The 56248-nt window shown below is 70.9% G+C and carries 53 protein-coding genes and 2 pseudogenes (1 of these 55 cut by a window edge); 25 read left to right on the top strand and 30 right to left on the bottom strand.

Annotated features, from left to right (window positions below; translation table 11 throughout):
* Positions 1-1285: the end of a formate dehydrogenase subunit alpha gene (gene fdhF / locus ACZ6S5_RS27545; RefSeq protein WP_466004972.1), read on the top strand. 1466 nt of this gene lie to the left of the window's left edge; 1285 of the gene's 2751 nt are visible here — the last part of the coding sequence; its start codon lies off the left edge, out of view; it ends in the stop codon at positions 1283-1285.
* 83 nt (positions 1286-1368) lie between these two features.
* Positions 1369-1497, top strand: coding sequence for a hypothetical protein (locus tag ACZ6S5_RS27540; protein WP_466004970.1), 129 nt, complete (start codon positions 1369-1371; stop codon positions 1495-1497).
* A 43-nt stretch (positions 1498-1540) separates the two neighbouring features.
* On the opposite strand, the gene ACZ6S5_RS27535 is transcribed toward ACZ6S5_RS27540, so the two are convergent.
* Both ACZ6S5_RS27535 and ACZ6S5_RS27530 read right to left on the bottom strand, forming a co-directional pair.
* The gene (locus ACZ6S5_RS27535) at positions 1541-2188 is read right to left on the bottom strand and encodes a response regulator transcription factor (protein WP_466004981.1); all 648 of its coding nucleotides are present in this window, start codon (positions 2186-2188) and stop codon (positions 1541-1543) included.
* An 8-nt stretch (positions 2189-2196) separates the two neighbouring features.
* A complete protein-coding gene (locus ACZ6S5_RS27530; protein ID WP_466004968.1) occupies positions 2197-3453 on the bottom strand; it encodes a sensor histidine kinase in 1257 nt (418 codons plus the stop codon).
* A 108-nt stretch (positions 3454-3561) separates the two neighbouring features.
* Here ACZ6S5_RS27530 and ACZ6S5_RS27525 point away from each other — a divergent pair, with 108 nt between their 5' ends.
* Both ACZ6S5_RS27525 and ACZ6S5_RS27520 read left to right on the top strand, forming a co-directional pair.
* The gene (locus tag ACZ6S5_RS27525; protein ID WP_466004966.1) at positions 3562-4305 is read left to right on the top strand and encodes an ABC transporter ATP-binding protein; all 744 of its coding nucleotides are present in this window, start codon (positions 3562-3564) and stop codon (positions 4303-4305) included.
* Complete coding sequence (locus tag ACZ6S5_RS27520) at positions 4302-6230, top strand: FtsX-like permease family protein (protein ID WP_466004964.1); 1929 nt, start codon at positions 4302-4304, stop codon at positions 6228-6230. The genes ACZ6S5_RS27525 and ACZ6S5_RS27520 overlap by 4 nt, the downstream gene beginning before the upstream one ends.
* 110 nt (positions 6231-6340) lie before the next feature.
* Here ACZ6S5_RS27520 and ACZ6S5_RS27515 read toward each other — a convergent pair whose 3' ends face one another.
* The 6 genes from ACZ6S5_RS27515 to alr all read right to left on the bottom strand — a co-directional run bounded on the left by ACZ6S5_RS27515 (position 6341) and on the right by alr (position 13023).
* Complete coding sequence (locus tag ACZ6S5_RS27515; RefSeq protein ID WP_466004963.1) at positions 6341-7048, bottom strand: helix-turn-helix transcriptional regulator; 708 nt, start codon at positions 7046-7048, stop codon at positions 6341-6343.
* A 788-nt stretch (positions 7049-7836) separates the two neighbouring features.
* Entirely contained in the window at positions 7837-8601 is a 765-nt protein-coding gene (locus ACZ6S5_RS27510; protein ID WP_466004980.1) for an SDR family oxidoreductase, read from the bottom strand.
* A gap of 414 nt (positions 8602-9015) precedes the next feature.
* Positions 9016-9660: a M15 family metallopeptidase gene (locus ACZ6S5_RS27505; RefSeq protein WP_466004962.1), complete on the bottom strand. Its 645-nt coding sequence runs from the start codon at positions 9658-9660 to the stop codon at positions 9016-9018.
* Positions 9657-10832, bottom strand: coding sequence for a UDP-N-acetylglucosamine--N-acetylmuramyl-(pentapeptide) pyrophosphoryl-undecaprenol N-acetylglucosamine transferase (locus tag ACZ6S5_RS27500; protein ID WP_466004960.1), 1176 nt, complete (start codon positions 10830-10832; stop codon positions 9657-9659). The genes ACZ6S5_RS27505 and ACZ6S5_RS27500 overlap by 4 nt, the downstream gene beginning before the upstream one ends.
* Positions 10832-11860, bottom strand: coding sequence for a D-alanine--D-alanine ligase family protein (locus ACZ6S5_RS27495; protein ID WP_466004959.1), 1029 nt, complete (start codon positions 11858-11860; stop codon positions 10832-10834). Before ACZ6S5_RS27495 ends, ACZ6S5_RS27500 begins: the two co-directional genes overlap by 1 nt.
* Positions 11857-13023 carry an alanine racemase gene (gene alr, locus ACZ6S5_RS27490; RefSeq protein ID WP_466004958.1) on the bottom strand — a complete coding sequence of 389 codons (1167 nt, stop codon included), beginning with the start codon at positions 13021-13023 and terminating at the stop codon, positions 11857-11859. Before alr ends, ACZ6S5_RS27495 begins: the two co-directional genes overlap by 4 nt.
* A 382-nt stretch (positions 13024-13405) precedes the next feature.
* On the opposite strand from alr, the gene ACZ6S5_RS27485 reads away from it, so the two are divergent.
* The 4 genes from ACZ6S5_RS27485 to ACZ6S5_RS27470 all read left to right on the top strand — a co-directional run bounded on the left by ACZ6S5_RS27485 (position 13406) and on the right by ACZ6S5_RS27470 (position 18131).
* Positions 13406-14146, top strand: coding sequence for a response regulator transcription factor (locus tag ACZ6S5_RS27485; RefSeq protein WP_466004956.1), 741 nt, complete (start codon positions 13406-13408; stop codon positions 14144-14146).
* Positions 14143-15804, top strand: coding sequence for an ATP-binding protein (locus ACZ6S5_RS27480; RefSeq protein ID WP_466004955.1), 1662 nt, complete (start codon positions 14143-14145; stop codon positions 15802-15804). The genes ACZ6S5_RS27485 and ACZ6S5_RS27480 overlap by 4 nt, the downstream gene beginning before the upstream one ends.
* Positions 15805-16073: 269 nt before the next feature.
* Positions 16074-17159: a YeiH family protein gene (locus ACZ6S5_RS27475; RefSeq protein WP_466004954.1), complete on the top strand. Its 1086-nt coding sequence runs from the start codon at positions 16074-16076 to the stop codon at positions 17157-17159.
* Positions 17160-17210: 51 nt separating this feature from the next.
* Positions 17211-18131: a LysR substrate-binding domain-containing protein gene (locus ACZ6S5_RS27470; RefSeq protein WP_466004952.1), complete on the top strand. Its 921-nt coding sequence runs from the start codon at positions 17211-17213 to the stop codon at positions 18129-18131.
* An 80-nt stretch (positions 18132-18211) separates the two neighbouring features.
* Here the strand turns inward: ACZ6S5_RS27470 and ACZ6S5_RS27465 are convergent, their stop codons facing one another.
* Positions 18212-19447: an MFS transporter gene (locus tag ACZ6S5_RS27465; protein WP_466004951.1), complete on the bottom strand. Its 1236-nt coding sequence runs from the start codon at positions 19445-19447 to the stop codon at positions 18212-18214.
* A 398-nt stretch (positions 19448-19845) separates the two neighbouring features.
* Positions 19846-20007: pseudogene (locus ACZ6S5_RS27460) on the bottom strand (response regulator transcription factor); the annotation flags it as partial.
* A 392-nt stretch (positions 20008-20399) separates the two neighbouring features.
* Here ACZ6S5_RS27460 and ACZ6S5_RS27455 point away from each other — a divergent pair.
* Positions 20400-22778 carry a PA domain-containing protein gene (locus ACZ6S5_RS27455; RefSeq protein ID WP_466004949.1) on the top strand — a complete coding sequence of 793 codons (2379 nt, stop codon included), beginning with the start codon at positions 20400-20402 and terminating at the stop codon, positions 22776-22778.
* Here the strand turns inward: ACZ6S5_RS27455 and ACZ6S5_RS27450 are convergent.
* Entirely contained in the window at positions 22731-23723 is a 993-nt protein-coding gene (locus ACZ6S5_RS27450) for a helix-turn-helix domain-containing protein (RefSeq protein WP_466004948.1), read from the bottom strand. The two genes, ACZ6S5_RS27455 and ACZ6S5_RS27450, sit on opposite strands and share 48 nt — an antisense overlap.
* Positions 23724-24075: 352 nt before the next feature.
* On the opposite strand from ACZ6S5_RS27450, the gene ACZ6S5_RS27445 reads away from it, so the two are divergent.
* The 5 genes from ACZ6S5_RS27445 to hypF are packed head-to-tail and all read left to right on the top strand — an operon-like array spanning position 24076 to position 28255.
* On the top strand, positions 24076-24438 hold the full coding sequence (locus ACZ6S5_RS27445) for a helix-turn-helix transcriptional regulator (protein WP_466004947.1): 363 nt from the start codon (positions 24076-24078) through the stop codon (positions 24436-24438).
* A gap of 59 nt (positions 24439-24497) precedes the next feature.
* Complete coding sequence (locus ACZ6S5_RS27440) at positions 24498-25064, top strand: D-sedoheptulose-7-phosphate isomerase (RefSeq protein WP_466004945.1); 567 nt, start codon at positions 24498-24500, stop codon at positions 25062-25064.
* Positions 25061-25303, top strand: coding sequence for a HypC/HybG/HupF family hydrogenase formation chaperone (locus tag ACZ6S5_RS27435; protein ID WP_466004943.1), 243 nt, complete (start codon positions 25061-25063; stop codon positions 25301-25303). Before ACZ6S5_RS27440 ends, ACZ6S5_RS27435 begins: the two co-directional genes overlap by 4 nt.
* Positions 25300-25965, top strand: coding sequence for a D-sedoheptulose-7-phosphate isomerase (locus tag ACZ6S5_RS27430; RefSeq protein ID WP_466004941.1), 666 nt, complete (start codon positions 25300-25302; stop codon positions 25963-25965). The genes ACZ6S5_RS27435 and ACZ6S5_RS27430 overlap by 4 nt, the downstream gene beginning before the upstream one ends.
* A gap of 10 nt (positions 25966-25975) precedes the next feature.
* Positions 25976-28255: a carbamoyltransferase HypF gene (gene hypF / locus ACZ6S5_RS27425; protein WP_466004940.1), complete on the top strand. Its 2280-nt coding sequence runs from the start codon at positions 25976-25978 to the stop codon at positions 28253-28255.
* Between the two features lie 60 nt (positions 28256-28315).
* Here the strand turns inward: hypF and hypE are convergent, their stop codons facing one another.
* The 15 genes from hypE to ACZ6S5_RS27350 all read right to left on the bottom strand — a co-directional run bounded on the left by hypE (position 28316) and on the right by ACZ6S5_RS27350 (position 40382).
* Positions 28316-29467, bottom strand: a complete 1152-nt coding sequence (gene hypE, locus ACZ6S5_RS27420; RefSeq protein ID WP_466004938.1) for a hydrogenase expression/formation protein HypE — start codon at positions 29465-29467, stop codon at positions 28316-28318.
* The gene (gene hypD / locus ACZ6S5_RS27415; protein WP_466004936.1) at positions 29464-30591 is read right to left on the bottom strand and encodes a hydrogenase formation protein HypD; all 1128 of its coding nucleotides are present in this window, start codon (positions 30589-30591) and stop codon (positions 29464-29466) included. Before hypD ends, hypE begins: the two co-directional genes overlap by 4 nt.
* A gap of 13 nt (positions 30592-30604) precedes the next feature.
* Positions 30605-30877 carry a HypC/HybG/HupF family hydrogenase formation chaperone gene (locus tag ACZ6S5_RS27410; protein ID WP_466004934.1) on the bottom strand — a complete coding sequence of 91 codons (273 nt, stop codon included), beginning with the start codon at positions 30875-30877 and terminating at the stop codon, positions 30605-30607.
* A gap of 21 nt (positions 30878-30898) precedes the next feature.
* Complete coding sequence (locus tag ACZ6S5_RS27405; RefSeq protein WP_466004932.1) at positions 30899-31000, bottom strand: DUF6893 family small protein; 102 nt, start codon at positions 30998-31000, stop codon at positions 30899-30901.
* 33 nt (positions 31001-31033) lie between these two features.
* Complete coding sequence (locus ACZ6S5_RS27400) at positions 31034-31237, bottom strand: hypothetical protein (protein WP_466004930.1); 204 nt, start codon at positions 31235-31237, stop codon at positions 31034-31036.
* Positions 31238-31251: 14 nt separating this feature from the next.
* A complete protein-coding gene (locus ACZ6S5_RS27395; protein WP_466004928.1) occupies positions 31252-31866 on the bottom strand; it encodes a DUF5947 family protein in 615 nt (204 codons plus the stop codon).
* Complete coding sequence (locus tag ACZ6S5_RS27390) at positions 31863-32468, bottom strand: hypothetical protein (protein WP_466004926.1); 606 nt, start codon at positions 32466-32468, stop codon at positions 31863-31865. Before ACZ6S5_RS27390 ends, ACZ6S5_RS27395 begins: the two co-directional genes overlap by 4 nt.
* Entirely contained in the window at positions 32461-34260 is a 1800-nt protein-coding gene (locus ACZ6S5_RS27385; RefSeq protein WP_466004924.1) for a nickel-dependent hydrogenase large subunit, read from the bottom strand. The genes ACZ6S5_RS27390 and ACZ6S5_RS27385 overlap by 8 nt, the downstream gene beginning before the upstream one ends.
* Positions 34257-35378, bottom strand: coding sequence for an NADH-quinone oxidoreductase subunit B family protein (locus ACZ6S5_RS27380; RefSeq protein WP_466004922.1), 1122 nt, complete (start codon positions 35376-35378; stop codon positions 34257-34259). The genes ACZ6S5_RS27385 and ACZ6S5_RS27380 overlap by 4 nt, the downstream gene beginning before the upstream one ends.
* Positions 35375-35914, bottom strand: a complete 540-nt coding sequence (locus ACZ6S5_RS27375; RefSeq protein WP_466004921.1) for a hemerythrin domain-containing protein — start codon at positions 35912-35914, stop codon at positions 35375-35377. The genes ACZ6S5_RS27380 and ACZ6S5_RS27375 overlap by 4 nt, the downstream gene beginning before the upstream one ends.
* A complete protein-coding gene (locus ACZ6S5_RS27370; RefSeq protein WP_466004919.1) occupies positions 35914-36270 on the bottom strand; it encodes a hydrogenase/urease maturation nickel metallochaperone HypA in 357 nt (118 codons plus the stop codon). The genes ACZ6S5_RS27375 and ACZ6S5_RS27370 overlap by 1 nt, the downstream gene beginning before the upstream one ends.
* The gene (locus tag ACZ6S5_RS27365; RefSeq protein ID WP_466004917.1) at positions 36263-36847 is read right to left on the bottom strand and encodes a hydrogenase maturation protease; all 585 of its coding nucleotides are present in this window, start codon (positions 36845-36847) and stop codon (positions 36263-36265) included. The genes ACZ6S5_RS27370 and ACZ6S5_RS27365 overlap by 8 nt, the downstream gene beginning before the upstream one ends.
* Positions 36844-38256: a hypothetical protein gene (locus ACZ6S5_RS27360; RefSeq protein WP_466004915.1), complete on the bottom strand. Its 1413-nt coding sequence runs from the start codon at positions 38254-38256 to the stop codon at positions 36844-36846. The genes ACZ6S5_RS27365 and ACZ6S5_RS27360 overlap by 4 nt, the downstream gene beginning before the upstream one ends.
* A 115-nt stretch (positions 38257-38371) precedes the next feature.
* On the bottom strand, positions 38372-38653 hold the full coding sequence (locus ACZ6S5_RS27355) for a hypothetical protein (protein WP_466004913.1): 282 nt from the start codon (positions 38651-38653) through the stop codon (positions 38372-38374).
* Positions 38654-38813: 160 nt separating this feature from the next.
* Positions 38814-40382 carry an amidohydrolase gene (locus ACZ6S5_RS27350; protein ID WP_466004911.1) on the bottom strand — a complete coding sequence of 523 codons (1569 nt, stop codon included), beginning with the start codon at positions 40380-40382 and terminating at the stop codon, positions 38814-38816.
* A 491-nt stretch (positions 40383-40873) separates the two neighbouring features.
* On the opposite strand from ACZ6S5_RS27350, the gene ACZ6S5_RS27345 reads away from it, so the two are divergent.
* The 9 genes from ACZ6S5_RS27345 to ACZ6S5_RS27305 all read left to right on the top strand — a co-directional run bounded on the left by ACZ6S5_RS27345 (position 40874) and on the right by ACZ6S5_RS27305 (position 50634).
* Complete coding sequence (locus ACZ6S5_RS27345) at positions 40874-42166, top strand: alpha/beta fold hydrolase (RefSeq protein ID WP_466004909.1); 1293 nt, start codon at positions 40874-40876, stop codon at positions 42164-42166.
* 61 nt (positions 42167-42227) lie between these two features.
* Complete coding sequence (locus tag ACZ6S5_RS27340) at positions 42228-43550, top strand: aminopeptidase P family protein (protein WP_466004907.1); 1323 nt, start codon at positions 42228-42230, stop codon at positions 43548-43550.
* Between the two features lie 51 nt (positions 43551-43601).
* Positions 43602-44507, top strand: coding sequence for a dihydrodipicolinate synthase family protein (locus tag ACZ6S5_RS27335; RefSeq protein WP_466004906.1), 906 nt, complete (start codon positions 43602-43604; stop codon positions 44505-44507).
* Complete coding sequence (locus ACZ6S5_RS27330; RefSeq protein WP_466004905.1) at positions 44504-45505, top strand: proline racemase family protein; 1002 nt, start codon at positions 44504-44506, stop codon at positions 45503-45505. The genes ACZ6S5_RS27335 and ACZ6S5_RS27330 overlap by 4 nt, the downstream gene beginning before the upstream one ends.
* Entirely contained in the window at positions 45502-46185 is a 684-nt protein-coding gene (locus ACZ6S5_RS27325; protein WP_466004903.1) for a GntR family transcriptional regulator, read from the top strand. Before ACZ6S5_RS27330 ends, ACZ6S5_RS27325 begins: the two co-directional genes overlap by 4 nt.
* A complete protein-coding gene (locus tag ACZ6S5_RS27320; protein WP_466004901.1) occupies positions 46182-47339 on the top strand; it encodes an NAD(P)/FAD-dependent oxidoreductase in 1158 nt (385 codons plus the stop codon). The genes ACZ6S5_RS27325 and ACZ6S5_RS27320 overlap by 4 nt, the downstream gene beginning before the upstream one ends.
* Positions 47336-47641: a (2Fe-2S)-binding protein gene (locus tag ACZ6S5_RS27315; RefSeq protein WP_466004899.1), complete on the top strand. Its 306-nt coding sequence runs from the start codon at positions 47336-47338 to the stop codon at positions 47639-47641. The genes ACZ6S5_RS27320 and ACZ6S5_RS27315 overlap by 4 nt, the downstream gene beginning before the upstream one ends.
* Positions 47625-49112: an FAD/NAD(P)-dependent oxidoreductase gene (locus ACZ6S5_RS27310; protein WP_466004897.1), complete on the top strand. Its 1488-nt coding sequence runs from the start codon at positions 47625-47627 to the stop codon at positions 49110-49112. The genes ACZ6S5_RS27315 and ACZ6S5_RS27310 overlap by 17 nt, the downstream gene beginning before the upstream one ends.
* Positions 49102-50634, top strand: coding sequence for an aldehyde dehydrogenase (NADP(+)) (locus ACZ6S5_RS27305; protein WP_466004896.1), 1533 nt, complete (start codon positions 49102-49104; stop codon positions 50632-50634). The genes ACZ6S5_RS27310 and ACZ6S5_RS27305 overlap by 11 nt, the downstream gene beginning before the upstream one ends.
* Positions 50635-50832: 198 nt before the next feature.
* Here ACZ6S5_RS27305 and ACZ6S5_RS27300 read toward each other — a convergent pair whose 3' ends face one another.
* Entirely contained in the window at positions 50833-51204 is a 372-nt protein-coding gene (locus ACZ6S5_RS27300) for an ArsR/SmtB family transcription factor (RefSeq protein WP_466000068.1), read from the bottom strand.
* On the opposite strand from ACZ6S5_RS27300, the pseudogene ACZ6S5_RS27295 reads away from it, so the two are divergent.
* Positions 51164-51463 (top strand): annotated as a pseudogene (locus ACZ6S5_RS27295) (hypothetical protein); the annotation flags it as partial. The gene ACZ6S5_RS27300 and the pseudogene ACZ6S5_RS27295 overlap by 41 nt on opposite strands.
* Before the next feature lie 148 nt (positions 51464-51611).
* On the opposite strand, the gene ACZ6S5_RS27290 reads toward ACZ6S5_RS27295, so the two are convergent.
* From ACZ6S5_RS27290 to ACZ6S5_RS27280, 3 genes are read right to left on the bottom strand one after another with little or no spacing between them, the layout of a single operon-like run.
* Complete coding sequence (locus ACZ6S5_RS27290; RefSeq protein ID WP_466004894.1) at positions 51612-51962, bottom strand: DUF3703 domain-containing protein; 351 nt, start codon at positions 51960-51962, stop codon at positions 51612-51614.
* A complete protein-coding gene (locus ACZ6S5_RS27285; protein ID WP_466004892.1) occupies positions 51962-52684 on the bottom strand; it encodes a cation efflux transmembrane domain-containing protein in 723 nt (240 codons plus the stop codon). Before ACZ6S5_RS27285 ends, ACZ6S5_RS27290 begins: the two co-directional genes overlap by 1 nt.
* Entirely contained in the window at positions 52684-53019 is a 336-nt protein-coding gene (locus tag ACZ6S5_RS27280; RefSeq protein WP_466004890.1) for an ArsR/SmtB family transcription factor, read from the bottom strand. The genes ACZ6S5_RS27285 and ACZ6S5_RS27280 overlap by 1 nt, the downstream gene beginning before the upstream one ends.
* A gap of 310 nt (positions 53020-53329) precedes the next feature.
* Here ACZ6S5_RS27280 and ACZ6S5_RS27275 point away from each other — a divergent pair, with 310 nt between their 5' ends.
* Complete coding sequence (locus ACZ6S5_RS27275) at positions 53330-56095, top strand: glycosyl hydrolase (protein WP_466004888.1); 2766 nt, start codon at positions 53330-53332, stop codon at positions 56093-56095.
* Positions 56096-56248: the final 153 nt, after the last annotated feature.

Raw genomic sequence — 56248 nt, 5'->3', positions numbered from 1 at the left:
GGCACGCCTCTACGGGTCCGCGCGACGGCCGGCGATCGTCTACGGGCTCGGCATCACCGAGCACGCCCACGGCACCGACGGGGTCCGGACGCTGGCGAACCTGGCCATCCTGAAAGGCGCCGTCGGCACCCCCGGCTGCTGCGGCGTGCTGTCAATGCGCGGGCAGAACAACGTCCAAGGGGCCTCGGACATGGGTGCCCTGCCGGATCTGCTGCCCGGCTACCAACACGTCACCGACTCCGAGATCCGGGCCCGGTTCGCCCGCTCCTGGGGAGCGGACGTGCCCGCCCGGCCCGGGTTACGGATCCTGGACATGTTCGCCGCGGCGATCGCCGGCCGGGTACGGGCCATGTACGTCATCGGCGAGGACATCGCCCAGACCGACCCCGACAGCGGCAACGTACGCCAGGCACTCGCCGCCTGCGACCTCGTGGTCAGCCACGACCTCTTCCTCTCCGGCACCGCTCAACTCGCCGACGTGGTGTTCCCGGCCGTGTCGTTCCTCGAGAAGGACGGCACCTTCGTCAACTTCGACCGGCGGGTGCAGCGGGTCCGCCCGGCAATGAACCCGTCCGGCCAGGCCAAACCCGACTTCGACATCCTGCAGCTGCTCGCCCGCGCGATGGGGGCCGAACTGGGCTGCCCCACCCCGGCCGACGCGATGGCCGAATGCGCCACGCTGACCCCCACCTTCGCCGGCATCTCGCACGCCCGACTCGACCGGGACGGGCCGCTGCACTGGCCGTGCCGCGCCGCCGACCAACCCGGCGAAGGACACCTCTACCTCGACTCCTTCGCCACCCCCGACGGCCGCGCGGCGCTGGCCGCGCGACCGTACCTGCCGCCGGGCGAACAATCCGACACCGCTTTCCCGTACGTCCTGATCACCGGGCGCCGGCTGGTGCACTACAACAGCGGATCGATGAGCCGCCGTACGCCCAACGGTGAGCTTCGCCCGCACGAGGTGCTCGACCTGCACCCGGACGACGCCGCCCGGCTCCGGCTCACCGACGGCGACCTCGTCGAGGTGACCAGCCGGAGGGCGACCGTGACCTACCCCGTGCACCTCACCGAAACGGTCACCCCAGGCCAGATCTTCACCGCCTTCAACTTCCCCGATACCCCCACCAACGCCCTTACCTCCAACGCCACCGACGTCGAGACAGGCTGTCCTGAATACAAGGTGACCGCGGTTTCCCTGAGCCCCGTACGAGTAGGGGGTCGAGCCGGTGGCCGGGCAACGTCGGCGCGGCTGGCCGGTCCGACCCGGGTACCGCGGCCCTAGCCGGCACCCCGGAGCGCGACTGGTGATGGCGAGGGGCGGTAGGTGACTGCCAGCAGGCTCCGGCCCTCGGTGGTGAGATCGCGTTGGGCCAGGGAGCGGGTGCGGCGTACCTCGGCGAGCCGGAAGGCACGGATCTCGTGGCCGGGGCGGTGCTGCGCGGCGGCCGGTTCGGTGTCGGTACGGATGTGGTGGCTGGCCCGAGCTACTCGTGAGGGTGGACTTGCCCCGTACCGGGCACCCAGTCCGAGTCGACGCTCACGACGCGCCTCGCAGGTAGGCGAGCACGGCCGAGACTCGGCGGTCCGAGTCGGGGTCGAGATCGAGCTTGGCGAAGATGTTGCCGACGTGTTTGCGGACCGCCGCCTCGCTGACGACGAGGTGTTCGGCGATGGTCGGGTTGGTGTAACCCTCAGCCATCAGTGCGAGGACCTCGCGCTCGCGTTGGGTGAGCGCGGCCAGCGGACCGTGGTTGCGGCGTCGGGCGAGGAGGTGGCGAACGACGTCGGGGTCGACGACTGTGCCCCCTGCGGTCACGCGATCGAGATTGTCGAGAAAGTCGTGGACATGGCCGACCCGGTCCTTGAGGAGGTAGCCGATCCCGCCGCCCGTGGTGGACTCGAGCAGATCGGCGACGTACGCGTCTGCGATGTACGCAGACAGCAGGACGATCGCGATGTCGGGGTACTGGGCGCGGATGGCGACGGCGGCGCGGAGTCCTTCGTCGGTGTGGGTCGGTGGCATACGGATGTCGGTGAGGACGAGGTCGGGCTGTTGGTTGGCGGTGTAGACGAGCAGTGCGTCGGCGTCCGCGACCGCGGCGATGACCCGGTGGCCGGCCTTCTCCAGAATTCCGGCGATTCCCTCTCGCAGGAGTGCCGCATCCTCGGCGATCACGATTCTCAGTGGCCTTTTCAGTTCACGCTGATAGGGCATGTCATTCTCACGTGGGTTGGGCCTCCGGGCGGGCTGGTGATGTCGAGGGTGCCGTCGATGGCGTCGATGCGGGCGGCGAGTCCGGCAAGCCCGGACCCTCGGGCGGGGTCGGCGCCACCGTGGCCGTCGTCGACAACGGTCATGGTCAGGGTGTTGCCGGCCACCCAGGCGTGCACCTGGGCGCCACGGGCGCCGGAGTGGCGGGCGACGTTGGTCAAGGCCTCGCTGACGAGGAAGTACGCCGCGGTCTCGACTCGTGCGGGGAGTCGCCCCGCCACGTGGAGGTCGGTGTCGACCGGGACCGGGGAGCGGTCGGCCAGCTCGTGAATCGCGGCGGCGAGTCCGTGGTCGGTGAGCACCCTGGGATGGATGCCACGTACCGTGGCCCGCAGGTCCTCCAAGGCCTCCTCGGCGAGGGTGTGGGCTCTGGTGACCAGGTCGAGTCCGGGGCCGTTGTCCAGTTCGAGTTCGGCCTGCCCGAGCGTCATGGTGAGAGCAACGAGGCGTTGCTGCGCGCCGTCGTGCAGGTCGCGTTCGACGCGGCGACGCTCCGCCTCGAAGGCGTCGACGAGTCCGGCGCGGGAGCGGCGTAGTTCGGTGACCGCAGCGACCAGCCGCGCCTCAGGTGGATCAAGCAGGAGTCGGGTGAGCGCGGCCTGGGCGCTGGCAAGGACGGTCACCAGATAAGCGGCGACGGCGAGGGCCAGGACCCCGACCGCTAGGGCGGGCCAGGCCTCGGCGGCGGCATCGATCCGCCAACCGAACACCTCCACCGCGCCGTAACGGACCAGGACAGGCGCGAGGATCAGCACGATCGGGGTCATGATCGCCAGCGTCAGCACGACGGCGTCAACGAGCCACCCGACCGTCGCGAGGAGGACGGCGTAGCCGATCTCGGACCACGAGACCGGCAGGGTGCGCCAGGTGCGCAGCCGTTCCCGCAGCCTCGGGTGATCGCCACCGGACGGCTGCGGAAGCACGAGCCGGAGCCGAGCCCGCTCGATCTCGGCGATGACGGTTGTCACCAGCGGGACGCTGGCCAGCAACAGGAGTCCAGCCACGATCACGGCGGTCAGCAACCCGAGACCGATCACTGCCGCGAGCACCAGAAGTACGCCGATCCCGAGCGGCACCGTCGAGACAAGGTAGGCAAATGACCTCCACGGCCAGGCCGAGATCAGGAAACGCCACGGCTTACCGCGTACGGCGGACCAGGCGTCGGCGTGGAAGCTCACGTGGCCAAGCGTAGGAGGCGCGAGTGGCGTTGACGGTAGCGCCAGCGCTACCCCGGATATCGCGCGTGAGCCAGTGCGCGGGACTCGCGGACTGGCTGGACTGGACGCATGACGACGCAGACACTGACGGCACCCGCTGTCGCGCTTGAGAGCGTGACCCGCACGTACCGCTCCCGTGCGGGCGGCGTTCACGCCGTGCGTGGCATCACCCACGCCTTCGCTGCCGGTAGCTTCACCGCGATCATGGGCCCCTCGGGTTCCGGGAAGTCCACCCTGCTCCAACTTGCAGCCGGACTCGACAGGCCCAACCACGGACGGGTGACCATCGGCGGCACGGCTCTGGACACCCTCAGCGAGACCGCCTTGACAAAGTTCCGGCGGACCTCGATGGCATTCATCTTCCAGTCCTACAACCTGCTCGATGCCCTGACGGCCTTCGACAACGTCGCCCTGCCGGCCAGGCTCGCGGGACTGCCGGTCGACGGGGCGGCGGTGACCGACGCGCTGGATCGGGTCGGGCTGCGAGATCTGACGACGCGCCGGCCACCCGAGCTCTCCGGCGGCCAGCAGCAACGGGTCGCGATTGCTCGCGCTCTCTACGGCAAGCCCAACGTGATCTTCGCCGACGAACCCACCGGTGCACTCGATCGCAACACCGGTCGCGAGGTCCTTGCACTGCTCCGCACCCTGGCCGACGGCGGACAGACCGTCGTGATGGTAACCCACGACCCCCTCGCCGCCTCCTACGCCGACGAGACCCTCTTCCTCGCCGACGGACAGATCGTCGGCAGACTCCAGCGCGCCGACGCCGCCGCCATCGCCCAGCGCATGAACGAGATGGAGCAGCGATGAACCGGCTCTCCCGCCAGACCGTCCGCACCTCGTGGCCCGCCTATCTCGGCGCCTTCGTCGCCCTCGCAAGCGGCGTCGTCCTGATCGCAACCACGGTCAACCTGATCGGCTCGGTCGACGCCACCCTCACCGGCCTCGGCAGCGCGGCGACCCAGGAGCACCGACACCAACTCGACGATCTGACCTCGATGTTCGGCATCATGTCGGCGATCTCGCTGTTCATGGCGATCTTCGTCGTCGGCAGCACCTTCGGATTCGTCGTCGCCACCCGCCGCCGCGAACTCGGACTCCTGAGACTCATCGGCGCCACCGGGCGTCAGGTGCGCCGCCTCGTCCTCGGCGAGTCGGTCGTTGTTGCTGCCGCTGCGGTCATCGTCGGATGCCTCATCGCAACACCGCTGGCGGCGCCCGTTCTCGACCTGATCCGCCGCATCGGCCTCACCGACCTCCATCTGGTCGCCCCTCCGGCGTGGCTGTCCTGGGCGGTCGCCGCCCCCAGCGGCACAGTCGTAGCGCTGCTGGGAGCCTGGCGCTCCTCCCGCCGGGCCGCCCAGGTCCCACCGTCTGCGGCGCTGCGCGAGGCAGCCGTCGAACGCAGCCGCCCCAGCATTCTGCAACTGGTCGTCGGCACCCTCTGCCTCGCCACCGTGGTCACCGTAACCGTCCTGACCCAGCATGCGGAGCCGCTCTTCGCGCTGGTGACCTCCATCCTGCTGCCCGAGGTCATCGTCATCGGACTCATGTCCTTCGGCACCCTGCTCGTCCCACGACTCGCAGCGCTCCTGGCGCGCCCCTTCGCCAGCCGCGACGTCGCCGCCCGGCTGGCCCGTGACGAACTGCGCGCCGCCGTACGCACCACCACCTCGATCGCCGCGCCCGTCATCGCGATCTCGGCCATAGCCGGCTCGATGTTGCTCGCGCTGAGCTTCACCGCCGACTGGACATCAGCCCAGGACCGCGCCCAACTCACCGCACCCCTGGTCGTCCGCCCCGGCGCCGGGCACGAGGCTGAGACCGCGACCAAGTTGACAGGAGATCCTTCCGTGAAGCTGGTCGACGCCCGCCGCCGCCTCACCGTGCCGTTCGGCGATGACGGCAACGAGCGTCTGGAGGTCGACGCCGTCGACGTCACCACCGCGGCTGCGGCTCGTGGCCTGCGCGCCATGAAGGGGAGTCTCGAGGGCCTTCACGGGTCCACCGCCGCGGTCTCCGAGACCCAGGTGATCGACAGCGGCATCGGACTCGGCGGCCACCTCAAGGCCAAGGTCAACGGCCGGCTGGTCGACCTGACGATCGTCGCCGTCGTGCCTGCCGCTCCCGACCTCTACGGCGAGATCCTCTTCCCCGCCGACCTCGTCGCCGAGGACCTCGACAAGGCACCAGCCGGCGAACTGTTCGTCGTCCTCGAACCAGGTACCGAACGCCGCGCGGCCAAGGCAGCTCTCGGTCAAGCCCTGACCGGCACCGACAGCCAGGTACTGACGGCTGAGGACTGGATCACCGACGTCACCGACCAGGTCCGGCACAGCAACAACTTCGGCCTCACCATCCTGCTCGGCCCCGCCGGGTTCTACGCCGCCATCGCCGTCGTCAACGCCACCCTCATCGGCGCCACCCAACGACGCCGACAGCACCGAGCACTCGGCCTGCTCGGCGCGACCCGCGACCAGTTGCGCCGCACCGCGCTCTGGCAAGCCACCCTCATCACCGGCGCCGGTCTGGTCCTCGGCGGACTCACCACCACATACCTCGGCTGGCTCGTCCGACGAACAGTTACCGCCGACCTCGCCAGCACAGGAGCACATGTCTCGATGACCATTCCATGGCTCCCCCTGCTCGCGATTGTCTCGGCCTGCGTCGGCCTCGCCGTGGCAGCGGCCACAGCAGGTGCAGCGGGCCGCCAGAGCCGGGCCACGACTTCATGACCGGCGCGAGCCGGCGGCGGCCAGACTTGCACGAGCGCCTCACCCCAGCGTGGGCGCACGACACCACGAACGTGTGTCGGCGACGCGTGAGGACTGACCCTCGGCCGAGATCACGTCGCAAGTCGTTCCCGGACGGAGGCGGCAGTCGGAGGTGGTGTCCCGAGCTCCTCGACGGGTATGTCGACGGCAGGCTGGGCGGTGAGAGATGCGCGTTCGATCCGATCGAGGCGGAACCACCGAATGGCCTCGCGCTGGTGGCAGCGCGCCACGAGGAACCAGTGTCCCGCCGTGAACGCGAGCAGCTGGGGGTCGACCCGGCGGGTGGTCGGCGCACCGTGACGATCGCGGTAGTGCAGCGAGAGGACCCTGCGCTCCTGAAGGGCATGCTCGATCGCGTTGCGTGGACGTGGGTCAGCTGCGTCGACAGCGGTGTGGTCGATCCAGATGCGCTCGGACAAGGCGTCCGCGTGCCGACGCGCCTGCGGGTCCATCACCGCCAACACTTTCACCATGGCAGCTCGGGCCTGCATGTCGAATGGTTGTCCGCGGTGCGCCACGATGGCCGCAGCAAGCGCGGAGGCTTCGGCGGCCGTGAAGTTCACCGGTGGCAGGGTGGCGGCAGGATCGACGACGTATCCGCCAAACCGGCCCGTGCGCGCCCAGACTGGAAACCCGCCCTGTTGCAAGGCGGAGATGTCGCGTTTGACAGTGCGGACGCTGATCTCGAAGGCGGTGGCGAGCTGCTCGGCAGTGCGGCCTCGGGGTCCGGAGCGGCGGAGATCTTCGCGGATCGCGTAGAGCCGGTCGGTGCGGTTCATGCATGAAAGGGTGCCATAACGGTGACATCCAGCGCATCCAGAGTGAACGCATGAGGCAGTTGAGAGAACCCATTCTGTTGTTGAGCGGTGCCGGTCTTCCCGCCTGGATCTGGGACCGGGTACGCGAAGAACTGGCCGCATCGCATCAGACGGTGGTCGCCGAGCGACCGCGCCATGATCGCGCTTCGCTCACGGAGTACGCCGCCGCGGCGCTGGATTCGGCACCGTGGGAGCGGTTCGCGGTCGTCGCGCACTCCAGTGGCGGGGCCCTCGCGGCGCAAGCCGTGACCCTCGCACCTGACCGGGTAAGCGCGTTCCTGGCGGTCACGGCAGTCGTGCCGAAGCCGGGACGCAGCTTCGTCGCGTCGATGCCGTTGCCGAACCGGCTAGTGCTGAGCCTGGCAATGCGGCTCGCTGGCACCCGACCGCCCGATGCCGTTATCCGGCGAGGCCTGGCCAGCCGGGTGGATACGGAGACCGCCGACCGCATCGTGGCGGACTTCAATCCCGAGTCTGTGCGTCTTTACCGGGACAGGCTCCAAGGCGCCGGTTTTCCCGAGCGTCGAGGCTACCTCTCCACCAGCCAAGACACGAGATTCCAATCGCACTGCAACAGCGATTCGCGCGCAACCTCGACCCGAGCTGGATTGAATCCCTCGACAGCGGACACCTACCTATGCTCGAAGCGCCCGACGCGCTCGCCCTGCGAATCGAGAACTTTCTCGCCAACAACAAACCCAGTTGACCAAGACGGCTGCCGGTCCGCAACACCGGACAGGACGGGCGCGCTACTGCGGCCGCGCCCGCTCCGCTTCCCGGCCCGCGAGCCAGTTGTCGAAGGTCGTGGGCGCTATCCGGGCATCCGGTCCCGGCAGCAACACGTTGCCCGCCATGTCCGGGCCGAGGATCGCCTCCCACGTGGGAACGAGTGTCATCTCGTGCCCGAGCGCCCGGTGGGTCCGGCGCGCCATGTCGACGAGATCCTGGCGATCAGGGCCTGCCACGTCGCGGTGGCGTCCCTGGGGCGGGCCGCCGGCGACCTCGGCGAGAACCTCGGCGACGTCAGCCGGTGCGATCGGTTGGACCAGCAGCGGCGCGAGGTAGGCGATGCCGTCGTGTTCCGTCCACGTGGCCACCGTGGCGGCGAAGTCGAAGAACTGGGTGAAGGGCACGATGGTCCACGGCACATTTCCGGCCGATACCAAACGCTCCTGCTCCCGCTTGCCGGAGTAGTGCGCGGTTCCGGCGATGCGGTGCACCTCGACGATGGAGAGCAGAACGTGGTGCCGGACCCCCGCACCCTGCTCGGCTCGCAGCAGATTCCGGGTGGCGGCGGCGAAGTAGGCCACGGTGGCCTCGCGGTCAGCCGGTGGCGCGCTGATTGCGTCGACGACGACGTCGACCCCGGTCAGCGCCTCGTCCAGCCCTCGACCAGCCACCAGGTCGACACCGTGCGACCGGCTGATCGGAACGGGATCGTGGCCGTGACGGCGCAGGGCGGCCACAGTCAGCGACCCGATGTTGCCGGATGCGCCAGCGACGGCCACACGCATGCCTGGCTCCTTCCCAGACCCGATGCAAGGCGCACCGGAAGTGACCAGGAACCACGGACCCGGACCGCTGACGAGCACTGCCCCGGATGATGACCGGCCTGGCCGGCGAGCGCCTCTGCGGATGGCCCCACACGTCCCCGGATCGAGGGCGCTAACGCCTCAAGCTGAGCCCCAGGCTAGGCGAGGATGACGTGCTGTGGGACCGGAACCGAGCCATTCACTTTCGGTGGTGACGGCGGGTGCCCCTCAGCCGAGCAGGAGGAAATGCCATCAGGTGAAGGGCTCCAACGCCCTCGCCGAGCCCGGGAACGAAACCGGTGAAAGCCGCTGCATCCAGTCGGAGACGGTGTAGTGGAAGATCACTACCGCCAAGGGCTGCGACGAACCGCAACAGATCGATCTCGTACCGTCGCTTCACGGCAGATGCACTGGCCCGTACCGGGTCCGGGCGGCCCCGGTGCTCAGCGCCCAGTAGCGGTCGCCGAACGACCAGTGCCACCATTCGGTCGGGTAGTTGACCATGCCGGCAGCCGACAGCGCCTGGGCCAGGATGCCGCGATTGGTGCGGGCCTGCGGGGAGATGTCGGGTGATCCGGTGAAGCAGGCGTTGGCGCTGTCCACCGGGCTGGCGTTGATGCTCGTGCCCAGGTCCAGTTCGAGCCCATCGGCCGTACAGAGCGTGAGGTCGGCCGTCCCGCCGGTACTGTGCGGGGCCACCTCGGGCGGCGAGATGTACTTGCTGGCCTCCACGTGCCGGCGCGCCGAGTCCCAGTCCGGGTACCTGCGGCGCAATTCGTCCCTGTAGCTCTCGAAGTAGGTCGTCTGCAGGCTGAGCGGCCGGTACCCCTCGATGACCAGCAGCCGCAGCCCTCCGGGCAGCGCCCGCTGGGCGGTGAGCAGACGCTGCACCGTCGCCTCGCGCAGGTGCGCGTAGGCCCCGGCCTCGTCGGCCAGCCGGTCGTCCACCCGAAGATCCGCGACCTGGCGTACGTCGACCAAGGCCTCTCCGTTGTCGCCCAGCGGGATGGCCGAGATTCGCCGATCCGACAGCAGGATCATGACCGATACCGCCCAGCGGCGTCGATGATCGCGCTGGCCACGGCCGTGGCCGCATGGGGCCGGCCGTGTTGACAGGCGGCGTTGGCCAGCTCCTGGCGTTGTTCCGGGTGGTCGAGCAGCACCATGATCTCCTCGTAAAGGCGGTTGGCGGAGGCGTCGCGGCCGGCGAGCATACGGGAGGCGCCGGTGTCGGCGAGGTGCCGTGCGGTCCGCCGCTGTTCGTCGCCTCCGGTGGGGATGAGCGGGATGAAGACGCATGCCTTGCCCAGGGCGGTGAGTTCGGCGACGGTGCCGGCGCCGCTGCGCGCGACGACGATGTCGGCTGCCCGCAGGACATCGGGCAGCTCGCCGTGGACGTAGTCGACGGCCCGGTACCTGCTGCGCAAGTGTTCCGGAAGGGCGGCCGCGACCCGCCGCATCCGGTCGAGGGAGTAGTCGCCGCACTGGTGCAGCACCTGACATTTCGGCAGGAGCCCGGAGAGGATCTCGGCGATTAGGTTGTTGACCTGGACGGCGCCCTGGGCACCGCCGGTCACGTAAACCAGCGGCAGGCGCGGATCCAGGTGGTACGCGGCGAGCGCCCGGTCGCGGTTGCCCGTGAGGATCTCGGGCCGGATCGGGTTGCCGGTGATCACCGCGCGGGTTCTCGCTCGGACGGGCAGATGGTCGATGGAAGACTCGTGACTCAGCAGGACGCGATCAGCGAGGAGGGCGAGGATCCGGTTCGCCAGCCCGAGCGTGAGGATCTGCTCGTGCATGACCAGCGGGCGGCGGGTCAACCAGGCGGCGATCCCGATCGGGACGGAGACGTATCCGCCGGTGGAGAAGACCACGTCGGGCCAGGTGCGCACCACGATCATGATGGCCTGGAAGATGCCGAGCGGCACGCGGAAGGCGTCGGCGACGTTGCGGCCCCACTCGTGCAGGTCCGGCGAGCGGCGCAGTTTGCCGGTGGTGATCGCCGTGAAGCGTATGCCCTCCTGCCGGGCGATCCTGGCCTCCAGTCCATGGGCGACGCCCACCCAAAGGATGTCCGGTGCGGTGCCGGCTGCCGCCAGCCGGTCGCGGAGCGTACGGATCGCGGTCAGCGCCGGGTAGGTGTGCCCGCCCGTTCCCCCGCCCGTGACGATCATGCGGAGACCATCGAGATGTTCGGCGGTGTAGACGGCCATCAGCAGGGACTCGGGCAGGGGGAGGCGGTGTCGCGTCGGTGCAGTGCGCCCTCGATCAGGATGTCGAGCAGCGCCGAGAAGTCGATTCCGGCCAGCTGCCAGATCTGCGGGTACTGGGAGGCGGCGGTGAATCCGGGGAAGGTGTTGACCTCGTTGATCACCGGCTCCCGGCAGTCTCCGGTCCACCCGTCGCCGTGCTCGGCGTCCGGATCCGGAAGGAAGAAGTCGACGCGGAGCAGCCCACGACAGCCGAGCGCGTGGAATGCCTGCACCGCGCGGTCCTGCAGCAGCCGGGTGGTGCCGGCGTCGAGTTGGGCCGGGATGTCGAAGACGGCGCCGCCGTCGTACTTGGCTTCGTAGTCGAAGAAGGCAGCGGTCGCCACCCGTATCTCCAGCGGCGGCCCGGCCTCGACGCGGCCGTCGGGGTGCTCGAGGACGGCGACGTCGATCTCGCGCCCGTGTACCCCGTGCTCGACGAGAACCTTCGCGTCGCTCTCGCGCGCGAGCCGCAGGGCGGCGGGCAGCTGCGCCCATTGTTCGACCTTGGAGACCCCCAGGCTGGAGCCGGCCCGGGCCGGTTTGACGAAGACGGGCAGCCCCAGCCGCTCCTGATCCCGCGACGACAGCTCCTCGTCGGGGCGCAGCGTCACCCCGGCGGCTACGCGCAGGCCGTCGGCGGCGAGGAGTTTCTTCGTGACCGGCTTGTCCATCCCCGCGGCGCTGGCGAAGACACCGTTTCCGACAAACGCGACGCCGAGCCACTCCAGCATCGACTGGACGGTGCCGTCCTCACCGTATGGGCCGTGCAGCGCCGGAAACACCACGTCCTGACCGCCCAGCGTCTGCAGCGCCTGCGCGAACGTGGCTCGGTCGCCATCCACCCGCCACCGGCCGTCCCGCTCGATCAGCACCTCGGTCACGTCGTAGGTGTCGCGGTCGAGATGGGCCAGGATGCTCTCCGCCGAGCGTCGGGAGACGTCGTGCTCCCCGCTGCGCCCACCGAACAGCACCGCCAAGCGAACAGTCATGATGTCGCCGCTTCCCCGTGTAGGTGTACGCGCGCCACTCGCGCGCCGATTCCGGTCAAGACTTCGTGCGGGTTGGTGCCGGCCCACTGCGCCCACTGGGCGGCCGTCGGCTCGGCCGGGTCGGGCGAGCCGGGCTCGGCGCCGGGACCGAAGACGACCACCGGATCGCCGAGCGCTACCGGTAGATCGCCGACATCGACGACGCACTGATCCATGGCGATGCGGCCGACGATCGGGCATCGTCGACCAGCGAGCCAGACCCATGCGCGGCCCTCGGCGGTGCGCGACAGGCCGTCGGCGTACCCGAGCGGCAGCAGAGCGAGCGTGGTCGGCCGATTGGTCACGTGGTCGGGCCCGTACGAGACGCCGGTCCCGCCGGGCACGCGCTTCAGGTTGATCACCCTTGACCGCAGGGTCATGGCGGGTCGCAGGCCGAAACGGCGGGGACCGGTCGCGCCAAAAGGGTCGACGCCATACATGGCCAGGCCGATCCGGCAGAGATCGAACCGGGTCTGCGGGGCGGCCAGTGCCGCCGCCGAATTGGCCAGATGCACCACTTCGGGGTCAAGCCCGGCATCCCGAGCGATCCTCAGCGCCTCCCGGAACGTTGACAGCTGCCGGGCGATGCTCGGGCAGCCCGGCACGTCGGCGTTCGCCAGGTGGGACCACACCCCGCGGACCCGGACGCTGCCCGCCGCCTCGTGCTTGCGAGCCCAGGCGACCAGTTCGGGCCATTCGTCGCCGCTGGCACCGTTGCGTGACAGACCGACGTCCACCTTGAGCTGGACCGCGGCGGGCACACCGAGATCCGTGGCCGCGTTGGCGATCGCGCGCAGATGGGTCAGGGTCGACACCGCGATGTCGACGTCCGCGGCGATCAGGCGGGTGAAGTCCTCGTCCGGCCGGTGCAGCCAGCTCAGGACGGGCGCGTCGATGCCCGCCGATCGCAGTGCCACCGCCTCCGTCGCCGAGGTCACGCCCAGCCAGTCGGCGCCGGCCCCCAATGCGGCCCGCGCCACCGGCACCGCGCCGTGCCCGAACGCGTCGGCCTTCACCACGGCCATCAACCCGGTACGTGCGATCGCCGCGATCGTCCGGATGTTCTCCGCGATCGCCGCAAGATCGATCACGGCTTCGGCCAGCTGGGCACTTTCGTTGATCACACCGGTCCCCGCGCGCCGGCCGCGCGTACCCGGCGTCACCCGGCAGCCCTGGGTTCGACGGGCGGTTCAGCCGGCGGTTCGGCGGCCCCGTGCCCGCCGACCGCGGCGGCCCGGCGCACCGCGAGCGTTTCCCGGATCCGCCGCCGGACCGCCCGCCGCTGTTGCTCGTCACGGCGGACTGGACGTGCTGGTCCGAAGATCATGTCCGGCTCCTGACTGACATGACGGCACGGTAGGCAGCCTGTTGTGAAGAACCCTTGAAGAAGCGGTGGGCCAGCTGTGCGGATCTCCCGCCCGCCGCTCTCCGGAGCCCGCCCACATCAGTTCTTCACGGGTTTCGGGTTTACTTGACCCCCGCCACCACCAGGCAGAATGGGGAAACATGAGCGCGCGGATCCTGGTCGCCGAGGACGACCCCAAGCAGGCCAACCTGGTACGGGTCTATCTCGAACGCGAGGGGCACAGCGTGCTGCTGGTCGGCGACGGGCGGGCCGCGCTCGACCAGTGCCGGTCCCGCCGGCCGGACCTGGTGGTCCTCGACGTGATGATGCCGGTCGTCGACGGCCTCGACGCGTGCCGGATCCTGCGCGCCGAATCGGAGATTCCGATCCTGCTGCTGACCGCCCGTACCACCGAGGACGACGTCCTGCTGGGCCTCGATCTCGGTGCCGACGACTACCTCACCAAGCCGTACAGCCCGCGGGAGCTGGCCGCTCGGGTGCGGGCGCTCCTGCGCCGGGCCCGGGTGGTGAGCGCCGACAACCGGGCGGTGCTGCGCGTCGGCGAGCTCGAGGTGGACGCCGCCCGGTTCGAGGTACGCGTCGGCGGCCGGCCGGTCGCCCTGACGGCCAAGGAGTTCGGCATCCTCGAGGTGCTCGCCGGCGAGCCCGGGCGGGCGTTCACCCGGGCGCAAATCATCGACCGGGCCTTCGGATTCGATCATTTCGTGCTCGAACGCACCGTCGACGCGCACGTGATGAACCTCCGCCGCAAGATCGAGGACGACGTTGCCGAGCCGCGGTACGTGCAGACCGTCTACGGCCGCGGCTACCGGCTCGCCGAACCGGAGCCGGAACCGGCGGCGACGCCGACGCCCGAGGGCACGCCCGGAGCCAGCCGGTGAGTTTTCGGCTACGGGTGCTCTGGCTGGTCATCCTCGTCGCGGTGAGCGCGACCGCGGCGACCGCGTGGCTGACCCTGCGGCAGGCCTCACAACAGATCAACGACTCGGCCACCACCGACCGGGCGCAACTCGACCAGGTCGTCGCCCGACTCAGGACGTACGGCAGCCAGCACGGCACCTGGGAGGGCGTGCCCGACCTGGTGCAGGACCTGCGCACCCAGACCGGTCAGCGGATCCACCTGGCCGCCGACACGGGCGACGTGATCGTGGACACGGACACCCAGGAGAACCGCACCGCCCGGCCGCTCGGCACGATGGTCGGGTTGGTCGACCCGCGGCCGGTATTGAATCTGACCGCATTGCCAGCGGAGCCGGCGGTCCGGGAGAAAGGAGTGGTCGGCGCGATCGCCGCCTACCGCACCGGCGTGCTGTTCGCGGCCTGCCTGACCCGGGCATCCGTCCCTGTTGTCGCTTCACCCACCAGCACGGGAGTTCCGCAGTTCGACGTCGACCTGAGCGCGGCCGCCGTGCGCGATCGCCCGGGCGTCGACGAGATCGTCGACGGCTGTCGCGCCGTCGCGGCCCAGCCGGACCGGGACCGGGCGGCCGGCGCCGACCGGGTGCAGGGCTGCAGCGCCCTGACGGCGGTGGAACCACTGGATTCCTGCCTGGCCCAGGTCTTCACCAATCAGATCAGTGACGTCGCGCCGGTACCCGCCCGGGTCTACCTTGGCGCTCGTGGCGATCCGGCGTCCGCGCTGGCGGCCGGTCCGCTGCTCGCCGCCGCGGCGGGCGTGGCGGCGGTCGCGATCATCGGCACCGTGCTGGTGAGCCGGCAGGTGCTGCGCCCCATCGGCACGCTCACCACGGCCGCTCAGCGGCTCGGCCGGGGCGACCTCACCGGACGGGTGCCGGTGCGGGGCAACGACGAGCTGGCGGAGTTGGCCCGGTCGTTCAACCGGATGGCCGACTCCCTGCAGCGCGGGGAGGAGCGGCAACGCCGGCTGGTCGCCGACGTCGCACATGAACTGCGCACCCCGCTGGCCAACCTGCGCGGCTATCTCGAGGCGCTCGCCGACGGCGTGATCACGCCGGATCAGGATCTCTTCGCGTCACTCCACGAAGAGGCGGTGCTGCAACAGCGCATCGTCGACGACCTGCAGGACCTGGCCCTGGCTGAGGCCGGCAACCTCGCGTACCACCGGGTCACGGTGGATCTGGCCGAACTCCTGGAGACCTGCCGCACCGCCCACCACGCCCGGGCGGAGTCAACCGGGGTGTCGTTGCGCGTGGCGGCCGAGCCGGTTGCGGTACACGCCGATCCCGACCGGCTCCGCCAGGTGGTGGGCAATCTCGTCACCAACGCCCTGAGGGCAACCGCTGCCGGCGGCAGCGTCCGGCTGGTCGCGAGCCGCACCGACACGCAGGCGATCGTCCAGGTCGTCGACACCGGCTCGGGAATCGCAGCGAACGCGCTGCCGCATGTGTTCGACCGGTTCTGGCGGGCCGACGCCGCGCGGGGCCGCCGTACCGGGGGCAGTGGCCTCGGCCTCGCCATCGCCCGGCAGATCGTCACCGATCACCAGGGCACCATCACGGTCGCGAGTGAGGTCGGCGTCGGGACGACATTCACAATCACGCTTCCCTGCACCGACTAGCGCTGTACCTGCCAAGAATTACGCCCGGGCTGGCCAAGCGGGATGTTCGTACTCGGGTACACCTCACGGCACGTGGGGACAAAGGCGAGCTGACTCGGACTGGGCCACCTCGGTGTGGTCGACGTCGCCCCTCGCGCCGCGGCATCTGTGCGTGGTCACGGGAGTCCCGCCGCGGTGGCTCTCGAAGCACCTCATCGGCGCGGTCATCCCCGCCCCGCTTCCTGGCCTGCCACCGCCGCCAACGACCAGTTCGTTCATAGGCGTTGGCTATGACGGCGGTCCGGGAATGTTCACTACCGGGAGATGCGGCGTTCGCGAAGCCTGGAACGGTGATCGTTCTTGCTGACGTGCCCAGCCGCCGCCGCGCACCCGTCAGGGCCACCGGGCTCGGCGCGGCGGTGTTGCTGGGACTCGCCGCGACGGTTGCCGGAACGCTGGTCCCCGTGGTCGGTGCGCCCGTCTTCGCCGTTGTCGCCGGGGTCGTGCTGAGCCCGCTGGCACGGCGCCGGTCCGCGGCGATGGCGCCGGGGCTGAGCCTGGCCAAGGGCCTGGTGCTGCAGTTGTCAGTCGTGTTTCTCGGCGCTCAGCTGTCGCTCGACGAGGTGCTGTCGGTGGGCGCGGGGTCGTTGCCGGTGATGCTGGGCACGCTCGGGGTGTGCCTGCTGTTGGCCTGGTTGGTCGGCCGGCGGCTCGGCGTTCCCCGCGATCTGCGCACCCTGATCGGTGTGGGCACCGGTATCTGCGGCGCCTCCGCCATCGCGGCCGCGACACCGGCGATCCGGGCGAAGAGTAACGACGTGGCGTACGCGATCTCGACGATCTTCCTCTTCAATGTGGCCGCCGTGCTGGTCTTTCCGCCGCTCGGGCACGCGCTGGGGTTGAGCGCGCACGCGTTCGGGCTCTTCGCGGGCACCGCCGTCAACGACACCAGTTCGGTGGTGGCCGCCGCGGGCGTGTACGGCCAGGACGCCGTCGGATACGCCGTCGTCGTCAAGCTCGTCCGCACCCTGATGATCATCCCGGTCGTCCTCGTCCTCACCACCCTGAGCCGCCGCCGCGCGGACCTGCCGGAGACGTCGAAGGCCCGGCTCGCAGCCTCCCTCGTGCCCTGGTTCCTGGTCGCATTCCTCGCCGTGGCCGCGCTGAACACCGGTGGACTGATCCCCGCCGCCGCCCAGGCCGCTCTGCACCAGGTGGCGCTGCTGTTCATCGCGATCGCCCTCGCCGGCGTCGGTCTCTCCACCGACGTGGCCGCCCTCCGCCGCGCTGGTGCCAGGCCGCTGCTGCTCGGCCTGATCCTCTGGGCCGCGGTCAGTTCGACCAGCCTGGGCCTGCAATACCTGCTGACTCGATGACGAGGCACGGGACGGGCCGGACGGCCAAGCACCTGTGACAGACTGCGCGGGATGCCACTGCCGCCCTGGATAAGCGATCTGCCGGCGCTCGACCTGCTGCTGTCCGTCGCCGAGACGGGAAGCGTCGGGCGCGCGGCGCAGGCGCACGGGATCACCCAGCCCAGCGCCAGCGCGCGGCTTGCGAAGCTGGAGCGGCGGCTCGGCGTACCGCTGCTGGTGCGTTCGCGGCGCGGGAGCCTTCTCACGCCCGCCGGCGAGGCGGTCGTCGCCTGGTCGCGCAACGTCGTCGACGCCGCGCAGGCCCTCGCCGACGGAGTTCTGGCGCTGCGCGCCGACCAGCAGGCGCGGCTGCGTATCTCGGCGAGCCTCACCGTGGCCGAGTACCTGCTGCCGGCCTGGCTGCTGAGCCTGCGCCGCACCCATCCCGAGCTGCACATTTCGGCCGACGTTGCGAACAGCCACGGCGTTGTCGAGGCCATCCGCTCGGGCGCGGCAGACCTTGGGTTCGTCGAGTCACCCGACATCCCCGCCGACCTGACCGCCCGCGCCGTGGGCGACGACCGGCTCGCCCTGGTCGTCGCCGCCGGCTATCCCCTCGCCGCGCACGCCTGGCGCGCACTGCGGCCCACCGACCTCGCCGACCAGCCACTGCTGCTGCGCGAACCGGGCTCGGGCACCCGCGACACATTCCTGAACGCGATCGCGCACGCCCTCGGCTTCGCACCGTCGCTGCCACACGCCATCAGCCTCGGCTCGACCACCACGATCCTTTCCACGGTCCGCGCCGGTGGTGGCATCGGTGTGATCAGCGCGCGCGCAGCCGCGCCCGCTGTCGCCGCGGGAGAACTGGTCGAGCTTCGGGTCGAGGGCCTCCCGCTGACCCGCCCGCTGCACGCCCTCTGGCTGGGCCGCACCCCGACCGCCCTGGCAGCGGAACTGTTGGCGATCGCCGCTGCTGCTTCCGCTGATTGATGGATGGAACGTCGCGTTAGCCCAGGAGGGGTGCCCAGGTCGCCGTCATGGGCGCCGAGACGGCGGTGGGGTCGGTGAGATCAGGCCGTCCCGGCGGGTATCGGAGGCCGCTGTCCGCTCGGTGGCCTGCGGCGTAGGTCGAACGTGTCTGGGTGCCGGGCGAACGCCCAGGTGCTACCGGCGAAAGCGACCAGGCACAGCGCTGCCGGGACGAGGAAGCCGATCTGGTGTCCCAGCGTGGCAACGGACACCATGGCCACGAGACTTCCGTTGATGGTCGCTACGTTCTCATGGCTGAGGTATATCGACGTGGCCATGCCGGCACGACCTGCCATCAACCGCTGGGCGAGGTCGATGCCGGCTATGACCGTGGCGGCGCCGAAAACCGCGTAGACGACCTGCAGCAGCATCAGCAGCCCAGGTGTGGTGACAATGACGAGGCCGCCGTAGTAGACCACGCTGGCGGCAGCGCCCACCAGGAACACTTTGCCGCGTCCCCAGCGCACGGCCGCAAACGCCATCGCCGGCATGAGGACCAGTTCGCACAGTGGTGGCAGCGCGAGCGCGAATCCAGTCAGTTGCAGCGGGCCGTGCAGGGATACGGTCATCAGGATCGGTAGCTGGGACAACAGCATGACGCGTCCGCTGGAGAACAGCACCATGACGACCACGAGGATCAGCAGTAGCCGTTGACCACCGGCTGTCCTCTCCCGGACACCGTGCCTGCCATCGGTGCCCTCGTCCATGAGCGGCCGTGGTGTGGCGGTGGCAACGGCGCCGCGCCCGCGGAGCAGGTACCACGACAGCGCCAGACAGCCGAGGCAGACGAGAGCAACGAGCCGGAAGAGCGGACGTGCCCCGAGGTAGGCCAGGCCGAGCCCGCCGATACCGAATCCGGTGAACGAACCGATGGACAGCACGATGCGCATCATGGCGATCACGGCGGTGGAGGTGGCGGTGCCGTCTCGGCGTTCGACGAGGTCACGCGCGTAGGCCATCAACTGCGCGTTGGGGACGCCAACCGCGCAGAAGAAGACGACCCCGACGGCGAGCATCGCCGGGTACGATCGCACGCTCGCCAAGATCGCGTAGCCGATGCCCAGCCACGCAAGGCTCGCCGGAATGATCACACGCCGGACGCCGCCACGGTCGGAGACGTGGCCCGTTGCGAGCATCACGGCCATGCTGGCTAGCGCGACGACGACGAAATTGATCGTCACCAGGGTGTCCGATGCGCCCAGTTCGTCCCTGGCGAACAACGACAGAACGCCGAGCGCCGCGAACGACGCCGTCGAGCTGACCAGCATCAGCATCATCAATGGCCGGTATGGCGCTGTGGCACGCCACCCAATCCCGAACCGGCCAATACCGCAGGCGCCCCGCCGAGCGTCGGTTTCCGCCACCACCAACACCTCCCGTCCGACGTCGGACCGGTGGCCACTGGCCACGTGACCTACCTACCGCGGCAAACATTCGATCCAGCTGCGAGCGGATGCGTACATCCTGAGGCCCAGCTCTTGAGATGCGAGCCCGACGAGCAGACCGCGGGAGGATACGAGGACAGTTTCCAGCTTGGGCGTCGCCGGCGCGAGCGGCGCGGTACGGTCCAGGGTCAGCCTCGCCGCTGTCGCGGTGACTTTCCTCCTCGGTACGCCGAATCGCGCACCCGTACCCGCGACCGCCGAGCCGGACCTGGCTTAGGTGCCCGGCTGAATCACGATCCCGGCGTCGGTGGCCGGTACCCTCCGCTGTCGGCTTGGTGGCGCAGGGCGAAGATGGCCGCTTGGACACGGTCCTGCAGATCGAGCTTGGTGAGGATACTGCTGACGTGGGTCTTGACGGTCTGCTCGGCGATCGCCAGTTCCCGCCCGATCTGCCGTTCGTACCGGTCGGAACGATCGCCCTGCGCGGCGCGACCGATGAAGCCCGCAAGGCGAACACGGGTCGCATCCCACCGGCGCGCGTACCCACACGGCGCTCTACGAGGTGGACGCCAACCTCACCGCCACTAACGTCGGGCTCTTCGCCTGCGGCGGTGCCGTGACGACGACAGGGCTCCAGCCTGGCGCGGCCCCACACGAGCTCCGACCTGACCGCCTTGTTGGATGACCTACGGACCGGACCGTGATGACTCCGGACCGTTAGGTCGAGCCGGGCCAGCCGATGGCGGACGATCGCCATGTCCGGTAGTCGCCAGCGGTCATGCTGTCCACCGCCAACCCGGCTCGACTATGAAAAAGGGGACGCATCTCTGACCACTGGGAGTCCATGACCATGCCACTCTCGGCCCTGCACCGGACGAGTGCCGCCGTCACCTCGCTCGCCGTCGTGGTTGGCCTGCTGAGCGCGGTGCCGTGGTCCGCGGCGAACGCGGCGACCTCCACCGACGGCCTCGCCCCGGCACCGGCCGCGCGGGTTGTCTCCCTGGGCGGTGGAGCCGAGGTCGCCCTGACGCCGCTCGGAGACACCGGCGCCACCTCGCTCGCCCCACTGCCCGGCCCCGACGGTGTGGCCCCGGGCCTTGTCGTCGCGACGAGCAAGACGGGCACGACCGTCCAGACGACCGATGCCGCGAGCACGCCGACCATGATCGAGGGCCACGCGGCCCTTGTGGACGCCGGCGCTGCCGAGGCCGTGCCGCTGCGCTTCTCCGCAGTGGGCCGGGATGGCCGCGCCGCCCAGGCCTACATCACGGTGTTCGACCTTGAGCACGGCGCGGCGTGGACCCGGCAGATGGCCACCGACCCGGCTCCGGGCAACGAGTGCTCCGAGGCCACCTTCGCCCGGACCACCTGCGTGCTCGTACCGCCCGGCGAGTACTCGGTGATGGCGTTCGTCACCACGCTGCCCGCCGAGAAGCCGACCATCGGAAGCAGCCGCACGTTCCAGAACATCTCGCTCGTGGGCGAGCCGGAGACGACGGTGAGCGGCGAACGGGCCTTCACGTTCGACGCCCGCGAGGCCCGGCAGCTCACCATCACGACCCCGGGACGCAGCACCAAGGTGCCGCCGCAGGGTGCCATGCTCATCGGCTACGACCGCACCGCCGCGGACGGGTCCGCAGTCCACCTGGACATGCGCCCGGCATACCTCCTCGACCAGCACTTCTACCTGCAGCCGACGCCGCAGGTGTCCATCGGGACTTTCCAGGCGCGCACCCGGGTCCGGCTGGAGGCACCCGACATCGCCCTGTCCGCGCCGACCGCGCCGACCCTGCACCCCGAGTACGTCGACCCGACCTGGTTCTCCGACGTCGCTTCGGACTTCCCGGTCGTCAACGGCCGCTCCCGTCTCCCCGTGGTGGACGTCGGCCACGCCACGGCGGCCGATCTCGCCGGCCAGCAGCTGCACGGCGCGTTGGCGCTGGTCACGTACTCCGCCGACATGTCGATCGCGGAACAGTCCAACAATGCCGCCGCACACGGCGCGGGCGTGGTCGTGATCCGCAACGACGGCCCCGGTGACATCAGCGACCCGGGCGGCACCGGGGTCAAGCTGCAGGTGCCGACGATCCGGCTGAACCGGGCGGAGGGTCTCGCGCTCGCCCACCTCCCTGAGGGGGCCATGGTGACCGTCGAGGGAGAGCCGGCCAGCCCCTATGTCTACGACCTCTACCTGAAGGTGAAGGACCGGATCCCCGAGGAACCCACCTACGTCGCCCTCACCGGGCAGCTCGCCACTCAGGTGCGTCAGGTGTACGGGCAGCCGACGCTTCCCTCGACGTTCTCCGAGGCGGCGTACCCGTGGCAGCCCGGCAACTCGTTCGTCGTCTCGACGGTGTTCCCCTTCAAGGGCGGGCCGCGTACGCGCACCGAGTACCGCATCCCCGACCCTGACACGGCATGGAATTACGCGGTGCTCGCTCCGGAGTCTCCCTACAACGCGATGTTCCCCAAGGCGCCAGTGCTGCCGATGAACCTGACCATGCCGGGGCGCCAGGCGTACTCGGACCGCGAACAGGACCAGCTGCCCTTCGGCCGGGCGCCGGTAACGGCGGCCCCACATCCCGCTCGGCCCGTCCAGCGCTCCGGTGATCAGCTGCGCGTGGCCGTTGAGGGCTTCACCGACGCGGACGGAAACCACGGAACGGAGTACACCCACCCGAGTGGGGTGCACACCCATCTCGAGATCCGGGCCGACGGCGCCCTGGTCGGGGAGACGGACAACCTCCCCTCCGGCACGGTCCGGCTTCCGGGCGGCGAGTCTCGTGTCTCGATCTCGTTCACCGCCGATAACCCCCAGGCGTGGAACGAGCTGTCGACGCACACCGAAACCGCCTGGAGCTTCCCGTCGACGACGACCGCCAGCGATGCTGCAGAGAGCCAGCCGCTGCTGCTTCCGGACTACGACGTCGACGTCGACCTGCACAACCGGGTCCGGGTCGACCTCCAGGGCCGAGTGGCGTTCGACCTGCGCCTGGGGCACCCCGACGGCGTATCGTCCACGCCGGCCGGCGAGCCGACCATCGACGCGTCGTACGACGACGGTGCGACCTGGCGACCGGCGGCCGTCACCCGCGGTACCGACGGCTGGCGCGTCCAGCTGCCGGCGGGCAGCGGCCTGGTGTCGCTACGGCTGCACGCGCAGGACACCGGCGGCTCAACGGTCGACCAGACCATCGTCCGGGCCTTCGACGTCGTGCACTGAGCTCTCAAGCCAACCGAGCCGGACCGCCTGCGCGCCCGCCTGGAACCGCGTGCGGACGTGCAGGTGGTCCATCAGCTCCGCGATCCGGCGGCTGAGCGTGCGGGTGCTGGCGCCCAGCCGTCGGGCGACCGCGTCGTCCTTCGCACCCGAGGCGAGCAGCGCGGCGAGCTGGCGATCGCTGAAGCTGCCCTCCTGCGCTGGGGCGACGATCGGCGTCGCCTGCGCCCAGAGCAGCTCGAAGAGCTGGGCCAGCGCGTCGAGGAGGGTGGAAGGTCGGATGCAGACCGCCACGTCAGCGCTCTGCGCGCCGAGCGGCAGGATCGCCAGCCGGCGGTCGCCTATCGCCAGCTTCATCGGAAGGTCGGTGTGCACCCGGGACCGCTCTCCCGCGCCGGCTGCGTCCTGGACCTCCTCGAGCGCACCCGGCAGCTCCAGCGCCTCTGGGGCGTAGATGCCGCGCACCCGCACCTTCGCGCGCAGGAGCCGGCGGACCGAGTTGTCCGAGCGCCGTGGATCGGCGACGTACGGCGGGCGATCGAGCACCATGAGCTCGTGCCGGGTGGTGCTGAGCAGGTGCTCGAACCGGGCAGCGATCGCTGCGCCACCGACCAGCACCTCGACGATCTCCTCCGGGCGGAACCGCTCCTCGGCGGGCATCTCGGCGAGCAGGTTGCGCGCGGCGAGCTGCGTGCGCGCCAGCTCCTCACGGCGTCGATCGACCAGCGCGTCAACGGCGACGTCGGGCCGCGCCGCCCGCATCCTGGCGGGCTGGCCGGGCAGCCGGTGCACCAGGCCCAGCTCCTCGAGTCTGCTCAGCGAGCTGCCCACCTCGGCCGCGCCACGGTCGAGGGCCGCGGCGAGGTCGCGCTGGGACGCCCCGGGGCGGGACAGGAGTTCGCGGTAGACCGTCTCGTCCTCGGGGCGGACACCGATCGGCTCGAGCACTCGCCTATTTTGCCCCCGTCGGCCGGGCGACCACCCAGGCACCCGGCCAACGGTGGCGAGGTCCACGTGCGACCGGGGCGACGATTGCGCTCGCCGAACGGCAGGCGTACCTGCGGATAGCGACGCGGGCGTCGTCCACCAGGTTGATCAACCCGGGCCGTGCTGTGGTCGGCAGGCCGACCGTCCGTTGCATCGATCTGCCACAGGTAGTTGGCAACCAGAGCCGGGGTGTCGGCCCACGGTCGTATCGCAAATCCGCTGGATGGCACATTTACTACGAAAGGGTGTGTTTAGCTCCAGCGGTAGGGGGTGCTTTCCGCCGAGGAAGGGGGCTGGTGTGCACGGACGCGCGATGCAGGGTCTGCTGCATTCGTTTCTCCTGCTCCTGATCTTCGAGCGGCCCGGTCATGGATATGACCTGATCGACCGGCTCAGAGCCATGGGATTGCCTGATGTGGAGCCGGGCCACGTCTACCGGGTGCTACGCGGCCTGGAACGCGAGCGGTCGCTGATCTCCGTCTGGGAGACCTCCGGGGCGGGGCCGGCGCGCCGGTGCTACGAGCTGACGGCCAAGGGCCGCGGTGATCTTCGATCCTGCATCGCTCGCCTGACCCAACTCGATCAGGTGATCCGGGCCTGCCTGCAGCGCTCGGCAGACGCCTTCGCGACGCCGCGTGGCGGACATCATGATCCGTACGCCGCTTCCCGACGCTGAACGGAGAACCCTTGCAAACACCCGTCTTTCCAGCAGTTCACCGCGCCTTCACCCGCCGGGTGGCACCCGGGGAGGCGCTCGCCGGCGATTCCGCGCTGATCGCCCGGACCTGCTACGAAATGGCCGTACGCTTCCATCGCGGCGGGAAGTTGATCGTCTTCGGTAACGGCGGACCGGCAACAGATGCCCAGCACGTCGTGGTGGAGTTCGTCCACCCGGTCATCGTGGGCAAGCGGGCGCTGCCGGCGATCTCGCTGACGAACGACGCCGCGACCCTCACCGGGATCGCCCAGGCGGAGGGCTTCGACGAAGTGTTCGCCGCTCAGCTGCGGCTGCTCGCCGCCCCGGAGGACATCGCGCTCGGACTGTCCGCCGACGGCCGCTGTGCCAACGTCCGGCGCGGTCTGGTGACAGCCCGCGAGCTCGGTCTGCTCACCGTCGGGCTGCTCGGCGGCGACGGCGGTGACATCGCTCGGGACGCGGTCGCCGACCACGTCGTCGTCGCCCGCTCCGACGACCCGTGCATCGTCAAGGAGGTGCACATGACGATCTATCACATCCTGTGGGAGCTGGTGCACGTGTTCTTCGAACAGCCTGGACTGCTGGAGACGGAGACGATCCAGTGACCTCGCAGCCGATGCCGCCGGCCCGGGTCGTGCCCGAGTGCCACGACGACGTTTGTATCACCTGCTCCGACGTGGCGGTCGCCGTCCGGGTACGCGAACTGACGGCCGACGGACTGGCCGTCGTCGACACGGACGCCGGACCGGAGGAAATCAGCGTGGCCCTGGTCGAGGCAAGACCGGGCGACGTCGTGCTGGTGCACGCCAAGGAGGCCATCGCGGTCGTGGAGAAGAATTCATGAGCGCCCAGGTCGACGGCGCCATCGGAGCCCTCTACCCGTTCCTCGACACCCAGCCGACCGACGTGAACGCGGTGCTCGCCGCGGTGGCCCGGTCTACCGCCGAGAAGGCGGCGGAGATCGTCGCCCTCCGCGAATCCCTGGTCGCCGAGCACGGGCAGCGGTTGCTCGACTGCGCCCGCCGGTGCGCCGCGGCCGTCCGGGCCGGCGCCACGCTGTTCGCCTTCGGCAACGGCGGAAGCAGCACGGACGCCCAGGACGTCGCACAGCTGTTCCTGCATCCGCCGAAGGCCGCCCGCCCGTTGCCGGCCATCTCGTTGACCCACGACGTCGCGCTGATCACGGCACTGTCCAACGACGTGGGGTTCGAAGTGGTCTTCGCCCGACAGTTGGCGGCGTTCGGCCGGGCCGGGGACATCGCGGTGGGACTGTCCACGAGCGGCGGATCGAACAACGTTGTGCGGGCGTTCGAGGAGGCGGCCCGCCGTGGCATGCTCACCGTCGGGATCGCTGGATACGACGGCGGCCGGATGGCGGAATCCGAGGCCATCGACCACCTGTTCGTGGTGCCGTCGGCATCCGTGCACCGGGTCCAGGAGGCGCAGACGACGGTCTACCACGTGCTCTGGGAACTCACCCAGCAGGCGCTGGCCGACGAACTGTGACCGGGTTGCCATGGACCTGGCCAGCGTGCGGCGGGTGCACGTCCGCGTCGAGGGCATCGTGCAGGGGGTCGGCTTCCGGCCGTTCGTGCACGCGCTGGCCGCCGAGTACGACCTGGCCGGCTTCGTCGGCAACGACACGAAGGGCGTCTTCGTCGAGGTCGAAGGGGAGAGAGACCGGCTGGCCGCCTTCGTGGCCGACCTCAGCCGGCGCGCGCCGACCCTCGCCCAGGTCGAGCGGCTCACCACCGAGGCGCTGCCGCCCACCGGCCAGCCCGGCTTCGCCATCGTCACCAGCGTCACCGGCGCCGGCCGGGACGCCCTGATCTCACCGGACACCGCGACCTGCCCGGACTGCCTCGCCGAGCTGTCCGATCCGGCGGACCGCCGTCACGGTTACCCGTTCACCAACTGCACCAACTGCGGCCCGCGGTTCACCATCGTCGAGGACGTCCCGTACGACCGCCGCGCCACCACGATGGCCGAGTTCCCGCTCTGCGCCAACTGCGCCGCCGAGTACGGCGACCCAAGCGACCGCCGCTTCCACGCCGAGCCGGTGTGCTGCCCCGCGTGCGGTCCGACACTCCGGCTCGTCGACGCCGCCCGCGTCCCGGCTTCCGGCGAGCCGATGGACACCGCCGTCGGGTGGCTGCGGGAGGGGCGGATCATCGCGGTGAAGGGCCTCGGTGGCTACCACCTCGCCGCCCGGGCCGACGACGAGCAGGTCGTCTCGACGCTGCGCGCCCGCAAGCACCGGGAGGAGAAACCGTTCGCGGTGATGGCCGCCGACCTGCGGGCGGCGCGCACCCTGGTGGACGTGGCGCCGGCGGCCGTGCCGGTGCTCACCGGCGCCCGCCGTCCCGTGGTGCTGCTGCCCCGCCGGGCCGACGCCCCAGTCGCCGCGTCGGTGGCACCGGGCAACCGCGACCTGGGCGTCATGCTGCCGTACACGCCGCTGCACCAGCTGCTACTCGGTCAACTCGGCATACCCATCGTGCTGACCAGCGGCAACGTCTCCGACGAACCGATCGCGCACCGCGACGACGACGCCCGCCGGCGGCTCGCGCCCATCGCCGACGGGTTCCTCACCCACGACCGGCGGATCCACGTCCGCACCGACGACTCGGTGGTACGCGTCTTCCGGGGCCGGGAGCTGCCGGTGCGGCGGTCCCGCGGTTACGTGCCCGCGCCGGTCACCCTGCCGTGGCGGTTCGACCGGCCGGTGCTGGCTTGCGGCGCGGAGCTGAAGAACACGTTCTGCGTGGCGAAGGGGCGGCGGGCGTTCGTCTCCCACCACATCGGCGACCTGGCCAACTACGAGACGCTGCAAGCGTTCACCGACGGGATCGCACACTTCACCCGGCTCTTCGACGTCCGGCCGGAGATCGTCGCTCACGACCTGCATCCCGAGTACCTGTCCACCAAGTACGCCCTGCAGTGCGACGACGTGGAGCTGCTCGGCGTCCAGCACCACCACGCCCACATCGCGTCCTGCCTGGCCGACAACGGCGAACCCGGACCGGTGATCGGCGTCGCCTTCGACGGTCTCGGGTACGGCCCGGACGGCACCCTCTGGGGAGGGGAGTTGCTCGTCGCGAACCTGGCCGGCTTCGAGCGGGTCGGTCACCTGGCCACCGTCGCCATGCCCGGCGGAGCCGCGGCGGTGCACGAGCCGTGGCGCATGGCGGCGGCCCACCTCGACGACATCTACGGCGAGGCGGTGCCCGACCTGGCGGTGCGGCGCCGACACGAGCGGGACTGGCCGGCGGTCGTGGCGCTGGCACGGACCGGCACGAACTCGCCACGTACCTCCAGCGTGGGGCGCCTGTTCGACGCAGTCTCGGCGCTCCTCGGCCTGCACGACCACGTCACGTACGAAGGACAGGCGGCGATCGCGCTGGAGCAGCGGGCCGATCGTGACGAGCGGGGCGGCTACGCGGTCGAGGCGGCTGGACCGGTGCCGCTCCTGAACGCCGGGCGCGGGCTGGTCCGGTGCGTGGTCGAGGACCTGCTGGCCGGGGTGGAACCCGGCCGGATCGCCGCCCGCTTCCACCACGGTTTGGCCGAGGCCGTGGTGGCGGCGGCCGGAGCCGTGCGAGAGGGCACCGGGCTGGCCACCGTCGCGCTCTCCGGCGGGGTCTTCCAGAACGTGCTGCTGCTCGACCGGGTGGTCAGCGGGCTGGAGCGGGACGGCTTCCGGGCGCTCGTGCACTCGCGGGTGCCGCCCAACGACGGAGGGATCTCCCTCGGCCAGGCCGTGGTGACCGCGGCGCGGGCCGTGCCCGCCGACTGAACGCGCGACCACCGGCCGTCGCGGCACGGGCCGGGCACGCCCGCTGGCCGGCGACCGGCGTCAGCAGATGCGGGGGAGTGGATCGCCGACCAGCATGTCAACCACCCGGGTACCGCCGAACGCCGTGTGGAGCAGCACCATCCCGGGCGGGTCGGCGGCCACGCGGCCGATCACGGCGGCGCCGTCGCCCAGCGGGTGGCCGCGCAGCGCCGCCACGGCGGCCTCCGCCTGCCCGCCGTCCACCACCGCCACCAGGCGGCCCTCGCACGCCACGTAGAGCGGGTCGATGCCGAGCAGCTCGCAGGCGCCGGTCACAGCGGGACGCACCGGCACCGCGGCCTCGTCGACGACGACCGCGACCTGGGCCGCCTGCGCCACCTCGTTGAGGACGGTCGCCACGCCGCCCCGGGTGGCGTCACGCAACAGCCGCACCCCGGGTGCCGCGTCCAGCAGCGCGGCCACCATTCCGGACAGCGCCGCGGTATCCGAGGCCAGGTCGGCGGCGATGTCCAGCTCGCCGCGGGCGAGCATGATGGTGACCCCGTGGTCGCCGATCGGCCCGGAGACGAGGACCGCGTCGCCGGGGCGGACGTGCGCGGTGCCGAGGGCGATCGGCCGTTCCAGCACGCCCACCCCAGCCGTGTTGACGTAGCAGCCGTCGGCCTTGCCCCGCTGCACCACCTTCGTGTCGCCGGTGACCACCTGGACCCCGGCGCGCTGCGCCGCGGCGGCCATGGAGGCGGTGATCCGCCGCAGGTCGGCGACGGGAAAGCCCTCCTCCAGGATGAACCCGGCCGACAGGTACAGCGGCCGGGCGCCGCTGACCGCGAGGTCGTTCACCGTGCCGTTGACCGCGAGATCGCCGAGGTCCCCGCCGGGAAAGAACAACGGCGACACCACGTACGAGTCGGTGGTGAAGGCGAACCGGCCGGTGCCCACCGACAGCACGGCGGCGTCGTCAAGCGCCTCCAGCGTCGGGTTGCGGAACGCCTCGAGGAACAGCCCTTCGACCAGGCTGTGCGTCGCTTTCCCGCCCGCGCCGTGCGCGAGCGTGATCCGGCTCTCCCGGATCTTCGGCGCGTGCCGGCGAGCCCGTTCGATGCGCTTCAGCACCTGCTGCTCCGGCGAGAGCCGCCCCGGCTCGCGCTCGGTCGCCGCCTCCGCCTCGGCCACCGCGCGCTCAGCCCACCCGGCGGTGCGTTCGGTCGTCATACCCGGGCCGCCTCCGTCAGCCGCTGCCGCGTGAAGCGGCCGAAGTTGTAGTAGGCCGCGCACGCGCCCTCGGAGGAGACCATGCACGTGCCAATGGGCGTCTCCGGCGTGCAGGCGGTGCCGAACACCTTGCACTCCCAGGGCTTGAGCACCCCCTTGAGCACCTCGCCGCACTGGCAGGCCTTCGGGTCCGCCACGCGGACCCCGGGAACCTCGAAGATCCGCTCGGCGTCGTACGCCGCGTACTCGTCCCGCACCCGCAGCGCCGAGTGCGAGATGAAGCCGAGGCCGCGCCACTCGAAGTACGGGCGCAGCTGCATGACCTGGCCGATCGCCTCCAGCGCCCGCAGGTTGCCGTCCCACGGGACCACCCGGGTGTACTGGTTCTCTACCTCGCAGCGGCCCTCGGCGAGCTGCTTGAGCAGCATGAAGACTGACTGGAGGAGATCCAGCGGCTCGAACCCGGCACACACCAGCGGTTTGCCGTAGTCACGGGCGATGAACTCGTACGGGCGGCAGCCGATGACGGTGGAGACGTGGCCGGGGCCGAGGAAACCGTCGAGACGCAGATCGGGCGAGTCCAGGATCGCCTTGATCGCCGGCAGGATGGTGACGTGGTTGCAGAACACCGAGAAGTTGTCGATGCCCTCGGCGGCCGCCCGCAGCACGGTCATCGCGGTCGACGGCGACGTGGTCTCGAACCCGATCGCCATGAAGACCACCCGGCGGTCCGGGTTGGTCCGGGCGATCTTCAGGGCGTCCAGCGGCGAGTACACCATCCGGATGTCCGCGCCGGCCGCCTTGGCGTCCAGGAACGAGCCGTTCCCGCCCGGGACCCGCATCATGTCACCGAACGCGGTCATGATGACACCCGGCTCGTTGGCGATGGCGATGGCGTCGTCCACCCGGCCCATCGGGATGACGCAGACCGGGCAGCCCGGCCCGTGTACGAGTGAGACGTTCTCCGGCAGGTAGTCCTCGATCCCGTGCTTGTAGATGGTGTGCGTGTGCCCGCCGCAGACCTCCATGAACTTGTACCGCCGTCCCGGCTCGCACAACGCGGCGATCTGGGTGGCCAACGCCTGGGCCTTCTCCGCGTCGCGGTACTCGTCGACGAAACGCATCTGGTCACCTCCTCTAGGTGATGTCGGATTCGGCGAGCGCCTGCAACTCGTCGGTGTACGCCTGCCCGAGGCCGGTCAACAGCGCCAATGTGGCGGCCGCCTCGGCTTCGTCGATCTTCGACATGGCGAACCCGACGTGGACGAGCACCCAGTCCCCGACGCCGACCTGGTCCGCCTCGAGCAGGCCGATGTTGACCGCCCGCCGCACTCCGACGACGTCGACCACAGCGAGATCGTCGTGACCGGCTTTGATCTCGACGATCTCACCCGGGATACCAAGACACATCGGCTCGTTCGGCCTTTCCGTTCACATCTTCGCGATCTTGATGTAGCGCCTCAGCGCGGGCAGTTCCTTCCAGAACAACCCGACCACGGCGACGCCGACCAGCAACGCCAACAGCTTCCGCACAGCTCACCTCCTTCGGGCCCGTGCCGGATCGGGTCAGCCCGGCGGCAGGTCCGGCATGATCGGCAGGATCGGACCGTGCTTCTCGGGCCGGATGCCGGTCGATCGGCGAGCGTCCACCGTTCCGTCGTCGTGATGGCCCGCCTGCTTCCGCCGCCGGGAATTGCCCTCCTCGACGCCCTTGGTGTGCGCCGGCGCGTCGAGTTCGACATCGGGATCGCCCACCCGGATCTCGCCCATTCCCGCCTCCTCCGTCAGTAGTTTCCGGACGGCCGGTCATGTCGCCGGCCGAGGTCGTCGAAGAACCGGGCGATCTCCCGCCACACCGCGGTTCCCCCGGACATGCCCGTCCAGTGCCGCCGGACGAGCGCCACGAGCCGGTAGCAGTCGTCGACCGGCACCACCCACTGCTGGCCGCCGCCGTGCGAGGTGCCCGTCCACACCAGGACCGCCTCGACCCGTGGCTTCAGCTCGGCCAGCACGGGTGCGCGCGCCTCGATCGCCCGCCACGCGGCGGCGTCGATCTCCGAGACGGTCGCGCCGAGCGGGCTCGGGTAGTGCCCGAGTACCCGGCCGTCGCGCTGCTTCACGAAGAACACCAGGCCGACCGGCACGCCCAGGTCGTCGGCGGACACGCCGGTCAGCCGTCTGCCGCCGGTGGGGACCAGCTGGTACCGGCCGCTGCCGGCCGCCTCGCGCTCGAACAGCAAGGAGCACGCCGTGCAGGCGCACATCAGCTCCCCGTCCTGCTCGTCCCACAGGTGCCGGTGCTCCGGGCCGACCGGCCCGGCGCACATACCGCAACGCTCGGCCGAGGCCGCGCGCTGCCGTGCGCGGTGGATCGCCCGCTGGAGCCCGCCGGCCGTCATGCCGGGCCATCCAATGCCAGCGGTCCCGCGGCCCGCCCCGCCTCGCTCATCGCTGCCGCATCGGTCCGGTCCGGCCGCTGCCACAGGGTGGCGACCGGGATCAGCGCCGGCGCCGGTGCGGGCAACACCACGTCGACGGCGGACAGTTCCGGCGCGAACGTCAACACCTGCTCCCGGATCAGGTCACGCAGGGCCGCCACGCCGCACGAACTGGCGGACAGGCTGATCCGGGCCACCTTGTCCTGGACGCCGATCAGCGCGATCTCGGCGCCCTGCTTGCGCAGCTGCGGCCGGAGGTCGTCGACCGCCCGGGCCACCCGCCGGTCCAGCGGATCCGGGTGGATGCGGTGCAACAGCAGCAGGTGCCGCAGCAGCTCGTCACCGGTGAGCCGGTCGATCGCCAGGGGGCTGCCGGTGGTCAGGTCGGCCACCCGGGCCAGCGCCTCGCCGTACACCTCGGTCAGCAGCTCGACGGCCTCCAGTGCCAGCTCGGCGGTGCGGCCGGGGGTCTGCTCCAACTGGCCGAGCACGGCGTCCAGGCGGGCCAGCCGCGGCTCGACCGCCGCGTCGTCGAGCCGCGCAACGTCGGGCTGCTCACCCATGAGACGCGCCGAACATCGGCGAGTGGATTTTCTTGAGGGTCTGCCCACCGCCGACGTACATGTGCACTCCGCACGGCAGGCAGGGGTCGAAGCTGCGCACGGCCCGCATGATGTCCACGCCCTTGAAGTTGTCCGGGCCGTTCTCCTCGAAGATGGGCGTGTTCTGGATCGCGTCCTCGTAGGGCCCGGGGGTGCCGTAGCTGTCGCGGGGGCTGCCGTTCCACGGCGTCGGCGGGTACGGATGGTAGTTGGCGATCTTGCGGTCCCGGATCACCATGTGGTGCGACAGGATGCCCCGGACTGCCTCGTGGAAGCCGCAGCCGATGGCCTCGTCCGGCACGTCGAACTCGGCGAAGACCCGCATGTCGCCGGCGCGCATCCGCTCCATCGCCCGCTCCAGGAAGTACAGCGACATGGCCGCGGCGTACGCGATGAAGTAGGCCCGCGAGCGGTCCCGCTCCAACGCGTTCGACCACTTCGGGATCTTCCACTCCAGCGTCGTCTCCGGCAGCTCCCGGCTCTTCGGCAGCGAGATCAGCACGCTGTGCCCGGTGGACTTCACGTACGGGGTGTCGACCAGCTTTGCCAGCGCGGTGGTGTACAGCCGGGCAAAGCAGCCGCCACCGGTGTCCAGCGCGAGGTGCTCTCCGCTGCTCTTGTCGAACCAGCGGGGGCTCATCACCCAGCTGTACCGGTCGTCGAAGTCGCGCTTGCCGGGATCGGGGAGGGTGGTCTGGTTCCAGGGGTGGCGGACGTCGACCGGATTGCCCAGCGGGTCGTACTTGACGAACGGCTCCTCCTGGCCGGCCCAGTCCTTGTAGTAAGAGCTGCCGAGCAGGATCCGGATGCCGAGGTTGATGTCCACCAGGTCCGTGGTGAGCAGCTTGCCGTCGACCACGATCCCGGGGGAGACGTGCATGGCCCGCCCCCAGTTCGTCATGGTCTCGTAGCGGTAGTCCACGACGTCGGGATTCTGGAACGCGCCCCAGCAGCCGAGCAAGACCCGGCGGCGGCCGACCTCCTCGTAGCCGGGCAGCGCCTCGTACCAGAAGTCGAAGATGTCGTCGTTCATGGCGACGGCCTTCTTGACGAAGTCGAGGATGCTGATCAGCCGGCTCAGGTAGTCGGTGAACAGGGTCGGCTGTGGCATGGTGCCAACACCGCCGGGATAGACCGTCGACGGGTGGACGTGCCGGCCCTCCATGAGGCAGAACATCTCCCGGGTCGTCCGGCTGACCTTCAGCGCCTCCTTGTAGACCTCGCCCTCGAACGGGTTGTACGCCCGCATTATGTCGGCGATCGTCCGGTAGCCGTGGATGTCCCGGCCCGGCGCCGCGGTGGCCTCCGCACGGGCGAGCACGCTGGGGTTGGTCTGCTTGACCATCGCCTCACAGAAATCGACGAAGACGAGATTGTCCTGGAAGAGGGTGTGGTCGAACATGTACTCGGCAGCCTCACCGAGGTTGATGATCCACTCCGCGAGCGGCGGGGTCTTGATGCCGTACGCCATGTTCTGCGCATAGACGGAGCAGGTCGTGTGGTTGTCGCCGCAGATGCCGCAGATCCGGCTGGTGATGAAGCCCGCGTCGCGCGGGTCCTTGCCCTTCATGAACACCGAGTAGCCCCGGAACAGCGACGACGTGGTGTGGCATTCGGCGACCACCCGGTTCGCAAAGTCGATCTTCGTGTAGACGCCGAGGTTGCCGATGATCCGGGTGATCGGATCCCACGCCATCTCCACCAGCTCGCCGGGCTTCTGGCCGGCGGCCGGCTTCGGCTTCGTCGCGGTCACGGCTTGTTCCTCTCCATTGCCGCCTGTCGGCGGGGATCTGCCGGACCGTACGGGCGCCAGCGGGGGTTGTAGCCACTGGTGAGCTCAGGCCCGTTGTGGTGCCACTTCGGTTCGCGGTTGGCGGTGGCGTTCGTGATGCCGCGAAGGCGGCGGATCACGGCGCCGTAGGGCTTGATGAGCAGGGTGGACAGGCTGCCACCGGGCGGCATGTCCATGAACGGCATGAACTTGTCGGGGAAGCCCGGCATGGTGCAGCCGATGCAGATGCCGCCGACGTTGGGGCAGCCCCCGACGCCGCCCATCCAGCCGCGCTTCGGGACGTTGCAGTTGATGACCGGTCCCCAGCAGCCGATCTTCACCTGGCACTTGGGCGAGTTGTAGTCCTTCGCGAAGTCGGCCTGTTCGTAGTAGGCGGCCCGGTCGCAGCCTTCGTGCACGGTCTTGCCGAACAGCCACTGCGGCCGCAGCATGTGGTCCAGCGGCGGCGGCGGCGCCGAGCCGGCGGCGTGATAGAGCACCCAGGTCAGGGTCTCCATGAAGTTCTCCGGCTGGATCGGGCAGCCGGGCACGTTGACGATCGGCAGTCCCCCCTGGGATCGGAAGTCCCACCCGAGATAGTCCGCCAGGCCCATGCACCCCGTCGGGTTACCGGCCATGGCGTGGATCCCGCCGTACGTCGCGCAGGTGCCGGCCGCGACCACCGCCCACGCCTTCGGCGCCAGCTGGTCGATCCACCAGTTCAAGGTCAGCGGCTCACCGGTCTTCTCGTCATTGCCGAACGACGTCCAGTACCCGTCCCCGTTGATGTTCTCGTTCGGGATCGACCCCTCGATGACCAGAATGAACGGCTCGGTCATCTCCCCACGAGCCGCTCTCCGGTACGGCGCCAGGAACTCCTCGCCGCCGACCGCCGGCGACAACACCTTGTTGTGCAGGTTCACCTTCGGCAGACCGGGAACGAGCCCGAGAACGATGTCCTCGATCGCCGGCTGGCCGGAGGCCGTCATCGACACGGTGTCCCCGTCACAACTCATGCCCTCGGAGATCCAGAGAATGGTGACCTCGTCGAACCCGTGCTCCTGCGGGATCACCGCGGCGCCGCGGCTGCTCTGCGTCATGTGCGTGGCCTCCCTTGCCTCCGGTCCCGCAGCCGGTCCCAGATGGCCGCGACGGGCGCTGCGAGCGTCAATGCCGGCGGCTTGTCCGGCGCATGCGGGTGCGGGCGCGTCGGCGCCCGCTGCTTGCCCTGGTCGATCTCCTGGCCCAGCTCGAGCAGGGACTGCTCGTCCGCGCGGGCCGACAGCTGCGGCATGAGCTCGTTCTCGTCGTCCTGCACGTGCCGGGCGACGGCGGACGCCAGCCGTTCCATCAACCCGTCCTGGGCCGAATCGCCGGCCCGGCAGCGGTCGAGTTCGAGGAGCAGCTCCTTGATGGGCCGGTGTCCGGCCAGGGCCCGGTCGACCTGCCCGTCGGCCAGCACCTGCGCGGCGAACGGGTAGACGAGCACCTCCTCCAGCGCGGCGTGCTTCGACAGCTCGCGGACGAGGATCTCCACGACGCCGCGGCGCTGCGCGTCCGACTCCGCCGCCTGATAGTCGCGGAACAGTTGCTCGACCACGCGGTGGTCGTGCCGCAGCACCTCGATGGCGTCCATCAGACCGCCCCCAGCTCGCGGGTCTCCACCGTGATCGATTCCAGCACCACGTCGTCGCTGCCGGCCACGTCGACGTCCACACCCCCGCACTGCGGACAGGCCACCATCGCGAGGTGGTCGTCGACCGGCCCGCTGCGACCGCACTCATGGCAGGCCACCGTCATGGGCTCCAGCACCAGGTCGACGGCGGTGTCCGCGGCTACCGTGCCCGCCGCGGCCAGCTGGATGCCCTGCGTGACGACGCCGGGGTCGACCGCATGACCACCGATGCGCACCCGCAGCCCAGTGACCCGGCGGCCGGCCGCGCGGCGTACCGCCGCCGCCACGATCGCCTCGGACAGACCAGTCTCATGCACGCGTGCCCACCTCCCGTTCGCTGCCGTCCACGGGCGTGCCCGGTGCGGCGCATTCGCCGCGGGCCAGCCGCGCAGTTTCCTCCCGGACGATCCCGACCACCGTCCGGACCGCCTCGTCGACTGCGGCGGCCACCGGGGCCGACAACCCCATCCGCTCCTCGAGGACGGCGGGTCGGCAACCCACCACCAGGACGCGGTCGATGCTTCCGCCCAGACCGCGCAGGAGGCGCAGCACCGACTCGGGATCCATGCCGTGGGCGTCGGCGGCCGGCGCGTCGAGCACGTCGGCCGGACGCACTGTCCAACCCGGGTCGTCCAGGTCCACCCGAAGCACGGCCAACGTCCCGGGCGGCTCATCCAGCGGCAACGCGTCCACCAGGACCAGCACGTCGTGGCGGCCGTCCAGCAGATCGTAGGCCAGATGCATCCCCCGGATGCCGTAATCGGACACATCTACCCCCGGCGGAAGGACCGCCTCCCGCAGACGCCGGACCACCTCCACACCGAACGCGTCGTCGCCGAGGAAGATATTGCCGATTCCGGCGACCAGGATCCGCCCGCGGTCCGGGCTGCTCACGGCGCCGCCACCTCCCCCGTCAGCGGTTCGACCTCCTCGGGCCGGAAGTGGCGCAAGCGCCCGTACCACTGGTGCAACTCCGCGCCCGGGTCGTCGTCCACCGTCACGGCCAGGAACCGCGACCCGTCCACGTCCAGCAGCACCTGCTCCACCCGGGCGGTGCGCCCGTCGAGGAACATGTCGTGCGCGTCCGTGCCACGCCGGCGGGGCCGCAGCCGCACCCGGCTGCCGCGCGCCAGCCGGGTGCCCGCGACCAGCACCGTCTCCGCCTCCGCCTCCGGGGACATGCCCGCAGCGGACTCCCACCACGGTCGCTCCGGCTCCGGGCCGGCGTCGCCGTCCCGGCGTACCGGCGTCAGTGTCCGGATCGCGCCGTGCAACCGTTCGAGCACCTCGGGCGGCATGGCGTCGACCCGGTCGACGATGGCGGCCGCCCGGGGATCGGTGGCCCGCGCCTCCCGCTTCTCGGCGTCGGAGAGCGTAAGCGTACGCAGCGAGAGGATCTCGTCGATCTCCGTCGCGTCGTGCAGGTCGCCGGGGCTCTCCGGCGCGATCTGCGGGTGGTCGTAGAGGATGATCGGCGAGGAGACCAGCACGCCGTCGGTGCCGGGCGCGCCAGCGAGCACCGGGAATGTATGCACGTTGCGGCACTCTCGCGCCGCAGGCGCCGCCCACTCGGGCGGGTCGAGCAGCGACAGGAACCGCCCCCCATCGACCGCGACCAGCGTGTGGGCCGCCAACAGGCAGCGGCGCAAGGCCTCGTCCCGGCAGCGCTCCGGTCCGGTGGTGCGATCCGTGTTCGCCACGTGGATCCTCAGCCGCAGCAACCGGAAGGGCGCCTCGGCCGGGACGGCGGAGACGGTGATCGACGCGGACAACGGCCAGCGGCGGCGTACCACCCGGCCGGCCGGTTCACCCCGGTCGTCGACCAGCGGCGCGACGTCCTCCCCGCCCGGCGCCCGCAGGTCGAGGCGGCGGCCCCGCCGCAGGTCGCCGACCGAAGCCTCGATGTCATACTGCCGCGGCACCGCCTCGTCGAAGCTGAGCTCCGTGCGGTCGCCGACCTCGATCCGGTCGACCGGCCGGTATCCGCCGTCGGCCGTCCGGCGCTCGGTCACCTTGCGTTGCAGCTGCAGGAACCGCAACCGGACGCGGACCACCGCCGTGTCCGACGCCTCCAGCAGGCACTCGGTCTGCTGCCACGGCGACTCCGCGGAGCCCGCCACGCCGGTGTCGTCCAGTCCGTGCGCCTCGCCCCAGTCCGGCGGCACAAGGACACCGAACTGCCACCGGACCCGGTTCTTGCCAGATGATCGCCGGTAGGGGTACAGCAGGTATCCCTCGTACAGGATCGCGTCCGCGATCGCCTCGACGCCGTCGAGGCGCAGGGTGGAGCGGTCGGTCCGCACGGCACTCAAACCCCTTTCCGGGCACGCAGGGACCGCTCCGACGAGCGGTCACCCCGGTGTAGCCCGTCCGCCCGGCCGGCCGTAAGTGCGCGCCGCCGCTAGGTGACGGCAGCGCTCACACGACCGGGTGAGCCGACCGCCGGGTCCGGCGCTCAGACCCATCCGGACCTGGGATCACAGTCACCGCATGGCAACTGGCCAGGATCGTGGTCACGACCTTGCGGACGGCCTCAGGCTCTGGTGGGCTGGCCTTCCGCTCGGTGAACAGCAGGTGGGCGGCGCCGATCAAGGTGAGCGCGAGCGTGTCCATGTCGGTGTCGGACGCGATTCGGCCCTGGTCGCGCTCGGCCGTCAGGTAGCCCGCTATCGTCGCTGCGCCTTCGCCGACGAGCGGCAACCGGGATCACGCTGGGTCTGGCCCTGCTCGGCGGGGTGCTGCGGCAACGCACCGGCTTTGGCCTCAACGCCGCCCGCCTGTCCTCCGGTGTCACCATCCTCGGTGCCGGCATGGAGTTCGACGTCATCGCCGCCGTGGTGATCGGCGGGTCCCAGAAACGTCAGGACTGCTGCCAGCGGACGTCGCCGCCGACGACGGTCGTCATGACCTTGGTGTGCAGCATCGCCTCCGGCGACTCCCGGTAGGGATCCGTGTCCACCGCGATGAAGTCGGCAAGTTTGCCGGGCGCGAGGATGCCCTTGCGGTCCTCCTCGCCGGCAGCGCAGGCAGCGCCCAGCGTGTGGGCGCTGACAGCCTCGGCCATACTCAGCCGCTGCTCGGGCTGCCAGCCACCGACGGGTGTGCCGTCGGGGCGGGCACGGGTTACCGCGGCGTACAGCGCGGCGAAGGGGTTGGGACTTTCGACGGGGGCGTCGGACCCGAACGCCAGCGCGACGCCGGCGTTCAGCATCCCGCACCAGGCGTAGGAGGCCAGATCGTGGCCAGCCAGCAGGGAGTCGACCAGATCGATGTCGCTGGTGCAGTGCACCGGCTGCATCGAGGCGACGATGCCCAGCGTGGCCATCCTGGCCAGGTCGGCGGGTCGCAGGTGCTGCGCGTGCTCAATGCGGTGCCGCAACCCCGCCGTGCGGCCGACCGTCTCGTAGGCGCCGATGACCAGGTGGTTGGCCCGGTCGCCGATGGCGTGCGTGGCCACCGCGATGCCGGCACCAGCGGCACGGGCAAACAGCCTGACCAGATCCTCGTACGGGGTGACCGCGATCCCCACGTTGCCGTGCTCGCCAGCAAAGGACTTGCTCATGTGGCAGGTGTGTGAGCCGAGTGCCCCGTCGCTGAAGATCTTCACGGGCCCGGTGCGGATCCAGTCGTCGCCGTCCCCGGTGCGGCGGCCCTCGGCGATGGCCGCCTCCAGGTGAACCATCGGGATCGCCTTGTGGACGCGCAGTTTCAGCTCGCCCGCCTCGCGCAGAGCGAGGTAAGCGGCGCGGCAGTCCTCGCCGTCGATGTCGTGCACGCTGGTCAGGCCGAGCGCGAGCAGCTCCTCCTGCGCGGCGTGCAGCAGGTCGCGCAGGTCGGGGGAGACCATGAGGTCGCGCAGCGGGTCCGAGGCCACCTCGCGCAAGATGCCGGTCGGCTCGCCGCTCGCGTCCCTGACGATCTCGCCGCCCACGGGGTCGGGAGTGCTCGCGTCGATACCGGCCAGCCGCAGGGCCGCCGAGTTGGCCCACACCGTGTGGCCGTCCACGCTGGGCAACGCGATCGGCAGCTCGGGACAGGCCGAGTCCAGGGCGTACCTGTCCGGCTGCGCTGGCGGATCCCAGGTGTTGCTGTTCCACCGGCCGCCGAACAGCCAGGCGCCCGGCCGCAGCCGTGCCGCGTGCGCGGCCACCATGGAGAGGGCCTCGTCCAAGCAGCGCGCCCCGCGCAGGTCCACGGCGCCCAGGCTCTGCGCGTACTGCGCCGTGTGGATGTGGGCGTCGTAGAGCCCGGGGAGCACTGCGGCGCCCTCCAGGTCGATCAGCTCCGCTGCCCGGCCAGCGGCCTCGCGCACCTCCGCCTCCCCGCCGACGGCCAGCAGGCGATCGCCGTCCACAGCCATGGCCTTGGCCGACGGGTTGCCGCTGTCTCCCGTGTGGATGGCGGCATTGCGGTACACGCGGATGCTCATCTGACTCTCACGGTCTCGAGGGGCGGTGGCCCACCACAGTAATCGGCGTCACGCCCGTGCATGGTCCGCCGACAGACGCCGTAGAAGGCCGGGCTGTGTTCCACCGCCGGCGAGGTGCATGGCGAAGATTCGCCGAACGACCGGCGCGGTTCGCGGGTCCGAGTGCGTCAGGTCGCCGCGCCGGGTCCGGGAAGCAGGTCGACGTCGCCGGCGTGCATCGGCTCGCCGCAGTGTGCGGAGCGCAGGTCGACACTGCTGACCTCGCCACATGCGTGGTGGCGGTACAGCACTGGCGCGCCGACCGCGACAGGCTGTGCCTGGGCGCGGACTTTCTGTTGTCCCGAGACCTGCCGCGTCCCGCTACCCTTGCCCCTCTTTTGCCGCTCCCTTGCCGGAGCCTAGGATCAGTGCAATGGCACACCGTACTGGGGGATGTTGATGGCGTCCGGGCAGCTCGGCGTCGAGTGGATCAGGCAGGACAAGTCGACCCGATGACCGTTACCGCGAGCTACACGATTCCCGGCATGCGCGTCCGCGAGCACGTGACCGACGTGCCGTTGGACTGGTCCGACCCGGCGCGCGGCACCATCCAGATCTTCGCGCGGGAGATCGTCGATCCGGTACGGGCCGGTGAGGACCTGCCGTGCCTGGTCTACCTGCAGGGCGGACCCGGCGGGAAGGGCCCGCGCCCGCTCGACCGGTCCGGCTGGCTCGGGCAGGCACTGGGGGAGCACCGCGTCGTCCTGCTGGATCAGCGCGGTACCGGCCGCAGCACCCGCGTCGACGGCCGCCGGATGCGCGGGTTCGCGACGGCCGAGGGGGCCGCCAGCTTCCTCGCCTGCTTCCGGGCCGACTCGGTCGTCGCCGACCACGAGCACCTACGGAAGACCGTCTTCGGCGGCCGGCGCTGGTCCACCCTCGGGCAGTCGTACGGCGGCTTCATCACGCTGACCTACCTGTCGAAGGCCCCGGAAGGCTTGAGTGCCTGCTACGTCACCGGTGGCCTGCCCGGTCTCGACCCGTCGGCGGCCGAGGTCTACCGGCGCACCTATCTTCGGGTGGAGGCGAAGAACAGGCAGTTCTACCGGCGTTATCCGCACCAGGTCGCGCAGGTGGGCCGGATCGCCGATCGGTTGGCCGAGGGCGATGTGCTGTTGCCCGACGGCGACGTGCTCACGGTCCGGCGATTCCAGTCGCTCGGCATCGACTTCGGCATGAAGCCCGGATACGAGCGCCTGCACTGGCTGCTCGACGAGGCATTTTCGGGGGACGAGCTGTCGGCGACGTTCCTGCACCAGGTGCTGGCGAGGACCGCCTACAGCGACAACCCACTGTTCGCGGCCCTGCAGGAGAGCATCTACGGACACGGCGCCGGCGCCACCGCCTGGGCGGCGCAGGCCGAACGGTTACGGCACCCCCAGTTCGCGCAGGAGGCCAGGCCGCTGCTGTTCACCGGGGAGATGATCTATCCCTGGATGTTCGAGGAGATCGCCCAACTTCGCCCGTTCCGCGGCGCCGTCGAGCTGCTGGCCGGCCGGGGGGAGTGGCCGCAGCTCTACGACCTCGACCGGCTGGCCGGCAACGAGATCCCGGTGGCCGCCGCCGTCTACTACGACGACATGTACGTGGACGCCGGCCTGCAACTGGACACCGCCTCGCGGGTCGGCAACGTCCGGGCCTGGGTCACCAACGAGTACGAGCACGACGGCATCGGTGACGACAAGGTTTTCGCCCGGCTGACCGAGCTGGTCCGCGAGGTGGGCGGAGGAGTCACCGATGCGTGAGGACAAGGGCCGAAGCCGACGGCGGGACGCCCACCGGTCCGCGAGACAGAAGGAGTCACCGTTGCGTGAAGGCAAGCCGCCGAAACTGTCCGAGATCGCGGCGTTCACGGAGTACATGAACACGGGATGGGGCGTGCCGGAACGTACTCCGTCCATCGTCCCCGGCGCCGCCGAGGCGGCCGTGGCCCACCGGGCCCGGCTGGCCGAGGCGCTCCCCGGCCGGACCATCGTGCTGGCCGCAGGGCAGGCGCCCGTACGCAGCAACGACACCACGTACGACTTCCGCCCGGACAGCGACTTCGTCTGGGCGACCGGCTGCGATGTCGAGAACGCCGTGGTGGTGCTACGCGGCGGCGACGCCACGCTCTACCTGCCGCCACCCGCCGGTCCCGGCGACCCCGGCTTCTGGACCGACGCCCGTTACGGCGAGCTGTGGGTCGGCGCCGCTCCCGGACTGACCGACTGGGCGCGGGCGCTGGGCGTCCAGGTCCGGCCGCTCGCGGAGCTCACCGAGGACGTGACCCGGGACGAGCAGGTGGACCGGACCCTCGCCGAACTGCGCATGTACAAGGACGAGTGGGAGATCGGGCAGCTCCGCGAGGCCGTGGACCGCACGGTCGAGGGCTTCGCCGCGGTCGTCCGGGAGATCCCCACCGCGATCGCCGGGCCCGGGGAGCGGTGGCTGCAGGGCACCTTCGACCGGTACGCCCGGGCGTACGGCAACGGTCCCGGCTACGCCACGATCGTCGGCAGCGGCCGGCACGCGCCCACACTGCACTGGGTGCGCTGCGACGGCCCGGTGCTGCCGGACGAGATGCTACTGCTCGACATGGGCGTCGAGGTCAGAAGCTGTTACACCGCCGATGTCACCCGCACGTTCCCCGTCTCCGGGCGGTTCTCTCCCGCCCAGCGGCAGGTGCACGACCTGGTGGAGCAGGCCCACCGGGCCGGGCTGGCGGCGGTGGGCCCGGGGCGCCGGTTCACCGATTTCCACCATGCGGCGATGGAGGTGATCGCGCGGGGGCTGGCGGACTGGGGACTGTTGCCGGTCTCGGTGGACGAGGCGCTCGCCGACACCGGCCAGCAGCACCGGCGCTACCTGGTGTGCGGTATCGGCCACCACCTGGGCCTGGACGTGCACGACTGCGGCCGGGCCGCGGAGGACGCCTACCAGGGCGCGGTCATGGCACCCGGCATGGTGCTCACCGTCGAGCCCGGACTGTACTTCCACGCACACGACCTGACCCTGCCGCCCGAGTTGCGCGGAATCGGGGTGCGCATCGAGGACGACCTCCTGGTCACGCCGGACGGCGCGGAGGTCCTTTCCCGCGAGCTGCCGCTGGACGCCGACGGTCTGGAGAAGTGGATGACGGCTAACATGTGAAATTGCACTGCCAGACACTCCCCCGGGACTCACCACGCAGGAGATCAGAGCATGACCACCCCCGCCCGGCCATGGCGTGGCGTTCACGTCGCGACGGCACTGCCTTTCCATGACGACCTCTCCATCGACTACGACGCGTTCGCCGAGCACGTCCGGTTCCTGGCTGCCGGCGGCTGCGACGGGGTGACGCCCAACGGCTCGCTCGGCGAGTACCAGACGCTGACCCCGCAGGAGCGGGCGAGCGTCGTGAAGGCCGCCGTCCAGGCCGCCCCCGCGGGCTTCGGCGTCATGCCCGGCGTCGCCGCCTACGGGGCGATCGAGGCCCGCCACTGGGCCGAGCAGGCCGCCGAGGCCGGGGCCACCTCCGTCCTGCTGCTGCCGCCGAACGCCTACCGCGCCGACCGCGGGGCCGTCGTCCAGCACTACCGCGAGGTCGCCCGGGCCGGGCTTCCCGTCGTCGCCTACAACAACCCGATCGACACCAAAGTCGACCTCACCCCCTCGCTGCTCGCCGAACTGTTCCACGAGGGGCTGATCGTCGGCGTGAAGGAGTTCACCGGCGACGTCCGCAGGGCATACGAGATCGCTGAGCTGGCACCCGGCCTGGACCTCCTGGTCGGCGCCGACGACGTGCTGCTCGAGCTGGGCATCGCCGGCGCGGTCGGCTGGATCGCCGGCTATCCGAACGCCATCCCGGAGAGCACCGTCGAGCTCTACCGGCTGGCCACCTCGGGCGACCCCGCCGACATCGCCAAGGCGCTGCCGATCTACCGCGACCTACACCCGCTGCTGCGCTGGGACTCCAAGACCGAGTTCGTCCAGTCGATCAAGCTGTCGATGGATCTGTCCGGCCGCAAGGGCGGGGCCTGCCGTCCGCCGCGGCTGCCGCTCCCGGCCGAGGTGGCGGCCCGGATCACCGCCGACACCGAAACCGTCCTGACCAAGGGCTACAAATGAGATCCCGCCGCGCCTTCCACGTCGTGGATTCGCACACCGAGGGCATGCCCACGCGGGTCGTCGTCGGCGGCATCGGCACGGTCCCCGGGGCGACCATGGCCGAGCGCAGGCTGTGGTTCATGCAGAACAGCGACGACATCCGTACGCTGCTGATGTACGAGCCACGCGGCCACGCCGCGATGAGCGGCGCGATCCTGCAGCCGCCGACCCGTCCCGACGCCGACTACGGCGTGCTCTTCATCGAGGTGTCCGGGCTGCTGCCGATGTGCGGCCACGGCACGATCGGGGTCGCGACGGTGCTCGTCGAGACGGGCATGGTGCCCGTCGTCGAGCCGGTGACCACGATCCGGCTCGACACGCCCGCCGGGCTGGTCGTCGCGTCCGTGGCGGTGCGCGACGGGGCCGCGGAGTCGGTCACCATCCAGAACGTTCCGTCATTCGCGTACGCGCTGGACCGGAAGGTCGAGGTGGCGGGCTTCGGCGAGGTCGGGTATGACATGGCCTTCGGGGGGAACTTCTACGCGATCGTCGATCTGGCGGAGCTGGGGCTGCCTTTCGACCGGTCCCGCGCCGGCGAATTGCTGGCCGCCGGCTTGGCGATCATGCAAGCGGTGAACGAGCAGGACCGGCCGATCCACCCCGAGCGCGACGACATCAACGGCTGCCACCATGTCCATCTGACGGCCCCCGGCTCGTCCGCCAAGCTGTCCCGGCACGCCATGGCCATCCATCCCGGCTGGTTCGACCGTTCCCCCTGCGGCACGGGCACGAGCGCCCGGATGGCGCAGCTGCACGCGCGCGGCGAGCTGGGCATCGGTGACGAGTTCGTCAACGAGTCGTTCATCGGCACCCGCTTCACCGGCCGGCTGCTCGACCAGACCACGGTCGGCTCGCTGCCCGCCGTGCTGCCGTCGATCACCGGCCGGGCGTGGATCACCGCAACCTCGCAGTTCCACCTCGACCCCACCGACCCGTTCCCCGCAGGGTTCCTGCTGTGAGCCCGGCCCATGTCCCGGACCTGCCCGGCGTCGGCCGCAGGGAGAACCTCCGCGACCGGACCAGGGACGCCCTGCGCGCCGCGATCATCTCCGGCAAGCTGAAGCCCGGCGTCGTCTACTCGGCTCCCACGCTGGGCGCGCAGCTCGGCGTCTCGCCCACCCCGGTACGGGAGGCCATGCTCGACCTGGTGAAGGCCGGCCTGGTCGTGCCTCATCCGAACAAGGGCTTCCGGATCACCGAGATATCCGAGGAGGATCTCGACAACCTGGCCGCCGTGCGGCTGCTCATCGAGCCGCCGACCGTGCGGGACGCCGTGGCGGTGATCCCGAAGGAGGACCTTCCCGAGCTGCGGACGCTCGCGCAGGCCATCGTCGACGCGGCGGAGCGGGGCGACCTGGTCGGCTACATCGAGGCCGACCATGTCTTCCACCTGACCCTGCTCGGCTACAGCCGCAACCGGTTCCTGGTGGACGCCGTCGCCGACCTGCGCTCGCAGACCCGGCTGCTCGGCCTGACCCCGCTGCTGCAGAGCGGCAGGCTGGGCCGCTCGGCCGCCGAGCATCACGAACTCCTGGACTTCGTCGAAGCCCGCGACCCGGTCGGGGCCGAGCTGCTCATGCACCGGCACATTGGGCACGTGCGAGGTCTGTGGGCAAGTGGCGCCAAGGACGCGCCATGAGTGCGGACCTTGTGGTCATCGGGGCAGGCGTTGTGGGCGCAGCCAGCGCGTACTTCGCATCACTGGTCGGGATGCGGGTGGTCGTCGTCGATCGCGGCGCGATCGCCGGGGGCACCTCCAGCGCCGGCGAGGGCAACCTGCTCGTGTCCGACAAGGAGCCCGGCCCCGAACTCGACCTGGCGCTGTACTCGCAACGGGTCTGGCGCGAGGACCTCGCCGAACACGGCGAGCTGTGGGAGTTCGAGGCCAAGGGCGGCCTGGTGGTCGCGGCGTCGGAGCAGAGCGCCGGATCGCTGCGCGAGTTCGCCGTCCGGCAGCGCCGGTGCGGTATCGAGGTCCGTGACGTCACGCGGGCCGAGCTGCGCGACTACGAGCCGCACCTTTCCCCGGAACTCGCTGGGGGCGCCTTCTACCCGCAGGACGCCCAGGTTCAGCCGATGCTGGTCGCAGCGCACCTGTTGCGGCTGGCCCGCGAGCGCGGGGCGCAGGTGCGTACCGGAACCGAGGTGACGGGGTTTCTGCGTCAGGGCGCCGAGGTGACCGGTGTGCGGACCACCGGGGGTGAGATCCCCGCCGGGGCGGTGCTCAACGCCTCCGGCACGTGGGCCGGCGGTGTCGCTGCCCTCGCCGGGGTGCGCCTCCCCGTGCTGCCCCGGCGCGGCTTCGTCCTGGTCACCCAGCCGATGCCGCCCCGGACGATCCGACACAAGGTGTACGCCGCCGAGTACGTCGGCGACGTGGCCAGCTCCGACGCCGCCCTGCAGACCTCGCCCGTCGTCGAGGGGACCTCCAGCGGCACCATCCTCATTGGCGCGTCGCGCGAGCGCGTCGGCTTCGACCGGACCATGTCCGCCACCGCGATCGGCACGCTCGCGGCCAAGGCGATCGCCCTGTTCCCGATGCTTCGGCACGTCCGCGCGATACGCACCTACCTCGGCTTCCGCCCTTACTGCCCGGATCACCTGCCCGTCATCGGTCCCGACCCACGCGCACCCGGCCTCTGGCACGCCTGCGGCCACGAGGGGGCCGGGGTCGGCCTGTCCGCCGGCACCGGACGGCTGATCGCCCAGGCGCTCGTGGGGGCGCGGCCGGATCTGGACCTCACGCCGTTCGCACCGGACCGGTTCGCCGACGCCGAGGAGGCACCCCGATGACTCACCGGATGACCTTCCGCGGCGCCACCGTTGCGGCGGAGCCCGGCCAGAGCATCGCCGCCGCGCTGGTCGCCGCTGGAATCACCGACTGGCGCACCACCCGTAAAGGCGGTCGGCCCCGGGGCCTGTTCTGCGGCATCGGCGTCTGCTTCGACTGCCTGATCACCGTCGACGGCGTGCCCGACCAGCGCGCCTGCCTGGTCACCGCCGCCGACGGCATGAGCCTCGGCGACGACGCTCGGACCGGTGTGAACCCCGAGGACGCCGGCGACCGGAGGAACACCGATGCCCCAGGTGCCTGACGTCGCCGTGGTCGGCGCGGGCCCGGCCGGCCTGGCCGCCGCGGTCGCGGCCGCCGAGGCCGGACTCGGGGTCGCTCTCATCGACACCGCCGGGCAGCCCGGTGGACAGTATTGGCGGCACTACGACGAGAACCACCCTCGCCCCGACAAACCCGTCGGGCATCATGACTGGCCGGTCTTCACCCGGCTGCGGGACCGCATGCACGCGCTCCGAGCCGCCGGCCGGATCCGCTACCTCCCTGGACATCAGGTCTGGCTCATCACCGGCGACGGCGGCGCGTTCACCATCCAGATGACGGCCACCACCGCCGCGACCGGTGCAGCGGACCGCAGCCTCGTCGTGCGGGCACTGATCCTGTGCCCCGGCGGATACGACCGGCAACTGCCGCTGCCCGGCTGGGACCTGCCCGGCGTGATGACCGCAGGGGGAGTGCAGGCCCTGCTCAAGGGGCACCGTACCGCGGCGGGACGGCGGGCCGTCGTCGCCGGTACCGGCCCGTTCCTGCTTCCCGTGGCCACCGGCCTCGCGCGGGCCGGGGTGGCCGTCGCGGCCGTGGTCGAGGCCAACGCGGCGCGCGGTTGGCTGCGCGACCCGGTCGGCGCGCTCTCCGAGCCGGGCAAGGCAGTCGAGGCATTGCAGTACGCGGCGCTCCTGGCCCGGCACCGCATCCCCTACCGGACGAGGACGGTGATCCGGGAGATCCTCGGTACGGACCGGGTCGAGGCGGTCCGGATCGCCAGGGTGGAGCGCGACGGACGCCCGGCCGGGCCGGGCGAGGAGATACCCGCCGACGTCGTGGCACTCGGCTGGGGCTTCACCCCGTCGCTGGAACTGCCGCTCATGCTCGGCGCGGAGATGGCCAAGGACGTCGACGGCTCTCTCGTGGTGGCCGTCGACGACTGCCAGCGCAGCAGCGTCGAGGGGCTGTACGTGGCCGGCGAGGCGACCGGCGTAGGCGGCGCGGCCCTGGCCGTCGACGAGGGACGGCTCAGCGGGCTCGCCCTCGCCGCCGCACTGGGCCATCCCGCCGATCCGGCCGCGGTGAGCCGGCTGCGCCGCGCCGTCCGGCGGGGGCGACGATTCGCCGCCGCGATGCACCGCACCTACCCGATCCCGCCGGCGTGGCCACAGTGGCTGTCGGATACCACCCTGGTCTGCCGCTGCGAGGAGGTCTCGTACGGTGACCTGCGCCGGGCGCACGACGACCTCGGCGCAGACGACGCCCGCACGCTGAAGATGCTCGCACGGCCGGGGATGGGCTGGTGCCAGGGGCGGGTGTGCGGCTTCGCCACCGCTGGGATCGCGGCCTGTCTGAGCAGGCGCGAGACAACGCCGGCGGACCTGCGCAGCCTGGCCACCCGCAGCATCGCCGTACCGGTGCCCCTGGGCGAGTTGGCCCGCCTGGCCGACCCGGCGCAGGTCGAGGCGACCGGAGACAGGACCGAAGAGGGAGGACGAGATGGTGCGTGACGTGCTGAGCATCGACCCGCGTACCGGAGAGCCGCGCGGACGCGTCGCGACCGAGGCGGTGGCGCAGGACGTGGACGAGGCGGTGCGGGCCGCCGCCGCGGCCGGCGCGGCGCTCAGGGACCGCGCCGCGCGGGCCGACCTGCTCCGCACGGCCGCCGCGCTCCTGGAGAAGAACGATGCGGAGATCGTCGCAACCTCCGACGCGGAGTCGGCGCTCGGCCGGGTGCGGCTCACCGGCGAGCTCGCCCGCACCTGCTATCAGCTCCGCGCATTCGCGGACGTGGTCCAAGCCGGCGCCTACCTGGACGTGATCATCGACCATGCGGACCCGTCGGCGGAGCCCGCGCCCCGCCCTGACCTGCGGCGCCTCAAGGTGCCGCTGGGCGTGGTCGCGGTCTTCGCCGCAAGCAACTTCCCGCTGGCGTTCAGCGTGCCAGGCGGCGACACCGCGAGTGCCCTGGCTGCGGGCTGCCCGGTCGTGGTCAAGGCACACCCGGACCATCCGGCCACCTCCGTCCTCTGTGCCCGGCTTCTTTGCTCGGCGGCGGCCGAGGTCGGACTGCCCGAGGACGTCGTCCGCCTGGTCCACGGCTTCGACGCAGGGCCGGAACTCGTGCGCCACCCGTTGACCGCGGCCGTCGGGTTCACCGGCTCGGTACGCGGCGGTCGGGCATTGTTCGACATCGCGTCCTCCCGGCCGCGGCCGATCCCGTTCCACGGCGAGCTGGGCAGCCTCAACCCGGTCGTGGTGACCGCGCGGGCGGCCGAGACCAGGGCCGAAGAGATCGGAGCGGGACTGGCTGCCTCGTACACCCAGGGTCTGGGCCAGTTCTGCGTCAAGCCGGGCCTCGTCCTCGTCCCCCAGGGGTCGGCGGGCGACGCCGTCATCCAGGCGGTCGTCACGGCGACGGCGCCGTCGGGGCCGCTGCTCGACCCGCGCATGCGGGCCGCGTTCCTCGCCGGAGTCCGTTCCCGCGCCGCGCTCCCCGGGGTGGCAGAACCGCGCGAGGCCGGGGAGGCCAGCGACGACGAGGTTCCGCTGGCCATCCGGCCGGGCGTGCTGACCGTCGCGGCGTCGCGGCTGGCCGAGGGCGGCCCGTACGGGGAGCTGCTGGAGGAATGCTTCGGGCCGGTCACCGTGCTGGTCCGCTACGGCTCACCCGCCGAGCGGGACGCGGTGCTCGGCACCCTGCCGGGCAACCTCACCGCGACCCTGCACCTGGCCCCCGACGAGCGGGACGGCGCAGCGGCGGAACTGGTCGCCGAGCTGAGCGAGCTTGCGGGGCGCGTCGTTGTGGACGGCTGGCCCACCGGGGTGACGGTCGCCCCAGCCATGCATCACGGCGGCCCCTACCCCGCCTCCACCAGCGACTCGACGTCGGTGGGCAGCAGCGCGATCGAGCGGTGGTTACGTCCGGTCTGCTACCAGGGTGTCCCGGACCCGCTGCTCCCATCGGAACTGCGCGAGGCCAATCCGCTGGGCCTTCCCCGCACGGTCGACGGTGTCCGTTCGGCCGGGTAGTGGCTCAGGCGTGGGCGGAGAGGCCTCGAACGCGTCCACCGGGCAGGGCGTGACACTCTGGCCGGGGTGGCTGCCGGCCGGAAAAGTGGAGAACCTCGCCCAACCGCCGCCACACCGCCCTCGACCACCGCTCGGTCTGATGCCTGGTCGGCCATCGCCACCGCTGCGAAGCGGCTCATCGGCCTTCGCGGGTGCCGCTCAGCGGGCCTTCTTCGTCGCTCGCTTGCGGGGCGGGGTCAGCAGGTCGGCGATCGTCGCGATCGCGGATGGCACGAGGCGGTAGTAGGCCCAGACGCCCCGCTTTTCGCGTTCGAGCAGGCCGGCCTCGGTGAGGATCCGAAGGTGGTGACTCACGGTCGGCTGGGAGAGGCCGAGCGGCGCGGTGAGGTCACTGACGGACGCCTCGCCCTCGGGGGCGGACTGGATCAGGCTGAGCAGTCGTAGCCGGGCCGGGTCGGCGAATGCCTTCAGCACTCCGGCGAGCCGCTCGGCATCGGCACGCTTGATCGGCTCGCCGCTGAGCGGCGAGATGGCAGGCGTTGCAGTTTTGGCAGTTCCCACGCCTCCCATCGTGACACCAACACCATCGATAGGCCGGTTGAACCAGGACCCGGTCACCGTCAGTTTGCGGCAGGGAGCCGGATTGACCCATTCCGGCCGGATAGGCGAGTTACGGCATCGACCCAGCGTGTCGGGGTTGTGGGCCACTCGGGATGATGATCGACGGCCGGAGGAGGTGCCGAGTGTGCCCGGATCGTGTGACGTGATGGTCGTCGGGGGCGGGCAGGCGGGCCTCGCGGCGGGCTACTATCTGCGCCGCGCCGGTCTGGATTACGTCATCCTCGACGCCCGGTCTCAGCCGGGTGGCGCATGGCGGCACGCCTGCGTCACCCTGCGCGTCGCCAAACCGCGTGGCGGCATGGCCGGCGTCGTCGCGAGCGCTCCCGCCGCAGCCTTCATGGCGTGGTGGACGTGGGCTACGAGGCTGTGGCTAGGAGCGCGGCGAGGTCGTCGGGCATCGGCATCGGCTGCGTCAGCGGCACCCGTGAGCGCCCGGTGTTGCCGCGCGGGTAGCGGCCGGTGGCCGAGCCCGGGCCGGCGACGGCGAGGCGCATGACCTGTCCGACGGCCTCGACGACGTCGCGCTCGCGCAGGGCTCGGCGCAACATCGTGGCATGCACGACGGTGTGCGGCCACGGCCAGGGCTGAGACAGGATGTGCGCCCGCTCGGCTGCGCGCCAAGCGACAGTGGGATCGGCGGTGGTGCGGGCGGTTGCCAGTTCGGCATCGAACGCCTCCCGGACAATTGCGGGCATCTTTCTGGTCATCAGTTGTCCTTCACACAGCAGGAGCACCCTGGCTGGCAGCCACACTCCTCAGGGGCGCCGCCGGCAGGGGGAGGAACGGTCCGGGGGAGGGCGCAGCAGGTGTCGCCGCGCCACGCGTCGCGGCCTTCCTTGACCGCGAGGGCGGCGATGACCAGCGCTGCCGCAGGGTCGGCCCAGGACCAGCCGAACAGGGAGTTCAGGCCCAGACCGACCAGCAGCACCGCGGACAGATACGTGCACAACAGCGTCTGCTTGGAGTCGGCCACGGCCGTGCGGGAGCCGAATTCTCGGCCGGCGCGGCGCTGGGCGTACGACAGCACGGGCATGAGCGCCAGCGACAGCGCGGCCAGAACGAGACCGGTCGGGGTGTGGTCGGCGTCGGCGCCGCCGAGCAGAGCACGCACCGACTCGACGCTGACGTAGGCCGCGAGAGCGAAGAACGACACCGCGATGACCCGCAACGCGATCCTCTCCCGCGCCTGTGGGTCGCGGCCGGCGAACTGCCACGCCACCGCCGCGGCGGACGACACCTCGATGATCGAGTCCAGGCCGAAGCCGATTAGCGCGGTCGACGAGGCGATCGTCCCGGCGGTGAGCGCCAACACGGCCTCGATCACGTTCCAGGTGATGGTCGCGGCCACCAGCAGCCGTATCCGGCGGGTGAGCACCGCCCGCCGCGCGGGGGAGGGGCCGGCGGGCAAATGGAGCAGAGGCAGGCTCATCAGCAGCACCCCTTGGCGTCAGAGTCCGGGCAGGCGGCCGGGTCCACGGCCAGGACCAGGCCCAGCAGGTCACTTAGGGCATGCGCCAGCCGCGCATCCGCCAGCTCGTAGCGTGTCCGCCGTCCTTCCGGCACGGCCACGACCAGGCCGCAGCCTCGCAAGCAGGCCAGATGGTTCGACAGGTTCTGGCGTGTCGTATCCAGCAAGTCGGCCAGCTCCGCCGGATAACCGGGCCCCTCCCGCAGCGCCAGCAGCAGCCGGGCTCGCGTCGGATCGGACAGCGCGTGGCCGAACCGCGCCAGCACCTGCCCGTACGTCAGCATCTCCACACCCACGGCAGTACATCATCCGCTGTACAGTCGAACCAGGGTGGCTGTTCGCCGACCGACCGTCGGGTGGAGGCGGCAATGCCGGGGCTACGCGAAATGGCCAGATCCCTCTATATCCGGTTCCGTCTTTTGTTGCCCTAAGACAAGTATCGGACGCCCGCGGGAGCGCCCCGCCAAAGAGGTGCTCCTGGCGCGGGCCCAATGGACGCCCGCTGCCTGCGGAAATCCCACGCATAGACCTATTCCGAACGATCTTTCACAGGTCTAGCGTCTGCTCTGCCGGTCCGCAGCCTCCCAACCCCCAGGAGACAGACTCATGGCCATACTGCTCACCCGGCGCAGGCGGGTCGCGGCGGTCACCGCCGCCGCGGTCGTCGTAGCCGCGGTCACCGCCGCCGGCCTGCTCGCCACCAGGGACGACAACGAGCCGCATTACCGCGGCTATCTGGAACGGATCGGTGGTGAGGAAGAGGAGGAGGGGCACGGCGTCGAAGGCATCGTCGGCGATCCGGAGTCCGAGTCCTCAGAGATCTTCAGCTCGATCACGTCGGCGGCCAATGCCCGGCTCGCGCCCTACGGGTCCGTCGCGCCCGGGCAGCTCTCCGCCAGCCTCGGTGACTTCCGGGCGCTGGCCTCCAACGGCGGCGCCTGGTCCGAGGTGACGAACTTGCCGTACGACGCCGACGACCCGCACTACCGCGACCCGAACTTCTCCAACTCCTCCGGCGGGTCGGGCTATGTCGCGGGACGAGTCACCGGCCTCGCCGCCGGCGATGGCTACCTCTTCGCCGGTGGCGCCAACGGCGGGGTCTTCCGCAAGAAGCTCAACAACGTCGACAACCCGGCGGACGACGGCCCATGGCAGCCCATCTCCGACAGCATCCTGTCGCTGTCCACCGGCGACCTCGAGTACCACGACGGCGCCCTCTGGTACGCCACCGGTGAGGCCAACACCGGCGGTACCTCGTACGTCGGGGCGGGCATGTTCCGCAACCCACGCGCGGCCAGCGCCGACCTGGCCACCGCCCAGTTCCGGGACAGCGACCGGCTCGGGGGCACCGAGCTGGAGAGCCGCGGCATCAACAAGGTGCGCTTCGACGACGTCACCCACTGGGCGTACGCGGCGACCACCCGCGGCCTCTGGCGCTACCCGCTGGACGGCAGCAACAAGCCGCTGGCGGGCCGGACGTGGACCAACGTGTTCATGCCGAACCCGGCGGCGGACGCCGACATCACCCAGCCGTACAAGAACATCGTCAACGACGTCGCTGTCGACGACGCCGGCGGGGTGCTGGCCAACGCTGCCTGGCGTAGCGGGGACGCGAGCTACAACGGCTTCTACCACAGCGCCAGCGGCGCGCAGGCCACCTTCAGCCAGGTCAACCCGCAGGGCGCCCTCGGCTACCAACAGGTCGGCAACACCGAGTTCGCCTGGGGCACCGACGCGGCGGGGCGGAAGAGCGTCCTGTACGCCGTGGTCGAGTCCCCGACGAAGATCAACCACTCGCCCATGACCGTGCTCTACGGCGTCTTCAAGTCCGCCAGTGGCACTCTGGCCGGACCGTGGACGCAGATCGCCGACAGCGGCAAGCTCCAGGCGTCGGGCTCGGCGCTGAGCGGCAGCAACGGCCTGTACTACCGGCCGGGCGTGCAGGCCTGGTACAACAACTTCATCCTGGCCGAGCCCGGGCACCCGGATCACGTCTGGCTGGGCCTGGAGGAGGTCTACGAGACCACCAACGGCGGGACGAGCTGGACCACACCGGGTCCCTACTGGAACTTCGGCCTGAAGTGCTGGGCGATTTCCGACGGCGAGAACAGCTGCCCGCAGACCACCCACTCCGACCAGCACTCGATCATCACGTTTGGCAACCGCGTGTACGTCGGCAACGACGGCGGCGTGAAGTCCCGACCCGTCAACGGGGCCCTCGACAAGCTCGGGCACGCGAAGGACTGGGCCAACCACTCCCAGGGCCTGGGCACCCTGCAGTACTACTCCGTCGGGATCGGCGCCGACCCGGAGCGGGGCGGCTGGGCCATCTCGGGCGGCCTGCAGGACAACGGCGGCTCGCTGCTGCGCGGCGACCGTAAGGACAACCAGGGCAACACCGAGATGGTCTCGCCGTTCGGCGGCGACGGCGGCGACATCGTCGTCGACCCGCGCAACGGCTGCCACATCCTGGACGAGTACGTCTACCTCGAGCTGTGGATGACCACCACCTGCGGACAGACCGACGGGTCCGAGAACGCGATCATCGACCTGGCCGTGCCGGACACCAACCCCCGCTTCACCGCCCCCTTCCGGCCGGTGCGGGGCTCGGAGAACACCGGGGACCACGCCAGCGAGCGGTGGGTCGCCGGCGGTAACGCGATCTGGACCCACGACCTCGGCTTCTCCACCACCGAGGAACAGGCCGAGTCGCTGGCCAACCACGGTTGGACGAAGCGGGCAACCCTGGGCACCCCGGGCCGGATGGTCGTCGGGCTCGACGCCGTCGCCGACCCCACCGCCAAGCGGGACGCCAGCCGGGACGTCGTCGTCGCGGCCTGGTGCGGGGAGAGCAACTGCAACAGCGCCGGCTTCTCCCGTGGCGTGCAGACCAACTTCGGTGGCGCCTGGCACGAGCTGGACATGACCGGCTTGCCGTCGCGCTTCCCGAACGCGGTCCACATCGACCAGGTGACCAGCAACACCGCGACCGTCTACGTGGTGTTCAACGGCTACAACCGCCGCTTCATCGAGGGCCCCGGAGCCTCCCAGGACCACGTGTGGAAGGGCGTCCTCACCAAGGACGGCAAGGTCACCTGGACAAACGAGTCGGCCGGCACACCCGACGTGCCCGCCACCGACGCCCTGCGCTACGGCAGCAAGCTGATCGTCGGCACCGACTACGGCGTCATGGTCGGCACCGTCGACAGCGCCGGCGACGTAAGCGGCTGGCAGCGCATCGGCGGCGTCTCCGGCACCACAGGCGCGCTGCCGCTCACCACGGTGTTCGACCTCACGATCGGGCCCGATGGCTACCTCTACGCGGCCACCCACGGCCGGGGCATCTGGAAGACACCGCTGAGCCTGCTGTAGCGGGACGAGGCGACAACGATGGCCGGGCGCCCAGTCGGCGCCCGGCCATCGACGCGGGGGGGGGGGGGGGGGGGGGGGGGGGGGCGCCGGGGGGGGGGGAAGGGGGGGGGGGGGGGGGGGGGGGGGGGGGGGGGGGGGGGGGGGGGGGGGGGG

The sequence above is a fragment of the Micromonospora sp. NPDC051924 genome (assembly GCF_055586005.1).
This window is presented reverse-complemented; position numbering and strand designations above follow the sequence as displayed.

Excerpts from the sequence above, each read along its gene's own strand:
- ACZ6S5_RS27525 (WP_466004966.1), top strand. The coding sequence starts at position 3,562 with ATGACGACGCAGACACTGACGGCACCCGCTGTCGCGCTTGAGAGCGTG.
- ACZ6S5_RS27520 (WP_466004964.1), top strand. The coding sequence starts at position 4,302 with ATGAACCGGCTCTCCCGCCAGACCGTCCGCACCTCGTGGCCCGCCTAT.
- ACZ6S5_RS27515 (WP_466004963.1), bottom strand. The coding sequence starts at position 7,048 with ATGAACCGCACCGACCGGCTCTACGCGATCCGCGAAGATCTCCGCCGC.
- ACZ6S5_RS27510 (WP_466004980.1), bottom strand. The coding sequence starts at position 8,601 with ATGCGTGTGGCCGTCGCTGGCGCATCCGGCAACATCGGGTCGCTGACT.
- ACZ6S5_RS27505 (WP_466004962.1), bottom strand. The coding sequence starts at position 9,660 with ATGATCCTGCTGTCGGATCGGCGAATCTCGGCCATCCCGCTGGGCGAC.
- ACZ6S5_RS27500 (WP_466004960.1), bottom strand. The coding sequence starts at position 10,832 with ATGGCCGTCTACACCGCCGAACATCTCGATGGTCTCCGCATGATCGTC.
- ACZ6S5_RS27495 (WP_466004959.1), bottom strand. The coding sequence starts at position 11,860 with ATGACTGTTCGCTTGGCGGTGCTGTTCGGTGGGCGCAGCGGGGAGCAC.
- ACZ6S5_RS27485 (WP_466004956.1), top strand. The coding sequence starts at position 13,406 with ATGAGCGCGCGGATCCTGGTCGCCGAGGACGACCCCAAGCAGGCCAAC.
- ACZ6S5_RS27475 (WP_466004954.1), top strand. The coding sequence starts at position 16,074 with ATGACGGCGGTCCGGGAATGTTCACTACCGGGAGATGCGGCGTTCGCG.
- ACZ6S5_RS27470 (WP_466004952.1), top strand. The coding sequence starts at position 17,211 with ATGCCACTGCCGCCCTGGATAAGCGATCTGCCGGCGCTCGACCTGCTG.
- ACZ6S5_RS27465 (WP_466004951.1), bottom strand. The coding sequence starts at position 19,447 with ATGATGCTGATGCTGGTCAGCTCGACGGCGTCGTTCGCGGCGCTCGGC.
- ACZ6S5_RS27455 (WP_466004949.1), top strand. The coding sequence starts at position 20,400 with ATGACCATGCCACTCTCGGCCCTGCACCGGACGAGTGCCGCCGTCACC.
- ACZ6S5_RS27445 (WP_466004947.1), top strand. The coding sequence starts at position 24,076 with ATGCAGGGTCTGCTGCATTCGTTTCTCCTGCTCCTGATCTTCGAGCGG.
- ACZ6S5_RS27430 (WP_466004941.1), top strand. The coding sequence starts at position 25,300 with ATGAGCGCCCAGGTCGACGGCGCCATCGGAGCCCTCTACCCGTTCCTC.
- hypF (WP_466004940.1), top strand. The coding sequence starts at position 25,976 with ATGGACCTGGCCAGCGTGCGGCGGGTGCACGTCCGCGTCGAGGGCATC.
- hypE (WP_466004938.1), bottom strand. The coding sequence starts at position 29,467 with ATGACGACCGAACGCACCGCCGGGTGGGCTGAGCGCGCGGTGGCCGAG.
- hypD (WP_466004936.1), bottom strand. The coding sequence starts at position 30,591 with ATGCGTTTCGTCGACGAGTACCGCGACGCGGAGAAGGCCCAGGCGTTG.
- ACZ6S5_RS27410 (WP_466004934.1), bottom strand. The coding sequence starts at position 30,877 with ATGTGTCTTGGTATCCCGGGTGAGATCGTCGAGATCAAAGCCGGTCAC.
- ACZ6S5_RS27400 (WP_466004930.1), bottom strand. The coding sequence starts at position 31,237 with ATGGGCGAGATCCGGGTGGGCGATCCCGATGTCGAACTCGACGCGCCG.
- ACZ6S5_RS27395 (WP_466004928.1), bottom strand. The coding sequence starts at position 31,866 with ATGACGGCCGGCGGGCTCCAGCGGGCGATCCACCGCGCACGGCAGCGC.
- ACZ6S5_RS27390 (WP_466004926.1), bottom strand. The coding sequence starts at position 32,468 with ATGGGTGAGCAGCCCGACGTTGCGCGGCTCGACGACGCGGCGGTCGAG.
- ACZ6S5_RS27380 (WP_466004922.1), bottom strand. The coding sequence starts at position 35,378 with ATGACGCAGAGCAGCCGCGGCGCCGCGGTGATCCCGCAGGAGCACGGG.
- ACZ6S5_RS27375 (WP_466004921.1), bottom strand. The coding sequence starts at position 35,914 with ATGGACGCCATCGAGGTGCTGCGGCACGACCACCGCGTGGTCGAGCAA.
- ACZ6S5_RS27350 (WP_466004911.1), bottom strand. The coding sequence starts at position 40,382 with ATGAGCATCCGCGTGTACCGCAATGCCGCCATCCACACGGGAGACAGC.
- ACZ6S5_RS27345 (WP_466004909.1), top strand. The coding sequence starts at position 40,874 with ATGACCGTTACCGCGAGCTACACGATTCCCGGCATGCGCGTCCGCGAG.
- ACZ6S5_RS27335 (WP_466004906.1), top strand. The coding sequence starts at position 43,602 with ATGACCACCCCCGCCCGGCCATGGCGTGGCGTTCACGTCGCGACGGCA.
- ACZ6S5_RS27330 (WP_466004905.1), top strand. The coding sequence starts at position 44,504 with ATGAGATCCCGCCGCGCCTTCCACGTCGTGGATTCGCACACCGAGGGC.
- ACZ6S5_RS27320 (WP_466004901.1), top strand. The coding sequence starts at position 46,182 with ATGAGTGCGGACCTTGTGGTCATCGGGGCAGGCGTTGTGGGCGCAGCC.
- ACZ6S5_RS27315 (WP_466004899.1), top strand. The coding sequence starts at position 47,336 with ATGACTCACCGGATGACCTTCCGCGGCGCCACCGTTGCGGCGGAGCCC.
- ACZ6S5_RS27310 (WP_466004897.1), top strand. The coding sequence starts at position 47,625 with ATGCCCCAGGTGCCTGACGTCGCCGTGGTCGGCGCGGGCCCGGCCGGC.
- ACZ6S5_RS27305 (WP_466004896.1), top strand. The coding sequence starts at position 49,102 with ATGGTGCGTGACGTGCTGAGCATCGACCCGCGTACCGGAGAGCCGCGC.
- ACZ6S5_RS27300 (WP_466000068.1), bottom strand. The coding sequence starts at position 51,204 with ATGGGAGGCGTGGGAACTGCCAAAACTGCAACGCCTGCCATCTCGCCG.
- ACZ6S5_RS27290 (WP_466004894.1), bottom strand. The coding sequence starts at position 51,962 with ATGACCAGAAAGATGCCCGCAATTGTCCGGGAGGCGTTCGATGCCGAA.
- ACZ6S5_RS27285 (WP_466004892.1), bottom strand. The coding sequence starts at position 52,684 with ATGAGCCTGCCTCTGCTCCATTTGCCCGCCGGCCCCTCCCCCGCGCGG.
- ACZ6S5_RS27275 (WP_466004888.1), top strand. The coding sequence starts at position 53,330 with ATGGCCATACTGCTCACCCGGCGCAGGCGGGTCGCGGCGGTCACCGCC.